This is a genomic window from Paenibacillus barengoltzii NBRC 101215 (assembly GCF_004000745.1).
In the GTDB taxonomy this organism is placed as follows: Bacteria; Bacillota; Bacilli; order Paenibacillales; family Paenibacillaceae; genus Fontibacillus; species Fontibacillus barengoltzii.
Genome location: NZ_BILV01000040.1, coordinates 1 through 55,892, shown reverse-complemented (window position 1 = coordinate 55,892; position 55,892 = coordinate 1). Strand labels below are relative to the sequence as shown.

51 protein-coding genes and 1 pseudogene are annotated in these 55,892 nt (G+C 51.9%); 37 read left to right on the top strand and 15 right to left on the bottom strand.

The window, feature by feature from the left end:
* The first annotated feature begins 123 nt into the window (after positions 1 to 123).
* The 6 genes from PBA01S_RS12590 (at position 124) to pduL (ending at position 5,905) form a co-directional block, all read left to right on the top strand.
* Complete coding sequence (locus tag PBA01S_RS12590; protein WP_028539122.1) at positions 124 to 918, top strand: TIGR00282 family metallophosphoesterase; 795 nt, start codon at positions 124 to 126, stop codon at positions 916 to 918.
* A gap of 135 nt (positions 919 to 1,053) precedes the next feature.
* Positions 1,054 to 1,314, top strand: coding sequence for a stage V sporulation protein S (locus tag PBA01S_RS12585; RefSeq protein ID WP_006286829.1), 261 nt, complete (start codon positions 1,054 to 1,056; stop codon positions 1,312 to 1,314).
* An 89-nt stretch (positions 1,315 to 1,403) separates the two neighbouring features.
* Entirely contained in the window at positions 1,404 to 2,357 is a 954-nt protein-coding gene (locus PBA01S_RS12580; RefSeq protein ID WP_085169482.1) for a dipeptidase, read from the top strand.
* A gap of 226 nt (positions 2,358 to 2,583) precedes the next feature.
* Entirely contained in the window at positions 2,584 to 4,359 is a 1,776-nt protein-coding gene (locus tag PBA01S_RS12575; protein ID WP_127576097.1) for a 2-oxoacid:acceptor oxidoreductase subunit alpha, read from the top strand.
* A complete protein-coding gene (locus tag PBA01S_RS12570) occupies positions 4,346 to 5,212 on the top strand; it encodes a 2-oxoacid:ferredoxin oxidoreductase subunit beta (RefSeq protein WP_009223088.1) in 867 nt (288 codons plus the stop codon). Before PBA01S_RS12575 ends, PBA01S_RS12570 begins: the two co-directional genes overlap by 14 nt.
* Positions 5,213 to 5,332: 120 nt before the next feature.
* On the top strand, positions 5,333 to 5,905 hold the full coding sequence (gene pduL / locus PBA01S_RS12565; protein WP_009223089.1) for a phosphate propanoyltransferase: 573 nt from the start codon (positions 5,333 to 5,335) through the stop codon (positions 5,903 to 5,905).
* A gap of 79 nt (positions 5,906 to 5,984) precedes the next feature.
* Here the strand turns inward: pduL and spoVAD are convergent, their stop codons facing one another.
* The 3 genes from spoVAD to PBA01S_RS12550 are packed head-to-tail and all read right to left on the bottom strand — an operon-like array spanning position 5,985 to position 8,351.
* The gene (gene spoVAD, locus PBA01S_RS12560; RefSeq protein WP_127576096.1) at positions 5,985 to 6,989 is read right to left on the bottom strand and encodes a stage V sporulation protein AD; all 1,005 of its coding nucleotides are present in this window, start codon (positions 6,987 to 6,989) and stop codon (positions 5,985 to 5,987) included.
* Positions 6,990 to 7,478 carry a stage V sporulation protein AC gene (gene spoVAC / locus PBA01S_RS12555; RefSeq protein ID WP_127576095.1) on the bottom strand — a complete coding sequence of 163 codons (489 nt, stop codon included), beginning with the start codon at positions 7,476 to 7,478 and terminating at the stop codon, positions 6,990 to 6,992. It abuts the gene before it with no gap.
* A 12-nt stretch (positions 7,479 to 7,490) separates the two neighbouring features.
* The gene (locus PBA01S_RS12550) at positions 7,491 to 8,351 is read right to left on the bottom strand and encodes a DUF421 domain-containing protein (protein ID WP_127576094.1); all 861 of its coding nucleotides are present in this window, start codon (positions 8,349 to 8,351) and stop codon (positions 7,491 to 7,493) included.
* A gap of 174 nt (positions 8,352 to 8,525) precedes the next feature.
* On the opposite strand from PBA01S_RS12550, the gene PBA01S_RS12545 reads away from it, so the two are divergent.
* The 7 genes from PBA01S_RS12545 to PBA01S_RS12515 all read left to right on the top strand — a co-directional run bounded on the left by PBA01S_RS12545 (position 8,526) and on the right by PBA01S_RS12515 (position 14,393).
* The gene (locus tag PBA01S_RS12545; RefSeq protein ID WP_127576100.1) at positions 8,526 to 8,732 is read left to right on the top strand and encodes a DUF1657 domain-containing protein; all 207 of its coding nucleotides are present in this window, start codon (positions 8,526 to 8,528) and stop codon (positions 8,730 to 8,732) included.
* 182 nt (positions 8,733 to 8,914) lie between these two features.
* Entirely contained in the window at positions 8,915 to 10,465 is a 1,551-nt protein-coding gene (gene miaB / locus PBA01S_RS12540; protein ID WP_016312366.1) for a tRNA (N6-isopentenyl adenosine(37)-C2)-methylthiotransferase MiaB, read from the top strand.
* A gap of 20 nt (positions 10,466 to 10,485) precedes the next feature.
* A complete protein-coding gene (locus PBA01S_RS12535; protein WP_016312365.1) occupies positions 10,486 to 10,938 on the top strand; it encodes a YlbF/YmcA family competence regulator in 453 nt (150 codons plus the stop codon).
* 120 nt (positions 10,939 to 11,058) lie between these two features.
* Positions 11,059 to 11,454, top strand: a complete 396-nt coding sequence (locus PBA01S_RS12530) for a PaaI family thioesterase (protein ID WP_085169476.1) — start codon at positions 11,059 to 11,061, stop codon at positions 11,452 to 11,454.
* Positions 11,455 to 11,543: 89 nt separating this feature from the next.
* On the top strand, positions 11,544 to 12,320 hold the full coding sequence (locus tag PBA01S_RS12525) for an NUDIX domain-containing protein (protein WP_009223097.1): 777 nt from the start codon (positions 11,544 to 11,546) through the stop codon (positions 12,318 to 12,320).
* A 62-nt stretch (positions 12,321 to 12,382) separates the two neighbouring features.
* Positions 12,383 to 12,931 carry a cysteine hydrolase family protein gene (locus PBA01S_RS12520; protein WP_016312363.1) on the top strand — a complete coding sequence of 183 codons (549 nt, stop codon included), beginning with the start codon at positions 12,383 to 12,385 and terminating at the stop codon, positions 12,929 to 12,931.
* A gap of 7 nt (positions 12,932 to 12,938) precedes the next feature.
* Positions 12,939 to 14,393, top strand: coding sequence for a nicotinate phosphoribosyltransferase (locus PBA01S_RS12515; RefSeq protein WP_127576093.1), 1,455 nt, complete (start codon positions 12,939 to 12,941; stop codon positions 14,391 to 14,393).
* Positions 14,394 to 14,543: 150 nt separating this feature from the next.
* Here PBA01S_RS12515 and PBA01S_RS12510 read toward each other — a convergent pair whose 3' ends face one another.
* Positions 14,544 to 15,149 (bottom strand): TetR/AcrR family transcriptional regulator, encoded by a 606-nt coding sequence (locus tag PBA01S_RS12510; protein WP_028539112.1) that lies wholly within the window; start codon positions 15,147 to 15,149, stop codon positions 14,544 to 14,546.
* Positions 15,150 to 15,377: 228 nt separating this feature from the next.
* Here PBA01S_RS12510 and PBA01S_RS12505 point away from each other — a divergent pair, with 228 nt between their 5' ends.
* On the top strand, positions 15,378 to 16,877 hold the full coding sequence (locus tag PBA01S_RS12505) for an MDR family MFS transporter (protein WP_028539111.1): 1,500 nt from the start codon (positions 15,378 to 15,380) through the stop codon (positions 16,875 to 16,877).
* Between the two features lie 72 nt (positions 16,878 to 16,949).
* Here PBA01S_RS12505 and PBA01S_RS12500 read toward each other — a convergent pair whose 3' ends face one another.
* Positions 16,950 to 17,852: an SDR family oxidoreductase gene (locus PBA01S_RS12500; RefSeq protein ID WP_028539110.1), complete on the bottom strand. Its 903-nt coding sequence runs from the start codon at positions 17,850 to 17,852 to the stop codon at positions 16,950 to 16,952.
* Between the two features lie 221 nt (positions 17,853 to 18,073).
* Here PBA01S_RS12500 and PBA01S_RS12495 point away from each other — a divergent pair, with 221 nt between their 5' ends.
* The 4 genes from PBA01S_RS12495 (at position 18,074) to PBA01S_RS12480 (ending at position 23,162) form a co-directional block, all read left to right on the top strand.
* Positions 18,074 to 19,081 (top strand): 2-oxoacid:acceptor oxidoreductase family protein, encoded by a 1,008-nt coding sequence (locus tag PBA01S_RS12495; protein WP_028539109.1) that lies wholly within the window; start codon positions 18,074 to 18,076, stop codon positions 19,079 to 19,081.
* 26 nt (positions 19,082 to 19,107) lie between these two features.
* Complete coding sequence (locus PBA01S_RS12490; protein ID WP_085169490.1) at positions 19,108 to 21,414, top strand: thiamine pyrophosphate-dependent enzyme; 2,307 nt, start codon at positions 19,108 to 19,110, stop codon at positions 21,412 to 21,414.
* A gap of 117 nt (positions 21,415 to 21,531) precedes the next feature.
* Positions 21,532 to 22,530, top strand: a complete 999-nt coding sequence (locus tag PBA01S_RS12485) for an acrylyl-CoA reductase family protein (protein ID WP_127576092.1) — start codon at positions 21,532 to 21,534, stop codon at positions 22,528 to 22,530.
* Between the two features lie 92 nt (positions 22,531 to 22,622).
* Entirely contained in the window at positions 22,623 to 23,162 is a 540-nt protein-coding gene (locus tag PBA01S_RS12480; protein WP_085278751.1) for a hypothetical protein, read from the top strand.
* Positions 23,163 to 23,247: 85 nt separating this feature from the next.
* On the opposite strand, the gene PBA01S_RS12475 is transcribed toward PBA01S_RS12480, so the two are convergent.
* Positions 23,248 to 23,760, bottom strand: coding sequence for a MogA/MoaB family molybdenum cofactor biosynthesis protein (locus PBA01S_RS12475; protein ID WP_016312354.1), 513 nt, complete (start codon positions 23,758 to 23,760; stop codon positions 23,248 to 23,250).
* A 190-nt stretch (positions 23,761 to 23,950) separates the two neighbouring features.
* On the opposite strand from PBA01S_RS12475, the gene PBA01S_RS12470 reads away from it, so the two are divergent.
* The 3 genes and pseudogenes from PBA01S_RS12470 to PBA01S_RS12460 all read left to right on the top strand — a co-directional run bounded on the left by PBA01S_RS12470 (position 23,951) and on the right by PBA01S_RS12460 (position 26,423).
* On the top strand, positions 23,951 to 24,994 hold the full coding sequence (locus tag PBA01S_RS12470) for a CobW family GTP-binding protein (RefSeq protein WP_085169465.1): 1,044 nt from the start codon (positions 23,951 to 23,953) through the stop codon (positions 24,992 to 24,994).
* 179 nt (positions 24,995 to 25,173) lie between these two features.
* Positions 25,174 to 25,350: pseudogene (locus PBA01S_RS12465) on the top strand (OPT/YSL family transporter); the annotation flags it as partial.
* Between the two features lie 167 nt (positions 25,351 to 25,517).
* The gene (locus tag PBA01S_RS12460; protein WP_174844483.1) at positions 25,518 to 26,423 is read left to right on the top strand and encodes an S-layer homology domain-containing protein; all 906 of its coding nucleotides are present in this window, start codon (positions 25,518 to 25,520) and stop codon (positions 26,421 to 26,423) included.
* A 52-nt stretch (positions 26,424 to 26,475) separates the two neighbouring features.
* Here PBA01S_RS12460 and PBA01S_RS12455 read toward each other — a convergent pair whose 3' ends face one another.
* Both PBA01S_RS12455 and PBA01S_RS12450 read right to left on the bottom strand, forming a co-directional pair.
* Positions 26,476 to 28,548 carry an ABC transporter ATP-binding protein gene (locus PBA01S_RS12455; RefSeq protein ID WP_127576091.1) on the bottom strand — a complete coding sequence of 691 codons (2,073 nt, stop codon included), beginning with the start codon at positions 28,546 to 28,548 and terminating at the stop codon, positions 26,476 to 26,478.
* A gap of 4 nt (positions 28,549 to 28,552) precedes the next feature.
* Complete coding sequence (locus PBA01S_RS12450) at positions 28,553 to 30,310, bottom strand: ABC transporter ATP-binding protein (RefSeq protein WP_016312348.1); 1,758 nt, start codon at positions 30,308 to 30,310, stop codon at positions 28,553 to 28,555.
* A 581-nt stretch (positions 30,311 to 30,891) separates the two neighbouring features.
* Here PBA01S_RS12450 and PBA01S_RS12445 point away from each other — a divergent pair.
* On the top strand, positions 30,892 to 31,191 hold the full coding sequence (locus tag PBA01S_RS12445) for a HesB/YadR/YfhF family protein (RefSeq protein ID WP_016312347.1): 300 nt from the start codon (positions 30,892 to 30,894) through the stop codon (positions 31,189 to 31,191).
* A gap of 93 nt (positions 31,192 to 31,284) precedes the next feature.
* Here PBA01S_RS12445 and PBA01S_RS12440 read toward each other — a convergent pair whose 3' ends face one another.
* Complete coding sequence (locus tag PBA01S_RS12440; protein WP_016312346.1) at positions 31,285 to 31,788, bottom strand: hypothetical protein; 504 nt, start codon at positions 31,786 to 31,788, stop codon at positions 31,285 to 31,287.
* A 148-nt stretch (positions 31,789 to 31,936) separates the two neighbouring features.
* Here PBA01S_RS12440 and PBA01S_RS12435 point away from each other — a divergent pair, with 148 nt between their 5' ends.
* The 7 genes from PBA01S_RS12435 (at position 31,937) to PBA01S_RS12410 (ending at position 41,969) form a co-directional block, all read left to right on the top strand.
* Positions 31,937 to 32,899 (top strand): phosphotransferase family protein, encoded by a 963-nt coding sequence (locus tag PBA01S_RS12435; protein ID WP_127576090.1) that lies wholly within the window; start codon positions 31,937 to 31,939, stop codon positions 32,897 to 32,899.
* A gap of 27 nt (positions 32,900 to 32,926) precedes the next feature.
* Complete coding sequence (locus PBA01S_RS12430; RefSeq protein ID WP_127576089.1) at positions 32,927 to 34,699, top strand: ABC transporter ATP-binding protein; 1,773 nt, start codon at positions 32,927 to 32,929, stop codon at positions 34,697 to 34,699.
* 419 nt (positions 34,700 to 35,118) lie between these two features.
* Positions 35,119 to 35,451, top strand: a complete 333-nt coding sequence (locus PBA01S_RS12425) for an EamA family transporter (protein WP_255315351.1) — start codon at positions 35,119 to 35,121, stop codon at positions 35,449 to 35,451.
* A 60-nt stretch (positions 35,452 to 35,511) separates the two neighbouring features.
* Complete coding sequence (locus PBA01S_RS12420) at positions 35,512 to 36,981, top strand: type I restriction-modification system subunit M (RefSeq protein WP_127576088.1); 1,470 nt, start codon at positions 35,512 to 35,514, stop codon at positions 36,979 to 36,981.
* A complete protein-coding gene (locus PBA01S_RS12415) occupies positions 36,974 to 38,164 on the top strand; it encodes a restriction endonuclease subunit S (protein ID WP_164744153.1) in 1,191 nt (396 codons plus the stop codon). Before PBA01S_RS12420 ends, PBA01S_RS12415 begins: the two co-directional genes overlap by 8 nt.
* Before the next feature lie 173 nt (positions 38,165 to 38,337).
* A complete protein-coding gene (locus PBA01S_RS23345) occupies positions 38,338 to 38,421 on the top strand; it encodes a putative holin-like toxin (RefSeq protein ID WP_371859529.1) in 84 nt (27 codons plus the stop codon).
* 191 nt (positions 38,422 to 38,612) lie between these two features.
* Positions 38,613 to 41,969: a DEAD/DEAH box helicase family protein gene (locus tag PBA01S_RS12410; RefSeq protein ID WP_127576086.1), complete on the top strand. Its 3,357-nt coding sequence runs from the start codon at positions 38,613 to 38,615 to the stop codon at positions 41,967 to 41,969.
* A 390-nt stretch (positions 41,970 to 42,359) separates the two neighbouring features.
* Here the strand turns inward: PBA01S_RS12410 and PBA01S_RS12405 are convergent, their stop codons facing one another.
* On the bottom strand, positions 42,360 to 42,812 hold the full coding sequence (locus tag PBA01S_RS12405) for a DUF441 domain-containing protein (protein ID WP_016312343.1): 453 nt from the start codon (positions 42,810 to 42,812) through the stop codon (positions 42,360 to 42,362).
* 30 nt (positions 42,813 to 42,842) lie between these two features.
* Positions 42,843 to 43,835 (bottom strand): YpdA family putative bacillithiol disulfide reductase, encoded by a 993-nt coding sequence (locus PBA01S_RS12400; protein WP_127576098.1) that lies wholly within the window; start codon positions 43,833 to 43,835, stop codon positions 42,843 to 42,845.
* A 223-nt stretch (positions 43,836 to 44,058) separates the two neighbouring features.
* On the opposite strand from PBA01S_RS12400, the gene PBA01S_RS12395 reads away from it, so the two are divergent.
* The 3 genes from PBA01S_RS12395 to rsgA all read left to right on the top strand — a co-directional run bounded on the left by PBA01S_RS12395 (position 44,059) and on the right by rsgA (position 46,868).
* On the top strand, positions 44,059 to 44,526 hold the full coding sequence (locus PBA01S_RS12395) for a DUF3939 domain-containing protein (protein WP_028540105.1): 468 nt from the start codon (positions 44,059 to 44,061) through the stop codon (positions 44,524 to 44,526).
* A gap of 99 nt (positions 44,527 to 44,625) precedes the next feature.
* Positions 44,626 to 45,336 carry an HAD family hydrolase gene (locus PBA01S_RS12390; RefSeq protein ID WP_127576085.1) on the top strand — a complete coding sequence of 237 codons (711 nt, stop codon included), beginning with the start codon at positions 44,626 to 44,628 and terminating at the stop codon, positions 45,334 to 45,336.
* A gap of 437 nt (positions 45,337 to 45,773) precedes the next feature.
* Positions 45,774 to 46,868, top strand: coding sequence for a ribosome small subunit-dependent GTPase A (gene rsgA, locus PBA01S_RS12385; protein WP_051416952.1), 1,095 nt, complete (start codon positions 45,774 to 45,776; stop codon positions 46,866 to 46,868).
* An 85-nt stretch (positions 46,869 to 46,953) separates the two neighbouring features.
* Here rsgA and PBA01S_RS12380 read toward each other — a convergent pair whose 3' ends face one another.
* Complete coding sequence (locus PBA01S_RS12380) at positions 46,954 to 47,736, bottom strand: alpha/beta hydrolase (RefSeq protein WP_016312338.1); 783 nt, start codon at positions 47,734 to 47,736, stop codon at positions 46,954 to 46,956.
* A gap of 241 nt (positions 47,737 to 47,977) precedes the next feature.
* On the opposite strand from PBA01S_RS12380, the gene PBA01S_RS12375 reads away from it, so the two are divergent.
* Entirely contained in the window at positions 47,978 to 49,198 is a 1,221-nt protein-coding gene (locus tag PBA01S_RS12375) for an MFS transporter (RefSeq protein WP_016312337.1), read from the top strand.
* 117 nt (positions 49,199 to 49,315) lie between these two features.
* Here PBA01S_RS12375 and PBA01S_RS12370 read toward each other — a convergent pair whose 3' ends face one another.
* Positions 49,316 to 49,555, bottom strand: a complete 240-nt coding sequence (locus PBA01S_RS12370) for a hypothetical protein (RefSeq protein WP_016312336.1) — start codon at positions 49,553 to 49,555, stop codon at positions 49,316 to 49,318.
* 375 nt (positions 49,556 to 49,930) lie between these two features.
* Between PBA01S_RS12370 and PBA01S_RS12365 the strand changes: the two genes are divergently transcribed.
* The 3 genes from PBA01S_RS12365 (at position 49,931) to PBA01S_RS12355 (ending at position 52,219) form a co-directional block, all read left to right on the top strand.
* Positions 49,931 to 50,749: a hypothetical protein gene (locus PBA01S_RS12365; protein ID WP_028538959.1), complete on the top strand. Its 819-nt coding sequence runs from the start codon at positions 49,931 to 49,933 to the stop codon at positions 50,747 to 50,749.
* Between the two features lie 143 nt (positions 50,750 to 50,892).
* On the top strand, positions 50,893 to 51,702 hold the full coding sequence (locus PBA01S_RS12360) for an SDR family oxidoreductase (protein ID WP_028538958.1): 810 nt from the start codon (positions 50,893 to 50,895) through the stop codon (positions 51,700 to 51,702).
* Positions 51,703 to 51,847: 145 nt separating this feature from the next.
* On the top strand, positions 51,848 to 52,219 hold the full coding sequence (locus tag PBA01S_RS12355) for a DnaJ family domain-containing protein (protein ID WP_028538957.1): 372 nt from the start codon (positions 51,848 to 51,850) through the stop codon (positions 52,217 to 52,219).
* 91 nt (positions 52,220 to 52,310) lie between these two features.
* On the opposite strand, the gene gluQRS is transcribed toward PBA01S_RS12355, so the two are convergent.
* Together gluQRS and PBA01S_RS12345 are read right to left on the bottom strand one after the other, a co-directional pair.
* A complete protein-coding gene (gene gluQRS, locus PBA01S_RS12350) occupies positions 52,311 to 53,285 on the bottom strand; it encodes a tRNA glutamyl-Q(34) synthetase GluQRS (protein WP_028538956.1) in 975 nt (324 codons plus the stop codon).
* A gap of 35 nt (positions 53,286 to 53,320) precedes the next feature.
* Positions 53,321 to 54,679 (bottom strand): hemolysin family protein, encoded by a 1,359-nt coding sequence (locus tag PBA01S_RS12345; RefSeq protein WP_036700194.1) that lies wholly within the window; start codon positions 54,677 to 54,679, stop codon positions 53,321 to 53,323.
* Positions 54,680 to 54,758: 79 nt separating this feature from the next.
* Here PBA01S_RS12345 and hrpB point away from each other — a divergent pair.
* The coding region (hrpB, locus tag PBA01S_RS12340; protein ID WP_127576084.1) for an ATP-dependent helicase HrpB at positions 54,759 to 55,892 on the top strand (1,134 nt) is incomplete at its 3' end.

Genomic DNA, 55,892 nt, shown 5'->3' with positions numbered 1-55,892 from the left:
AGTTTGGCAACAAGGGGTTATACCCCAAGAGCAAACCACCCGTTGGACGGGTGGTTATGATTTGCTTGGATATGCCTTGAGCTCACATGCTGCAAGGGGTAGTAGTCAGAGGAGGGAACCAGCATTAAAGTTCTGTTTATCGGAGATATCGTCGGAAATACGGGGCGCAAAGCGCTAAAGGCCACGCTGCCTCATTTAAAATCGAAATATAACCCGCATATCATCATTGCGAACGGCGAAAACGCTGCGGCAGGCCGGGGCATTAACGCCAACATCGCCAAAGAGTTTTTCGATCAAGGCATTCACGGCTTAACGATGGGGAACCACACGTGGGACAATAAAGAAATCTTCGACTTCATCGATCAAGAGCCGCGAATGGTCCGGCCGGCTAACTACCCGCCGGGTACGCCCGGATTAGGGTACACTGTGATTAAGGCAAATGGGAAAGAGCTGGCCGTGGTCAATTTGATGGGCCGCACTTTTTTGCCGCCGCTTGATGACCCGTTCCGGGTTGCGGATGAAATCATCGGTCAACTATCCAAGAAGCACAAGTGTATTCTGGTCGACTTCCATGCCGAGGCCACTTCGGAAAAAATCGCCATGGGTTGGTATCTTGACGGTCGCGCTTCGATCGTTGTGGGGACGCACACTCATGTGCAAAGTAACGACGACACGATCCTGCCGCAAGGGACGGCTTACTTGACCGATGCCGGTATGGTTGGCTCACGTGAAGGCATCCTGGGCATGGAACGGACGGCCGTGCTGCGCAAGTTCACCACACAGCTTCCGGTTCGGTTCCAAGTCTGCGAAGGGAAATGGCATTTCCACGCGGTCATTGTCGATATAGATGAATCTACGGGCAAAGCCCAGAAGATTCAAAAAATTCGTTTGCTGGAAGACGAGTGGATTATGGACTAGTTCATCGCCAAGAAGTCCGATAAATCAAGTCCTCTCGAAACTTTCTCCTCGGGGAAAAAGAAGGAATATCCCAGATTCTCACGAATATCTTCTAAGTAGTGGAATCCAACGAATATTCCCAGGGAGGTACTAACCATGGAAGTATTAAAGGTTTCAGCAAAATCCAACCCCAACTCCGTTGCCGGTGCGTTGGCTGGCGTCCTAAGAGAACGTGGCGCTGCTGAACTTCAGGCCATTGGGGCGGGTGCTCTTAACCAAGCCATCAAAGCCGTTGCGATCGCCCGGGGATTCGTCGCGCCAAGCGGTGTGGACTTGATTTGCATTCCTGCTTTTACCGACATCGTCATCGATGGTGAGGATCGGACCGCGATTAAACTGATCGTAGAACCGAGATAAGTTTTGGATAGAATGATGCCTGTTTACGTTTCGTAGACAGGCTTTTTTGTTTGTTTTGAGCTAAAATGTTCGTAACGAGGAGGATTATTATGAACCTGCCCATTATCGATTTTCATTGTGATGCTTTGAGTAAATTGCAGTTAGACCCGAAGCTGGATTTTGCCCATGACCGCCGGTTGGACGTCAATCTTCGCCGATTGGAGGAAGGCGGAGTGAAGCTGCAGACGTTCGCCATATTTCTATCCAGTGAGTTAGGGCCAGCGAAAATGGAACATATTCTTGAACAGATCGATTTGTTTCGTGAACGGGTTCTCCCGCTGGGTGTGCTCCCTGTACAAACTGCTGAAGACTTGAATACCCTGGAGCAAGGAGGGGGAATTGGTGGGCTATTGTCGCTGGAAGGAGCGGACGGGCTTGAGGGAAACCTGCAATATGTCCGTGTATGTTATGAGAAGGGTGTGCGGTTACTCGGGTTGACATGGAACTATGCCAACTGGGCTGCGGACGGGGTGATGGAGCCGAGAAACGGCGGGTTTACTCCGGCTGGGTTAGAGCTGGTGAAGTTGTGCCATGAGCTCGGCATCATTTTGGATGTCTCGCATTTGTCGGTCAAAGGATTTTGGGAGCTTCAAGAGCTGGCGGAGGCCGCGGGCAAGCCGTTTATCGCTTCCCATTCTAACGCCTATCAGATTTGCCCCCATCCACGAAACCTCCGTGACGACCAGATCCAGGCGATTATTAAGCTCGGCGGGCGAATTGGAGTGACCTTTGTGCCTTGGTTCGTCAAAGAGGGGAAACATGCAACCACCAAAGATTTGCTGCCGCATATCGAACGGATCTGTTCATTGGGCGGAGCGAAGCACCTGATGTTCGGATCCGACTTTGACGGGATCGACACCCATTTGACCGATTTCCGGCATACGGGTCAGTACGCAAATTGGCAGGAGACTTTGCTGAAATATTACCCGGAAGAGCTTGTTCGCGGATGGTTGTACGACAATGCAGCCGCATTCCTGCGCGCTTGGTTGCCTTCTCACAAGTAAGCGCTTTAATTCATCCAATTGTGAGAACGAATTGATCGAAAACTACTATATGAAAAAAGGCTAGAAAACGCTTGCTTTTTGCCAAGTGTAGACATAAAATTGACATGACTCTGAAACAGAATGTTCACAAACAATTGGCCGGAATGTGACCTCTTGCACGTTAACATTCTACACTTTTATTATTCTCTATTTTTCCATTGCGATACGATTAAAGGGGTGGGCGATCTTGATTAGTCAATTGTCTTGGAAGATCGGTGGACAGCAGGGAGAGGGCGTTGAAAGTACAGACCGGATTTTTTCGACGGCTTTGAACCGGCTGGGATATTATTTGTACGGGTATCGGCATTTCTCCTCCCGTATCAAAGGCGGTCATACGAATAACAAAATCCGGATCAGTACCAAGCCAATTCGTGCGATTTCCGACGACTTGGACATTTTAGTCGCTTTTGACCAAGAAAGTATCGATTTGAATGCACATGAATTGCGCAGCGGCGGGGTTATTGTAGCGGACGCTAAGTTTAACCCGACCGTACCGGAGGGCGTGGATGCCCGTTTGTTCCCGGTGCCGATTACGAGCATTGCCGAGGAGCTTGGAACTTCGCTGATGAAGAACATGGTTGCTTCCGGTGCCTCATGGGCGCTGCTCGGTCTTCCGCTTGAAGTCTTTAACAAAGCGGTGGAAGAGGAGTTCGGCCGCAAAGGACCTGCGATTGTTGAGAAAAATATCGAAGCAGTGAAACGGGGCGCGGATTTCGTGCTTGAGCTTGCCGGAGGACCTCTGGAAGAGTTCAAACTCGAGCCGGCGGATGGCAAGCAGAAGCTGTTTATGATCGGCAACGAAGCGATTGGCCTGGGGGCTGTTGCGGCAGGTTGCCGGATCATGAGTGCTTACCCGATTACCCCTGCTTCTGAAATTATGGAATATTTAATCAAAAAATTGCCGAAATTTGGCGGTACAGTGATTCAGACCGAAGATGAGATTGCAGCGATTACGATGGCGATTGGTTCGAGTTATGCAGGCGTTCGTACGATGACTGCATCGGCGGGACCTGGCTTGTCCCTCATGATGGAAGCGATCGGACTGGCTGGCATGACCGAAACGCCAGTCGTAATCATTGATACACAACGCGGCGGTCCAAGTACAGGCCTGCCGACGAAGCAGGAGCAAAGTGATATCAACGCGCTCATCTACGGTACGCATGGGGAAATTCCGAAGATCGTGATTGCGCCTAGTTCGATTGAAGAGTGCTTCTACGATACGGTAGAGGCGTTCAACCTGGCTGACAAATATCAGGTGCCTGTTATCGTGGTGACGGACCTGCAATTATCCCTCGGGAAGCAGTCCTGCGAAATGCTCGATTTCAACAAAGTTATGATCGATCGCGGTTACCTGGTGAAGGATATTCCAGATCGTGAAGATTCAAGCATGTTCAACCGCTACGCCTTTACGGAAAACGGGATCTCCCCGCGGGTGCTGCCAGGTGAGAAGAACGGCATTCACCATGTGACTGGGGTGGAACACGATGAATCCGGTCGTCCGTCGGAAAGTCCGGTGAACCGGAAGAAAATGATGGATAAGCGTTTGCGGAAGCTGGCCAATCTGGAGGTCACGAATCCGATTCACCTTCAAGCCCCGCATGCTGAACCAGATCTGCTGATCATCGGCATGGGCTCTACGGGTGGCACGATTGATCAAGCTCGCATCCGCCTGTCGGAGGACGGCTTGAAGACGAACCACATGACGGTGCGCTTGCTGCATCCGTTCCCAACGGAGCAAGTGTTGCCGCAAATCGAGAAGGCGAAGAAAGTCGTTGTTCTGGAGAACAACGCAACGGGCCAATTGGCTAACCTGATTAAACAAAACGTAGGTTACCACGACAAAATCGTGAATGTCCTGAAATATAACGGCAATCCGTTCCTTCCTTCGGAAGTCTACGAAGAGTGCAAGAAGGCAGCCGGGAAGAAAGCGCAGGAGGAGTTGGTGAAAAATGGCAACGTTTAAAGATTTCCGTAACAACGTTAAACCTAACTGGTGTCCGGGATGCGGCGATTTCTCCATTCAAGCCGCAATCCAACGCGCTGCAGCGAATGTAGGGCTTGAACCTGAGCAACTCGCTGTGATTTCCGGGATTGGTTGCTCCGGTCGGATCTCCGGATATATCAACGCTTACGGATTGCACGGGATTCACGGCCGTGCGCTGCCAATCGCCCAAGGCGTGAAGTTGGCCAACCGCGACTTGACCGTCATCGCTTCCGGCGGCGACGGCGATGGCTTTGCGATCGGGATGGGACACACAGTACATGCCATTCGCCGGAACATCAACATCACCTACATTGTCATGGACAACCAAATCTATGGGTTGACCAAGGGGCAAACCTCTCCGCGCAGCGGTGAAGGCTTTAAGACGAAGAGTACGCCGGAAGGCTCGGTAGAATCGACTTTGTCGCCGCTCGAAATCGCTTTGGCTTCGGGTGCCACTTTCGTAGCGCAATCGTTCTCCAGTGATTTGAAGCAGCTGACTTCCTTGATCGAGCAAGGCATCCAGCACGAAGGCTTCTCCTTGATCAACGTATTCAGTCCATGCGTTACCTTTAACAAGGTAAATACGTACGACTGGTTTAAAGAGAACATCATCAATCTTGAGACCGTTCCGGATTATGATCCAAGCAACCGGGCGATGGCCATGGCGAAGCTGATGGAGACGAACGGCATGATTACCGGATTGATCTATCAGAACAAAGAGAAGAAATGCTACGAAGATCTGGTTCACGGCTTTAAGAAAGAACCGCTGGTTCATCAATCGCTGGCGCTTTCTGAAAGCGAGTTTGACAATCTTGTAGCAGAATTCAAATAATCAGGTAAAAGGTGTCCATTTCTGGTGGACGCCTTTTTCTTTTTTTCTCCATTAGGTGTATAATGAGTAGCGATGTGAATCGTCATCGATATAGAGAATATACGAGGAGTGTTTGTAGACATGAGCAAAACTGTACCTGTCGGCGTATCCGCGCGTCATATCCATTTGACGCAGGAGCACATTGAGATTTTGTTTGGACAAGGCTATCAACTGACGGAATTCAAACCGCTGTCCCAACCGGGACAATTTGCTGCGAATGAACAAGTGGCAGTCATCGGACCAAAAGGACAGTTCGATAAAGTTCGTATTTTGGGTCCAGCTCGTCCGGCATCCCAGTTGGAAATTTCCCGTACAGATTCGTTTGCATTAGGGGTTAAAGCTCCGGTGCGCGAATCGGGTAACATTGAAGGTACGCCTGGCATCAAGGTGAAAGGTCCTGCCGGGGAAATCGAATTGGAGCAAGGCGTTATCGTTGCTGCGCGCCACATTCATTTCCATACTTCCGATGCGGAGAAATGGGGCATCAAAGACAAGCAGCTGCTGAAAGTTCGCTTGAGTGGAGAACGCGGCTTGGTGCTGGAGAACGTCATTGCACGCGTATCTGACAACTTTGCCCTCGATATGCATATCGATACGGACGAAGCGAACGCGGCTGGTGCGAAGACAGGCGACACGGCAGAGATCATCGACTAATTGGTGACAGTTGAAAAAAATAAAGGGCTTGCCCAACGGCTGTGAATGCCGGGGCGAGCCCTTTTTGGTATATTCAGCTTTAAGCTTCGATGGATACCGCGTGGGCGATGCAGGGGATGCTCTCGCCTTGCTGGTAGGAGAGCGGAGAGAGCAACGCCCCGGTGGCCACGACGAGGATTCGTTTTAATTCCCCGCGTTTCATCCGGTTCAGCAGATGGCCGTAAGTGACGACGGCGGAGCAGGCGCAGCCGCTGGCGCCGGCTTGGACCTGTTGCTTCTCGTAGTCGTAAATCATCATCCCGCAATCCATATAGGTCGTCTGCTTGATGGGGAAGTTGTGCCGGACGAACAGATCGTTCGCGATGGCATAGCCGACTTTGGACAAGTCCCCCGTGACGATCAGGTCATAGTAAGATGGCTCGATCTCCAGGTCCCGGAAGTGAGCCTGGATCGTATCGACAGCGGCCGGTGCCATTGCAGCGCCCATATTAAATGGGTCGGTGATGCCCATGTCGATGACTTTGCCCATCGTAGCTGACGTTACCGAAGGCCCCTCTCCTTCAGGGGATAAAACGACGGAGCCCGAGCCAGTGACCGTGAACTGCGCGGTGGGCGGCTTCTGTGACCCGTATTCGGTCGGGTAGCGGAATTGCTTCTCCACACTGGCGTTATGACTGCACGTTCCAGCTACGGCATATTTCGCGCCTCCGGAATTGACGACATAGGCGGCCATCGCCAGCGTCTGCATCGAGGTTGAGCAGGCGCCAAACATGCCGATATACGGAATGCTTAACGTCCGTGCGGCGAAGCTGTTGCTGATGATCTGATTCATCAGATCGCCGCCGAAGTAGAATTGAATCTGTTCCTTCGTTAACCCGGCATGTCTGATCGCTAACTGCGCTGATTCTTCGAGCAGTGTCTTTTCGGCTTTCTCCCAGCTGTCTTGACCAATATAGAGGTCGGCATGGATCACATCAAAATCTTCAGCGAGCGGTCCTTGGCCTTCAAATGGCCCCACCACAGTAGCGCTGCTAATGATTTTAGGTTTATTTTCAAATACCCAGCTTTGATGGCCTTTCAGCATTTAGTGCCCACCTCCGGTATACCCTGGGATAAACACCGCGTATATCAAGCCGATGATAAAAGCAGCCACCGTACCAAACACGATGACGGAACCGGCTAATTGAAACATGCCTGCAGCTACGCCCAGCACCAGACCTTCCGGGCGATGCTCAATCGCCGTCGATGCCATCGAGTTGGCAAATCCCGTGACAGGAACAGCGGTACCTGCTCCGGCCCACTGAGCGATTTTGTCATAGACACCAAAGCTCGTGAGCAGCACGGACAAGATGACGAGAATGGCGACGGTCGGATTGGCGGCCTCTCTTTCGCTCATATGGGCAAAATGGATAAAGGCCTGTCGGATACATTCTCCAATCAGGCATATCAATCCGCCGACCAAAAAGGCTCTCAGACAATTGACAGCCACCGGGCGCTTTGGCTCATGGGCATGTGCCAGCCGTTGATACTGCTGCTGCGTAGGAGTCAATTGCTTGTTTTTTTTCTTGGCCATGCTCCCATCCTCCTATTGAATTAATAACGGTTTGACTTGATCGATAACCTTCTGCAGCTTCTCCGAACAATCGCCATACAGCTTCTTGGCCTCTTCCTCGTCTGTCGAGAGCGCGAACATCTCGAGATCGGCTTCGCACTTTTTCAATTGGGCTAGCAGGACGGGTTTGACTTGAGGCTGCGGAACAGTGATCTGGTCGTCGTACAAATCGACGTAAAGCTGGCCGTAGGCATCAACCTGTCCTAAATTGACGTTATCCAGAGAAACGCCCAGCTTCTCTAGCTCGGTGTTCAGCCACTTCCGATTGAGTCCCAGTGTAGCGAGCGGTTCGTCCATAATTTTTCCGTCGATAATGACGGTTTGCGGTTCAGGCTGAGGAGCTACTTTGATCCCTAAGTGAGCCGGCGTAATTGGCTGATATTCGCTCTTCAACATCGCGTTGATTTGACCATCGGGCTCCATGACGGCAAACTCGACTTCCGCGACTTTGAAGATGCTCTTCTTCCGCAGCTGTTCCATGAGTTCCTCGTTGGTCAGCTTTTCCTTCTTCAGATTTTCCTCCAGAATTTTGCCATCCTTGATCAACACCGTACTGCTGCTGTCGATCATGTCTCGGGCTTTCTTGCTTTTGAGCTGTAAAAACTCAATGCCAAGCGAGACGAGAAACCAGACGGTAACGGCAATGATGCCGAGATACCAGTCGGTGTTAATATCTAGGGAGATGTAGGCGGTAATGCTCCCAATCGTAATCCCGGTGATGTATTCAAAGAAGGAAAGCTGGGAAATCTGCCTTTTTCCGAGCAGCCGGGTGAGCACAAATAAGATGACAACAGCCACCAACGTTCGGACGATAACTTCCAACCACAACGGCATGAGCAATGCTCCTTTCGTAGACAATCCAAGGCGATATATCCCAATTATGCGCGGGGATACGTAAATTTACTAAGACAATATGTGGAAGCTTAGTTGGGCGTATGAATCCGTTTTGCGCAGGTGAAATTAGGCATTGTGCATAAGCAATATAAACAAAGTAAAGGTGGTGAAATTGTGACAGTAGCCTCTCAAGTCAAAACAACCTTAGCTTCGTTAAAAAGCGCGCAAGCGAGCCTGGAGCAATTCGCATTAAGCACGCAAAACCAACAAGCTAAAGATCTGTTTATGCAATGTGCCCAACAAACGCAACAAATCGTAACGCAAGTAGAAAGCCGCGTAGCACAGCTGGAAAGCGAAGAACCTCAATACAAGGGATTCTAACTGTGATGATTATTCCACAAGGACCCGTTCATTCGAACGGGTCTATTTGCGTTTCTAGGGAGACGGCGTTTATCTGGATATCGAAGCCTGGCCATGTTATAATTTAGTGTAATGCATTTTTAAGAATGATAACGATGCCCATATGGAACGAAGATAGATCAGGTAAAGGAGTGAACGGGCACATGGCTAAGGAAACGAAAGATTACGCCAAATACTTTGACTTCTCGGACGCCCGGGTCATTTCGGAGGATGAACGAGGGAAGAAGATCCGAATCCGTGGCCGGGATATTCAAATTTTGTCTGAGCCGAACCAACGCAAAGAGAAGCAACGCGGGAAAGAAGACGTCAAGGTGCTGTACGAGAATGCCGTTCCGGAAGATCTGAAGGGAATTGGCGTTGGCAAGCATTATATCGTCTATACGTTTGGCTGCCAGATGAACGAGCATGACACCGAAACGATCAAAGGTTTGCTGGAGCAGATGGGCTACCGTGCGACCGAGGATCGTAAAGTGGCAGACATTATTTTGCTGAACACCTGTGCAATTCGGGAGAACGCAGAGGACAAGGTGTTTGGTGAATTGGGTCACCTGAAGACTCTTAAGACAGAGAAGCCGGATTTGCTGCTGGGCGTTTGCGGTTGTATGTCGCAAGAGGAAGGTGTTGTGAAGCGCATCCTGCAGAAGCACAGTTTTGTGGATATGATCTTCGGGACACACAACATTCACCGTTTGCCATACCTCATTCAAGAAGCGCTGTTCAGCAAAGAGATGGTCGTTGAGGTTTGGTCCAAGGAAGGCGACATTATCGAGAACCTGCCGAAGAAGCGCGAAGGTATGCGGGCATGGGTGAACATCATGTACGGATGCGACAAGTTCTGTACGTATTGCATCGTACCGTTTACGCGAGGCAAGGAACGCAGCCGCCGTCCAGAGGACGTCATTGCCGAAGTACGTGAGCTGGCGCGTCAAGGCTATAAAGAGATCACGCTGCTGGGCCAAAACGTCAATGCCTACGGCAAGGATTTTACCGACATCAACTATACGTTCGCGAATCTAATGGACGATATCCGTCAAATCGATATTCCGCGCGTTCGGTTTACGACCTCGCATCCACGCGATTTTGACGATGCGCTGATCGATGTTCTGGCCAAAGGCGGAAACTTGGTGGAGCACATTCATCTGCCGGTTCAATCGGGCAGCAGCGCAGTGTTGAAGAAGATGAGCCGCAAGTATACGCGCGAGCATTACCTTGAATTGGTGCGCAAAATCAAGGCGAAAATCCCAAACGTTGTCCTCACCACGGACATTATCGTTGGATTCCCGGGTGAAACTGAGGAACAGTTTGAGGAAACTTTATCCCTCGTGCGCGAGGTGGGGTACGATTCGGCGTATACCTTTATCTACTCGCCGCGGGAAGGTACGCCGGCTGCCGTGATGGAAGATACTGTCCCGATGGAAGTGAAGAAAGCGCGGCTTATGAAGTTAAACGATACCCTCAACGAATTTAGCCGCAACAGTAACGAAGCGCTGCGTGGACAGATCGTTGAAGTGCTGGTCGAAGGCGAAAGTAAGAACAACGCCCATATGTTATCCGGACGTACACGCACCAACAAGCTTGTCCATTTTGAGGGCAGCACGGAATTGATCGGAACGTTTGTCCAGGTGGAGATTACCGATCCGATGACTTGGTACATCAAAGGTAAGCTCGTAGAGCAAACCGCCAAATTGGCGTAATGCAGGGGAGGTTATTGACAATGGAACAGCACAAAGATCATACCGATTGCGGAATTCCGAAGTACGATTCGCGGGACCTGGTCATCCGCGAGGACATTATGAAGAAGGCGAAAGAACTGGCTGAACTGATCGGTACCAGTGAAGAGGTTCAGCAATTTCAGAAGGCCGAGAAGCTGATCCAGAAGCATGAACGTGTACAGACTCTGATCAGTGCCATTAAGAAGAAACAGAAGGAAATCGTCGCATTTGAAACGTTCCAGAATCAGGCTATGGTGCAGAAGATCGAACGTGAAATCGAGGAGCTGCAGGATGAACTCGACCAGATTCCGCTTGTGACGGAGTTCCAGCAGAGCCAAAGCGATATCAATTATCTGCTCCAGCTCGTCGTTTCCGTCATCCGCGATACGGTAGCCAGCAAAGTGAACGTCGAGTCGGGCAGTGAGCCGGCTGTTTCATCCGGATACGGAGAGTAAGCGAGGCAGTTGTGCGGAGGCAACCCCTCCGCTTTTTTTCATCTTGTCTATTATGAGTGAAGCAACGTTTCAAAGGAATATTATAATATAAAGAGAAGCAAGGATAGGGGGGACACCGAGATGGATGAATGGAGCGAAGAAGTACTGCGGCGGGATGAGCAATCGTTCTGGGGGTTACTCGGATTGCGTCTGATTTCTGCCGACAAATCCCTGGTGAAGCTGGGGCTTACAGCGGGGGCATCCCATCTCAATTCCATGGGCATCGTCCATGGGGGCGTGCTGTCGTCCATGATGGATCAAGCGATGGGCACGTTGGTAGCAACGATTAAAGGGAAGCTTGGAGTCACAACTCATTTGAATGTTAATTTTCTAAGCCCTATGCGTACAGGGGAGCTGGTGGTGTCGGCGATGCCAATCCATGAGACCCATCGGACGCTAACGCTCCGCTCTGAGGTTCGTAACGAAGAAGGTACCCTCGGATGTATATCGACGGCAACGTTCCGCTTACCGAAGTGAGCAGGGGGCCGTCTTCCAGTTTAGATCGCTTGAATTCGTAAGTGCCGGACATCCAACGGCCGGCGTTATCCTAGACGATGTGGTGATACATGATGAACGAAGAACAAAAGCAGGTAGTTAATGAGGTTAAAAAATATCGCACGCCGGACGGAATCCCGGCCGACATCGTCATGTTTACGTTGACGAGGCAGGAACGAAAAGCATCGACCAAATCGCTGCCGCGCTTCGATCTGAAGGTCATGCTGATCCGTCGGCGGAGCTGGCCGTTCGCCGGAGCCTGGGCGTTGCCGGGCGGTTTCTCGCAGGAAGATGAATCGCTGTATGAAACCGCGCGCCGTGAACTGAAGGAAGAAACCGGCGTCGACGGCTCACATCTTGAATATTTGGGGGTCTACAGCAAGCCGGGGCGGGACCCGCGCGGCTGGATTATCTCCCACGCTTTTTTCGCGTTAGTAGAGGAATGGGTGCTGGAGAAACGGCAATCGGCGGATGATGCCCAAGAGGTTGGTCTGTTTACCGTTCGAGAAGCCTTAGAGGATCTGCAGCTCGCTTTCGACCACCGCGAGATTTTGCAAGACGCTTATAAACGGATTCAGCAGCAGATGCTGCATACGACGATTGCGAAGCAATTTTTGCCGCCGCATTTCACTCTCGGCGAATTGTATCAGGTGATTCAAACGGTCGTTCCAGACTTTGAAGAGCTGAATTTTATCCGCAAAATTACATCGACGCGCAGTCGTCAGGGGATACTGGAAGAAGTGCGTGACGAGAATGGCAAGCCGATGTTGTCTAACCAATATTCGCAACGGCCGGCTCAATTGTACCGGTTTACTGGTTACACCCCGCGGCTTTCGATTTACACTTAAGATATTTTACATAATGAAATATTAGTTGCGGCAAATGGAATGTGTGAAGGGAGAGTGAAATCATGAAAGCTCTGATCGTCATCGATTATACGAAGGATTTCGTGGACGGTAACCTTCCGGTGGGCCAGCCGGCCATCGATATTGAACCGGCGATTTGCCGGATAACGGAATCCTTTGTGAAGCAAGGGGATTTTGTCGTGATGGCCGTAGATCTGCACGAGCGGGAAGACCACCTGCATCCGGAAACGAAGCTGTTTCCTCCCCACAATCTGAGGGATACGGAAGGCCGTGCGTTGTACGGGCGGTTGTCTGAGGTGTATGCGAAGAACCAGGACCGCATCTATTGGATGGATAAGACGAGATACAGCGCGTTTTGTGGAACGGACCTGGAGCTGAAGCTCCGGGAACGCGGTATTACGGAGGTGCATCTGATCGGCGTGTGCACGGATATTTGCGTGCTGCATACGGCGGTGGATGCTTATAACAAGGGATTTGCAATTACAGTATACGAAGATGCGGTAGCCAGCTTTAACCCGGAGGGACATACCTGGGCGCTGGGGCATTTCCGCACCAGTTTAGGAGCAAACGTAACGAACAGCCAGAGAGGATGAACAGGCGATGCCAACCACGGGTTTAGCACTGCATACCGATAAATATCAGATCAACATGATCTATGCGCATTGGATGAACGGAACGCATTTGCGGAGGACCGTATTTGAGGCCTACTTCCGCAAGCTGCCGTTTGGCAACGGGTATGCGGTGTTTGCAGGCTTGGAGCGGATCGTGGACTATATCCGGCAGCTGCGGTTTACGGAAGAGGATTTAGCGTATTTGGACAAACAAGAAGAGAACTATAAGCCGGAATTTCTGGAATTGCTGCGTAACTTTGAATTTAAAGGCACGCTGCTGTCGATGGCCGAAGGGGCGCTTTGCTTCCCGAACGAGCCGTTGATCCGCGTTGAAGGCACCATAATGGAGACGCAGCTGATTGAGACGGCATTGCTGAACTTTATGAACTTCCAGACCTTAATTGCCACCAAAGCCTCACGAGTGAAACGAGTTGCCGAGAACGACGTGTTGCTGGAATTTGGCACCCGCCGGGCACAAGAGGCAGATGCGGCGATCTGGGGGGCCCGGGCGGCGTATCTGGCAGGTTTTGATGGGACATCCAACTTGCTCGCTGGGGAGATTTTTGGCATTCCGACCCGAGGAACACATGCCCACTCATGGGTGCAAATCTTCGATTCGGAGCAGGAAGCGTTCGAGTTGTATGCCAAAGCGTTGCCGGATCAGGTTTCACTGCTCGTCGATACGTATGACACGCTCAAAAGCGGGGTCCCGCATGCAATCCGTACTGGGAAAATGCTGGAAACCGTCGGCAAGCGACTCGCCAGCATCCGTTTGGACAGCGGCGATCTAGCGTATTTGTCGATTCAAGCCCGTAAAATGCTGGATGACGCCGGCTTACCTTATGTCAAAATCGTCGCGTCCAACGACTTGGACGAGAATACGATCTTTAACCTGAAGGCACAAGGGGCGAAGATCGATATTTGGGGCGTAGGGACTCAGTTGATTACAGCAGCGGACCAACCGGCTCTCGGAGGAGTCTATAAGCTGGTGGAACGGGAGAAGGACGGTCAAATGGTGCCTGCGATCAAGATTTCCGGCAATCCCGAGAAGGTCACGAACCCCGGCAAAAAAGACGTATTGCGCATTGTCAGCAAAGAAAGCGGCAAAGCAATTGCGGATTACATCTGTTTTCCGCATGAACATCAAGCACGGACGGGCGGCAAGCTCCGCTTGTTTGATCCGGTTCACCCCTACATCAAGAAGTCGGTCAAAAACTATGAAGCAGTGCCCATGCTGCAGCCGATTTTCGTGGAAGGCGAGCTCGTATACAAGCTGCCAACGTTGGATGAGATTCGTGAGTATCACCGCGAGCAGTTAAACTTATTTTGGCCGGAATACCTGCGTAAGCTGAACCCGGAAATTTACCGCATCAGTTTAAGCCAGGAAGCCTGGGAGTTAAAACAAAAGATGATCGAGGAATATATGGGGCAGCAAGAGGATTAACCAGTTCTAGCCTCTCTGAAGACAGAAAGATCGCTTCTCGCCAAATCGGCGATGAAGCGATCTTTATTTTTATAGTTCGGGAAATGATTATTTCTCGGGAAAGCGCAAAAAGCGCTATAAATCGGCGGATCGAACGCTGAATTCGACAAGTTAACGACACGAATCATATTTCGCAAAATAATGATCAAACAGAATATCGATTTGCCGCTCAACGATTTCTTTGCTCGGACGGTTCTCCATTTGCTTAATCTGCTTGGCTAAGACGAGCGGGAAGAGGACGGCTGCATTGATCTGCATCATCATAATAAAGAGGATATCCGAATTGGACTCACCGGTAATTTCCTCCAACACGGAGGTGATTTTACTGAATCCCGTCGTCTTCATAAAATCGGTGAAGTCTTGCCGGGATTCGAAAGTAATTCGTCCTTTGCCTAAGACTTCATGCAGTAGACCAGGGTATTGCAATACTGAATCCACATATTGGAGTAGAAACGCTTTTAGACGATCTTTAGGAGATAGCGAAGTATCACCCAAGACATCAAAGTTGGCTTGAAACGTCGTCAGCAGCATTTTCAGCGCTTCGTTAATCAAGTTGTCCTTCGAACCAAAGTGGTAGTTCACCAGAGCTAAATTGACATTGGCCGCAGCCGTAATCTTGCGCAAGGTCACTTGATCGGCCCCTTCTGTTTTAATGAGGTCCAACGTCGCCTGAAGAATATTCTGTTTGGTTGTCAGCCCCTCGGCACAATTGCTCATGATTTCGCTCCTTTATGCCATCCAATCTACTGCCCGTATAGAAACTACCATAATACGCGCTTACTCCAAGTGTCAAGAATAAGACATCAGGGCGAAGGAAGTGAGAACCAGATCTTACAGAAGCCACCGAAGACAAATGCCTTGACAAAACTGCGGGTTCCGTTTAAATTTGTGTTAAACATTGTTTAAAACGGTGTTTAAAATATAGAAAGAAAGCTGAGTGAGAGGATGCCGAATCATACTGTGGAGAGTTCGATCGATAACAAAGAATTTTCCATCCGTTCGATCATCGCACCGCTGATGGCTGTCATCGTTGGGATGATTATGGTCATTTTGGACAGCACGGTGGTGAATGTAGCCGTTCCTAAGCTGGTCGACTTCTTCGCAACCGATTTAAAGACGGTGCAATGGACGATCACAGGGTATACCCTTGCTTTATCTGCCGTCATTCCGTTAGCCGGATGGATGACCGATAAATTTGGGGAGAAACGTATTTTCTTAATGACGATCGCATTGTTTACGATAGGGTCGGTGTTATGTGCCGTGGCGCAAACGCCGGAGCAGTTGATCGTTTATCGCATCATTCAAGGTCTGGGTGGCGGGATGGTTTCGCCGATCGGGTTTGCAATGGTGTTTAAGCTGGCACCGCCTGAGAAACGAGGGGCTGTCATGGGGGCGCTGGGTGTACCGATGCTGATGGCGCCAGCCCTCGGTCCGGTGTTGTCCGGTTGGCTGGTGGAGAACGTCAGCTGGCATTGGATTTTTCTGATCAATCTGCCGATCGGAATTGTCGCATTTCTGATTGGTCTGCGTTTCTTGCCGAGATCCAGTCGGCGGGAGGCACCGCAGTTGGATAAACTGGGGATGATCTTGGCTCCCATCGCCTTTGCGATGTTGACCTATGGTGTGAGTGAAGGGGGAACCAGCTGGACCTCGGCGTCGACGATTACAGGTCTTAGCGTAGGGGGACTTGCCTTACTACTGTACATCATTGTCGAGATCAGACATCAACAGCCGCTGCTTGAATTGCGGGTGTTCCGTTCATCTCATTTTACCCGAGGGATCATCTTGGTGTGGATTGCCCAAGCAGCGTTGTTCGGTTCGATGATTCTGACTCCGTTATACCTGCAACAAGTTAGAGGCTACAACGCATTGGAAACCGGGATTTATCTGCTGCCGCAAGCGCTGATGTCAGCATTCTTCATGCCGATCAGTGGTCGCTTGTTTGACCGGGTTGGTGCGCGGCCGCTGGCCTTCATCGGCCTTGGCATCGTATCGACGGCCTTGTTCCTGTTATCGCGGATTACTGCGGAAACGCCGCTGGCGATGGTGCTGGTGCCGCTTGGCTTGCTTGGCGGCGGGATGGGCCTGACGATGATGCCGCTGAACACGCATATTCTAAACTCTGCGCCACGCCACTTGGTAGCTCGGGTGACCCCGCTCATGACGGCGGCGCAGCAAGTCATCGTCTCCTTCGCGGTAGCCGGCTTAACGGGTTATCTCACTTCACAAATCAGCAGTTACATGAAGGAGGCAGCACAGGGCGGAAATCCGCTGGAGGCAGCCGCGTCCGGTTTTGGGGACACCTACTTCCTGGCATCGTGCATTGCCGCGGTTGGTTTCCTATTGACCTTATTCTTATCTAAGCCGAAGAAGCAAGCCGAAGCGGGCAAGGATTCAGCAAGTGAAGGGACTCAGCCGGATCCTAGCCTAATGGCTGGTCATTAACATCGTGAAGTAACATGTGAAAAGCACTCTTTCCTTCTGGAAAGGGTGCTTTTTGTCGTTTCCCCAAAAGGGTTAACTCGTTATCATTGCACCGCCATTGACATGAATCGTTTGCCCGGTCACAAAGCTGGAATCGTCGGAGGCCAGGAATACGTAGACCGGTGCCAATTCAAATGGCTGCCCCGCTCGCTTCATCGGCGTTTCCAGGCCAAACGTGGACACGTATTCCGCAGAATAGCTGGAAGGGATCAGCGGAGTCCAAATCGGTCCCGGCGCCACCGCATTGACACGGATACCTCGATGGACGAGGGACAATGCCAAGGACCGGGTAAAGGAAACGACAGCGCCTTTGGTTGAGGAATAATCAATCAGCAGCGGAGCGCCGGCATAAGCGGTGATCGAGGCGGTGCTGATAATCGTGCTGCCGGGTCGCAAATAGGGAAGCGCAGCTTGGGTCAGGTAGAAATGAGGGAAGATGTTGGTGGCAAAGGTTTGGTACAGCTGTTCGGTCGAAATCGCCTCGATCCCTTGCTGCTGAGGAAATTGAACAGCTTGGTTGATCACCAGGATATCGATCTTCCCAAAATGATGCAGAGTATGATGAATCACCGCATGGCAGAAAGCTTCTTGGCGCAAGTCGCCGGGAATGAGCAAGCATCGCCGGCCCAGCTCCTCAACGCGCCGTTTCGTTGCTTGGGCATCCTCGTGTTCATCCAGATAAACGATGGCTAAATCTGCGCCTTCCTTGGCAAAAGCAATCGCAGTCGCTCTCCCGATCCCGCTGTCGCCGCCAGTTAGGATCGCGACCTTGTTCTTTAATTTGCCGCTGCCGACATAAGCGGGATTTTCGGAGATTGGGGGCGGAACCATCAGCGTTTCTAGGCCGGGTTGTCTTGGTTGATGTTGCGGCGGGAAGGTCATCGGTTGTTCTTGGCAAACCGTTTTCGAGCTGTAATAAGGGTACGTGGGTATCATGCTTTTGGGGTTCCTCCTGAAAGACGTTTTACCGCTATCCTATTCATTTCTGTGCGGGGTGGTGTATTCGCCCAGACAAGAATGTCTATATGACATTTGTTACATAAGTCACATCGCATCTATGATAAATTTTAAAATTAAGAAAGATATCTTTTGATGTGATGTTTAGCACTTATTTACGTCGTGAAGAGCTCGCATTTGCGAAGAAGGGAGACAAGCGCGTGGTACAATTACCGAAATTAAACGAGCTGGGATTTTTTGAAATCCGACTGGAATCCATTGGTGGGCTGGGTGCGAACTTGGCAGGGAAAATGCTGGCCGAAGCCGGGGTTGAAGGAGCCGGACTAAATGGGGTCAGCTTTTCTTCTTATGGCTCGGAGAAAAAAGGGTCCCCGGTTAAGGCGCATATCCGCTTCTGCGATCTGAATACACCGATTCGCGATACATCGCCTGTGGAACGCCCGCATATTGTAGGAATCTTTCATGAGGCACTTGCCAAAACGGTGAACGTGATCAGCGGCATTTATGAGGACAGCACCGTATTGGTGAATTCGCGCAAAACTCCGCAGGAGCTAAAGGAGAAAATGAAGCTGATCGGCGGCACGATCGCAGTGATCGATGCGACGGGTATTGCGCTTGAAGAGAAGAACCGGGTGAACATGGCGATGCTGGGTGCCTTATTCCGGTTATGCCCATTCCTCGATCCCGAAACGATGAAAGACGTAATCCGCAAGTCGTTGGAGAAGAAATATCCACAAACCGTAGCCCCCGCGATTGCGACGTTTGAGCGGGGATATCAAGAAGTTGTCTTTGAGACGTTTGCTTTGCCGGAAGGGGTAAGCATGCCGGCCTTCGTTCGTGCGGATACGCCGGTACTTGGTTATGAGACTCAACCGATCGGCGGGCTAATTATCAATCCGGGCAACAGTATCCTGAAGGATCTTAGCATTTCCCGTTCCGGGATGATGCCGCATTTTAAAGAGGAGTCTTGTATTCACTGCGCCCAATGCGATAACGTCTGCCCGGATAACTGCTTCGTCTGGGAGGAACGCCCCGATAAGAAGGGCCGACCGCAAATGTTCTTAAAGGGCATCGACTATCAATATTGCAAAGGATGCTTGAAATGTATTCACGCTTGTCCCACGGACGCCTTGTCCGGGGAGCGTGAGGAAGAAGGGTATGCGGAAGCGCATCGCGTACCGCATCTGTTTGATTTGGCGATACGCTAATACGCAGGAAAGGTGGTATGTTCATCATGGCGATCGATTTGGAGAAAGAACGCCGCTCCGGTACAGTTGAGCAGCGCGTGGTATATGAGTCAGGAAATGAAATGGCAGCTTATGCAGCCAGCCAGATCAATTATCATATTATGGGGTACTTTCCGATTTCCCCTTCTACCGAGGTAGCACAATTCCTTGATTTAATGAAAGCAAACGGCCAGCATGATATTAAGCTGATTCCATCGGACGGCGAACATAGCTCGGCTGGTATTTGTTACGGTGCTTCAACAGCCGGCGGCCGGGTTTTTAACGCGACCAGTGCTCAAGGATTCCTGTACATGCTGGAGCAATTGCCGGTACAATCCGGCACACGCTTTCCTATGGTTATGAACTTGGTTTGCCGCTCCATCTCCGGACCGCTCGATATTCACGGCGATCATTCGGACCTTTATTTTGCACTGAACATTGGCTGGCCGATTCTAATGTGCCGTGATCCGCAAGCGGTATACGATATGAACCTCATCGCGATCAAGCTGGCCGAGGATCCAGAAGTAAGACTGCCGGTCCTGGTTGCGTCCGACGGATACTTCACGTCCCACCAGAAACGGCGCGTGCATACCTTCGCGAACCGGGAAGATGTATTGAAATTCGTTGGGGAACGGCCGCCGGGGGACTTCCCGCATACGCTGGATCGCAACAACCCGATTACCGTCGGGCCGTATATGAACGAGCCGGATTACATCAATAACTGCTATCAGCAGTCTGTAGCGATGTACAATGCGGAACGCGTCTTTGAACGGATTGCCGGCGAATATGCCGAACTGACCGGACGCGAATATAAAATGCTGGATCTGTACCGGATGGAAGATGCCGAAGTCGCGGTGTTCCTCATGAACTCGGCATCTGAAATTATTAAGGACGTTGTAGACGATTTACGCCGTCAAGGTATCAAAGCCGGCTCGATCGCACCAAACATGATTCGGCCTTTCCCTTCAAAGCAAATTGCCGAAGCACTGAAGAACGTGAAAGCCATCACAGTAGGCGACCGCGGGGATTCCTACGGCGCTTATGGCGGCAATATGGTGAATGAGATTAAGGCGGCGTTGTTCACGCATGGCAATCATACAACAAAGGTCATCAGCCGGATATACGGGCTGGGTGGCAAAGAGTTTTATGCCGAGGACGGCCACCACTTCTTCCAATTGGCGATTGAAGCGGCGAAGACGGGCCAGGTCGAAGTTCCGTTTGATTACTATGGACATACTCCGGGGGATCCGGAGAAAGCGCCTAAGCGGGTGCTGAATCCGCTGAAGTTTGAGGACTTGAAAACCGGCCTGATTACGGTCACGAAGAATGAAGAAACCGGCAAGCTGGGCGTGCGTATTCCGCCGCTTCGCGCATTAACGAAGAAGCCTAAGCGGATTGCACCGGGGCATGGAGCCTGCCCAGGCTGCGGAATTTTCTCCGGTCTAGAGCTGTTCTTTAAAGGGATTGAAGGCGATATTGTGGCTCTGTTCCACACCGGCTGCGCGATGGTCGTCACGACCGGATATCCGTATTCATCCCATAAAGCGACGTACATCCATAACCTGTTCCAGAACGGTGCAGCTACGTTGTCCGGTGTCGTTGAAATGTTCTGGGAAAGAAAACGCCGCGGCGAACTCGACGAGCTTGGCCTGAAGGACGATTTTACGTTCGTGATGGTTACCGGCGACGGGGGCATGGACATCGGCATGGGGCCAGCAATCGGTGCAGCCCTGCGCGGTCATAAAATGATCATCATCGAGTATGATAACGAAGGATACATGAATACGGGAGCACAACTGTCGTATTCGACCCCGTTGGGTCATCGGACCTCTACGTCGAACATCGGCAAAGTGCAGCAGGGCAAAACGTTCCAGCACAAAGACACACCGCAAATCATGGCGGCCACCAACATTCCTTACGTGTTTACCGGCAGTGAGGCTTACCCGCAGGATTTGGTGAAGAAAGCAGCCAAAGCTCAATGGTACGCCCAAAATGAAGGACTTGTTTATGGTAAAATATTAACAGCTTGCCCGCTCAACTGGATTTCGCCGGACGATCAGGGCACCAACATCATCGATGCTGCCGTCAACTCCTGCTTCTTCCCGCTGTACGAGGTAGAGCATGGTCAAACGACCATTACGTATAACCCGGAGGAGAAGGGTAAACGTATTCCGCTGGCGGATTGGCTGAAGACGATGGGCAAGACTCGCCACTTGACGAAGCCAGAGAACGCCGATGCTTTGGCGGAATTCGAACAAGAAGTAGAACGGCGTTGGAAAATCCTTCTGGCTAAACACGAACACCCGTATCTCTAAAAACAGGCTGGAAGTGAGACGAACAAGATTGGAAGGGAAGCGGCCAAGCGCCGCTTTCTTTTGTTACACAGAGCATTCATCCTAAGCACATAAGTCAAATGGAAGGAGAGTGAGGGGATGATTTCATCCTTTCGAGCATTTCGTGTACACCAGGATGAGTCCGGGTTTCGGTCAGGGGTTGAACAGATTGACCTCTCGGCGCTTCCTGACGCTGATGTTACTGTCAAGGTTCATTATTCCAGCGTTAACTATAAAGACGGATTGGCAAGTATCCCCGAAGGGAAAATCGTTAAAACCTATCCCTTTATCCCCGGCATTGATCTGGCCGGGGAGGTAACGGCCTCCCGCGATGCACGGTGGAAGCCCGGGGACCGGGTGCTGTGCACCGGTTACGGGCTGGGTGTAACGCACGCGGGAGGATTCGCCGAAGTCGCCCGTGTCCCGGGCGACTGGCTGGTGCCGCTGCCGGAGGGCCTTTCGTTCCGCGACGCGATGGCGATCGGAACGGCGGGGTTTACGGCAGCGTTGTCGGTCCGGCGCCTGCTTGACAATGGGCTGGCGACCGGACAAGGGCCGGTGCTCGTCCTCGGAGCCACCGGCGGCGTGGGCAGCATGGCCGTGGCGATCCTCAGCCGGCTCGGTTTCACCGTCACCGCGGTCACTGGGAAGCCGCAGGCGCGGGAGAAGCTGGCAGCCTTTGGCGCCGCAGAGGTCCTCTCCCGAGAGGAGGCGGCTTCGGGCGCCAAAGGCGTACTGGGCAAGGAGCGCTGGGCGGCCATCGTTAACCCGGTGGGAGGAGCGATGACGGCCGACCTGCTGAAGTCGGTACGCTATGGCGGCTCGATTGCCTTATCGGGATTAACCGGCGGCAGCGGGATCGAAACGAACGTGTACCCCTTTATTTTACGCGGGGTGAATTTGCTGGGGATCGATTCTGTATTTTGTCCGGCACCGTTGCGGCATGAGCTGTGGCAGCTTCTGGCCGGACCGTGGAAGCCGGAGTCGGTGCTGGCTGGTGGCATCACCGAATATCCGCTGGAGAAGCTGCCGGAGGCGCTTCGTACCGTACTGGCCGGGGAAGCCATCGGGCGCCAAGTCATCTCCTGCATCAACTGAAACGGAATCCATGGTATAAATTGGGGAATCTTGAGACAACCTAACACCATCGGCCGAAGCTGGCTTAGCTTAGGATAAAGGATGGGATACCAATGAGATGGTGGAAGGTTGGATTGGGAATCGCCTTGGCGCTCTCTTTAACCGTAGGATGCGGGAATGTGCAACGGGTAGCCAAGGAAGAGATGAACAAATATAGCATGCAAAGCTATCGGCAAGGGAACGAACGCCAATTAACGACCGGAAAGACGCTGAACACAGCACTGCTGCAAGCATTGAAAGCGGAATGTGCGAAGCGTGGGATCAAACTGACCCATGAAACCTATGCCGAAGGGCTGGACGGGAATATTAGCTACAGTTATTTTATTAACGGGGATGCGCGGCATTTTATAATCGTACACGTATTTCCGAGCGAACAGGATCGGATTCGCGAAATTTCCGAAATTTATGGAACTGGTGATGGCAAGAAGGCAGTCTCCGCCCAGTCGGTCTCCAGCCAGGCTGCGGTCATCTCGGTGAAGGACAATGCTGCCTTGGTTTACTCGTCCAGCGCGCAGAAGGATAGTCCATACCGAGAAGAGATTCAGACGATATTTGATAAATTGCTGGCGCAAATGAATAATCGATCGAAGTAATGACAAAGCATGAGCCTCATATAAAAAACCAACTGCTTCCCTTCGTTTAAGGAAGGAGAGCGGTTGGTTTTTTGCGTTTTATTTCTTATTTCTTATAAATTTCACGCATGACGTGACGCAGCTCGGGAAGGATAATCCGTTCCATCGCCAGCTTCACCGCGCCCTGGGAACCGGGCATGGAGAAAACCGCCGTATTGCCGATCGTTCCGGCGATTGCACGGCTGAGGATGGCGGCCGAACCGATATCTTCCGTAAAGCTGAGGTAACGGAAAATTTCCCCAAACCCGGGCATCTCTTTGTTGAGAAGGCTGCGCACCGCCTCAAACGTCGTATCCCGCGGCGCGATGCCGGTGCCGCCACTCAGCAGAACCGCTTCGATCGCGGGATCGGAAGCGGCTTCCCGCAGCAACTGGCGGATACCGTCATATTCGTCCTTCACGATCACATAGCGGGCTATATGATACCCGTTCTGCCGAAGCAGATCTTGGATCAACCGGCCGCTGGTATCGGTTTCTTCCGTCCGTGTATCAGAGACAGTAATGACGAAACAAGATACTTCATCCGGCGCTTCCATCCGGTGTTCATCAACGGATCTCATCGTGTTCGCTTCTTCCTTTCTTTGGAGGTTAAGTCCATTGTATCATGTTTGACGAGCTAGGAGCGTGAGCTTGTACCGGAGTGGAGCTTCAGGCGGGGGAAGGAAATGGAGTTGCATGTCCGGGGTGGATGGTGTACACTCGCATTCGAATGATTTTATCCTTATATCCCGATGGCAGGAGGTTGTTAAGGTGGGAAACAGGGTGACACCCGTTTACATATTGTCCGGATTTTTAGGAAGCGGCAAAACGACGCTGCTCCAGCGGCTGATCAGTTATTGGCAGGAGCAGGGGCTTCGTCCGGCCGTGATCATGAACGAAATCGGAGACGTGAATCTCGATGGATTGCTGGTTTCCAACGAAGTGCCGATGGCAGAGATGCTGGGCGGCTGTATTTGCTGCACGATTCGCGGTGACTTAAGCGTACAGATGGCGGAATTGATCGAAGGGGAGAAGCCGGATCTGATCGTGATCGAGGCGACGGGCGCAGGCAATCCGATGGAAATCTTTGATGCCGTGACGGAAGTGTCGCTCTATCTCAAACTGGACATCAAGCCGATGGTGACGGTGGTGGATGCAGCCCATCTGGCTGAGCTGTACGCATCCCAGCAGGGGAAAACCTACCGGCTGATGGTGGAGCAAATCCGCTGCGGGTCCGTATTAATCCTGAATAAAATCGACTTGCTGGAGCCGAATCGCCAGCAGGAAATGACCGCGTTTCTTCGCCGCATGAATCCTTACGCTCAGATCATCCCAGCGGTGAAATGTGATGTGGAGGTGTCGTCATTATGGGCACACTCCCAAACTCATGACCCTACTCATGATGATGAGGGTCACATCCACGATCATCACCCTCATCATCACGAGGGGGATGATCATCACCATGATCATCAAGAAGCGCATCATCACGATCACAATCATGATCATGCCCATCCTCACGCATCGCATGAGCACGTGACCGTCTATACGCACTATTTTGACGGACCCGTGGACAGTGAGGATTTTGAGCGTTTTATTGCTGAGTTGCCTCGGGAAGTGTATCGCGGCAAAGGGGTTCTGCGATTTACCGATACCGCCAGCCGCTTTCTGTTCCAATATGCGTACCGGGAAGCGGATTACCTGAAAATTACGCCGCAAGGGGATGTCCCTGACGTGGCCGTGTTTATCGGAGAGCACTTCGACAAGCAGGAGCTGGCGCAGCGATTGCGCGCTCTGGAGCACAACGCATCGGAATGAAATAACAAACGTTAGTCCAGGCAAAAGAAGAGAACCGCGAGTCTATCGCGGTTTTCTTCATTATAGTGTCGATTAAATTAATTCTCCCCGGGGCAATCTAAAACTGCTTTTTCTTGAAGAGAGAGATTCACGTGAATGGAAAATCAAAAAACGCGGCGAAGTTCATCCATTATGTGTGATTTAAGACGGAGATCGAAACCACGATCTTTCGTTTTCGAAACGCCGTCATCGGGATGGATACGTATCCCGCGCTGCTGGGCGTTGGCTATATTATTGGCCCGCGGATCGCAGGCCAGATGCTGGCTGGCGGGATATTGGCCTGGCTGGTGCTGATCCCGATGATTGGATTCTTTGGCGCTGGGTATCGAGATCTTGGAAGCCAATGGCTGGCTTCGCTGGGCAGAAGAACGGCAGAAGGTGCCGATCTGGGTTAACGTGAACCTATTGTAAATCTTAAAAAAGGGAAAAGAAGTGCAACCTTTCTGGTGGACAGGCCGTCTAGGAGGGCAGAGGTGATAAAGACATGAAGAAAGCAAATCTAAAATCGAAAAATTACCGCAAAATGAAACTGGCTGCCAGCCTGATGATGACCAGTTCGCTGCTCCTGGCTTCCTCCGTGTCCGCCTTCAGCGATGTGCACGGACAGGACGCGAAGCTGACGGAAGAGCTGCAACAGAAAGGGATCATTCAAGGGATCACGAAAGACCATTTCGTTCCGCTCGGCAAGCTGACCGGTGCGCAAGGTATTCATATGATTGTAAAGGCGCTGGAACTCAAGCCGAAAGCTGAAGGCGCACTGCCACCTTCGGGTCATACCGAATGGTACGCAGCCTCGCTGCGGATTGCAGAGGATAACGGCATCAAGTTACCGAAGGATTTTGCGCCAAATAGCCAGCTGAGCCGAGAAGCCTTCGCCGACCTACTGATGCAAGCCATTAACGTTACGGGAAATTACCCGACCATTAAAATGTTTATTGAGGTCGCCGATGCCGACCAAATGAATCCGGATTATGCGAACAGCATTCAGACCTTGTTGCTGATGAAGATCGCAAGTCTGGACGAGCAAGGGAAGTTTCACCCAAAGCAAGCGATTACGCGGATTGAAGCAGCACGGCTCGTTCACAATGCTGCGGAATTCGTAGGCAAACATAAGGAAGCGGAGCAAAACGTGCAGGATCAGGTGAGCTTTGAAGTCGAAAAAGTGAATGACCAAATCAATAAGGTCGTCTTGACCCGGGCCCAACAACCGAATCCGGGGTATGGCATTCGCGTTGCGAATGTTGAGTTCTCCGGGAAAACCGCTACGGTTTATTATGAGCTGCAATCCCCTGAACCGGATATGGATTATATTCAAGTCATTACCGATACGAAAGCAGAGACGTTCGTATCCAGCGAGTACCAGGTAAAAATTAAGCGTTTGTCCGAATAACGACAAAAAAACAACAACCGTTCCTACATTTTAAGGAACGGTTGTTTTGTGTTTAACTCGGATTTGCTACCGGAGAGACGGCAGGACCGGCACCGGGGGCGGCCGGTGCTTCGACAGCTCCCGATTGCAGCCGGTACATCTGATAGTACCGTCCGCCGAGGGCCAGCAGCTCTTCGTGTGTGCCGCGCTCGACGATTTCACCACGGTGCAATACGAGGATCTGATCGGCACTGCGGATCGTTGACAAACGGTGGGCGATGATGAACGTCGTCCGGCCTCGTTTTAGTACCTCCAGCGCGGATTGAATCAACGCTTCGGTTTCCGTATCAATGTTGGCCGTCGCCTCATCGAGAATGAGGATTGCCGGGTCAAAGGCCAATGCCCGTGCGAAGGAGATCAGCTGACGTTCGCCGGCGGACAGCGTGCTGCCTTTTTCCACGACCGGTTCGTCCAGACCCTTCGGCAAGTGAGCCAAGATCCGGTCCGCGCCAACGTCGATTAGCGCTTTCTCCGCCTTCTCGCGAGAGATGCGTTCGTCACCTAACGTGACGTTCGACAGGATCGTCCCGGTGAACAGGTATGGATCCTGGAGAACAATCCCCATATGCTGGCGAATCCATTGCTTCGGCAGCTCCGTGACGGGTGTGCCGTCGATGGTGATCGTGCCTTTCTGCGGATCGTAGAACCGGAAGAGCAGGTTGATGATCGAGCTTTTACCGGAGCCGGTATGTCCGACCAAAGCAACCGTCTGGCCTTGCTTCGCCTCAAAGGAAATATTTTTCAACACATAGTCTTTCTTGTAAGCGAACGAGACATCTTTGAACTCTACATTGCCTTTATAGCGCGGCATCGAGCCGTCTACGACGGGCTCACCCGGTTCGTCCATCAGCGCGAACACCCGGCCGGCGGAAACCATTGAGGAATCCAGCGCGGCCAGCTGGTTGACCATCCCGGTGATCGGTTGGAACAACCGTCCAAGCACATCAACGAAGGCATACAGTACGCCAAGCGATATGACGCTGGAACCGCCAAGCTGCGCTGCACCGAAATACCAAAGTACGGTCGCAAATGCTACGTTCCGCAGGACATTCACCAGGTTATGCGAAGTGAAGGCATTTAAGTTCAGCATCTTGTTCTGGTGCTTCATGTAATCACTGTTCAGGTTCTCGAACTCTTCCCTCGTTTGCTCTTCACGGCGGAAGATTCGGATGATCGACATCCCCTGAATTGATTCATTGATGATGGCGTTGATTTCACTCAACCGCGAGCGGATAATCGTGTTATATTTCGTCGCGAATTTACGGTAGAAAACGATCCACAGATAAATGATCGGCACGACGAATAAGCAGATGAGGCCCAATCTCACGTCCAGAATAAACAAGGCGACGTACACGCCCAGCATGTTAATCACACCGGAGAAGAAGTTGGCCAGCACGGCGATAAACAATTCCTTCACCGCCTCCGTGTCGTTGGTGACGCGGGAGACCACTTTCCCGGCAGGCAGATTATCGAAAAAATGCACCGGCAGCCGCTGAATATGGGCGTAGACGTCCATGCGCAGCTTGCGGATGACTTGGTTGGCTGAGGATTGCAGCCAGTAGGTTTTGCCAAATTCCATCACAATGGCAACAGCTAGGAAAACGAAATACCAGACGATCAGCGACAGAATGCCAGGAACCTCCGGCTTGTAAAAAGCAAACAGACCAGACGCGCTAAGTTGTTGCGCCGGATATTGCGTGCTTGCGCCGTCCTTCCGGGTGAGGGTCAGGACGCCGTCTTTAAAGCTGCGATCGCCGGAGACGTCCGGGACGGCCGATTCCACGAAGACGAAGCTTTTACCGACCTGCAATATGCGGACCTCGTTGCCTTTGGCTTCACCTTCGGCAAAGCGGTCGCCGCGCTTAAAGTTGCGGCCATCGTACGTGGCGGTATATTTGTCTTTGACCGTCGTTTCGTAAAACGGCTGCTCGATTGCCAGCATATGATCGTCGATCATCGTACGAGCGATAAATGGGCCGGCCAGTTCGGCCGCGACCCCAATCGCCAGCATGACGAGCGCGAGGATAAATGTTTTTTTCGCCGTTAAGGCGTATTTGAAAAGTGCTTTTCCCGTATGGGTGTGCATCGCTTTAAGACACCTCCCCGTCAGTCAGGTTCGATTCGACCTGTTGACGTTCGTATTGTTCACGGTACCAGCCGCCTAACTGCAGCAGCATATCATGAGTACCTTCTTCGATAATTTTGCCTTTCTCCAGCACGACGATCCAATCTGCGTGTTCGATGGCGGACAGGCGGTGCGTGGAGATCAGCGTCGTTTTGCCGGCGCGCTTGCTGCGGATGTTCTCGATGATCCGCGCCTCGGTCCGGGCATCCACTGCGGAGAGGGCATCGTCGAGAATCAACAGCTCCGGATCGGCGATAAACGCCCGCGCCAGGGAGACCCGCTGCTTCTGGCCGCCGGAGAGGGCGACACCTTTCTCGCCGACCAGTGTATCCAGCCCGTCAGAGAGGGTCCCGAGATCTTGGTCGAAGGCTGCGGTGCGAATCGCCTCCATAATTTTCTCGTCGGACGCACCGGGGTAGCCGAACTGGATATTTTGCCGTACCGTCTTGGAGAACAGAATTTGCTCCTGCGGTACATAACCGATCCAGCTGTGCAGCCGTTTCAAGGCAATCTGCTGAATCGGCACGCCGGAGATCGTCAGTTCGCCGCTGCCCACTGGATATTCATGCAGCAATTGCTTGAGCAGGGTGGATTTCCCGCTGCCGGTCCGGCCGACGATGCCCAGCGTCTCGCCGCGTTTAATCGTTAAGTTGATATGCTCGAGATTATTGATCGTTGACGTCGGATAACGGAAGGTCACATCTTTGAACTCGATCGTTTCCGGTCTTTCCACCGGAACCGGGTTCGGAACGTCCTCGACGTCCGGCTTTACGTTTAACGTTTCGTTAACGCGGTCCAGCGAAGCGCCGCCGCGCTGCATAATGTTGATCAGTTCGCCGATCGCAAACATCGGCCAAATCATCATGCCGAGGTACATATTAAAGGTTACGAGATCGCCCAGCGTCAGTTCATTTTGAAAGACAAGATAAATGCCGTACGTGAGCCCGATGGCATAGCTGAGTCCAACACATAAGCGGATCGTAGGTTCAAAATAAGCATCAACTTTGGCGACGGCCAAGTTTTTCTTATACACGTCATCTGTGATTTCCGCAAAACGTTTCTCATCATTACGCTCCTGAACATAGGCGCGAATGACCCGAATCCCGGCGACCGATTCCAGTACCTGGTCGTTCATGTCCCCGAAGGCATCCTGAGCCAAGGTATATCGCTCATGGATGATTTTCCCGTAAATTTTCATCGCCAGGGCGATAAAAGGGAGGGGGATGATCGCCGCTAACGTCAGCTTCCAACTGATCAGCGTGCTCATGGCCAGGAAGATGACCGTGAGGTATGCCGTCGAGTCGGTCAGCGTCAGCATCCCGAAACCGGCGGTGGTGGCCACCGACCGCAAATCGTTGGTCGCCCGGGCCATCAGGTCGCCGGTGCGGCTCCGCTCGAAGAACGGCGGCGTCATCCGCAGCAAATGGCTCATAAACCGAGTGCGAAGCAGCCGCTCGACCAGGTTCGAGCCCCCGAACAGGGAATGCATCCATATGTACGTAATGAGATAAATGAAGATCAGTACGCCGATAATGAGTAAAATATATTGTGTTAATGATGCCCAAGTGACCGTGCCGGCCACGATTTCATCGATGGCGCTGCCAAGCAGCCGCGGCGGGGCAAGTTCCACGATGCCCACAAAGATGAGCAGGAACAAGCCGATGATGTACCGCCTTTTTTCCCGTTTGAAAAACCAACCCAAATTTTTTAAAACCGAAAACATAGTGGGGTTTCCTCCTTTGAATTCCCGATTGCCATACCTGCGGGAGAACCTCTACAAGTGTCCGAAACCTGCCAAAAACCGCAAAAAGGCATATCGTCCGAAAACGATATGCCTTAAAACCATAACATATGTCGCGTCCGTTACTTATGATAAGCAACCTCAGCGTGTATGATATCACGTTTACCCTAATAACCAGAAATGAAGCCAAAGGGGCGGTTATCGCATGAGATGAACCAATCCTGCAGGGGTTGCTCCGGTATTTAGTTGTGTACTGTGATGCGCAGAAAGATACATAGACACTAATTTCACTTTAAACACCGTGCTTCACCCTTTCTTGAATGGTAATTAATTGAATGCGATCTCGTATGTTCCCGATTTTAGCATCGCACAAAAGAAGATGTCAAACATTAATTTTCTCAGTAACTATGCAAAACTTCGAAACTTCGTCGAACAAAGGTTTGGCTTTTGGCTCGGTATCGACTACAATAAAAGGGAAGACGGTATGGAATTATTTATACCGTTGTAGTTTCACCTGAAGCACCAAGAAGGTTGGATAGATAGATAGAGGAGGAGAAACGATCATGATTCATGTGAGCAACGAAGCTGTAGCATGGTTTAAGCAGGAACTGGGACTACAGGAAGGTCAGGCAATCCGCTTCTTTGCACGCTATAGTGCGGGAGGCAAGCTGCATCCGGGCTTCTCGCTAGGAATCGACGTGGATCAACCTGTATCCCCGGGGATCAAAGCCGAAGTCGAGGGGATAACGTTCTACATGGAAGAGCAGGATATGTGGTATCTCGATGGGTATCATCTCAACGTGACCTATGATCAGCAGTTGGGTGACATCGAATATGAATATGAGGTTGCGGCATCGAATTAAACCATGGCAATAAGCGCAAGAACCCAAAGGCCCGTTCATCGACGGGCCTTTTCCTTTGAAGTTTCAGACGGACGGGAGCGGGCTCGTCAATCGTCAAATAATGCTGTCTTCCATCGCAAATTCAAAATCGCCGATATCATATACTTGTACTGGCACCTCGGCTTCAATAATCCGCCGGATCAACTCCAGCTGATCGGTCAGGACTGGCACGTTCTCCCGATGGGCGGTCAGTACGATTTCCGTTTCGATCGGATCAAGGAACTCTCCGTATTGTTCGTTGTCCACCGCGTTCACCACGGTCCAGGTGACATGATCACCGAATAAGATCGAAGGACTCTTAGCCCAAGGAATCGTGAGTGCCCGCTCCAGCTTCTTGCGATTCAGCGGTTCTTCAAGGTAGGCGATCAATTCGCTGATTTTCTGCTTCACGTGCATATCATCGACGGGGTCGTTCATCAGCGGCTCGGGACTATTTTGAAATTCATAAAGCTCCATGACGGTGTTGTAAGGTACAATATATTCCACAGGCGCACTCGGCACCAGCAATTCACCATATATCGCCACCATCACGGCTTCGATCACAAATCGGCGTGACATGGTCATCCTCCTAAAACGGCCTGTAACTCATTGCTGCCTTAAGTATCTTACGACAACTCAATTTATTAAGGAGTATACCATAACCAGTTGATAAATTCAGCTTTGCTGCGCGAAAATCGGCTTTTATACGGGAAGGAGGAAATAGCGAATGACATCTAACATAGAGCGAGAAGCTCTTGGGCCATCCCCGGAAACGCAGCGTTGGATCGAGGAACAGATGGGGCAAGGCGCCAAAGTGGTCTCGGTGGTTTCTTTGAAGGGAGGCACTTCATCGGTGGTTTATGGGGTGAAAATAACCCAAGGAGATGCCTGCCACGAAGTCGTGCTTAGACAATTTACTAATCGGGAGTGGCTGCGGGAAGAGCCGGAGCTCGCGTTGCACGAGACAGCGGCGTTGCAGACGGCTAGTGCATCGGGTCTACCGTCGCCGCAAGCGCTTGCCTGTGATCCTGACGGCAGCGCTTGCGGCGTGCCGTCTATGCTAATGTCTTATCTGCCCGGTCAGGTGGTGCTGAACCCGGCAGATCGATTGGATTGGCTGGACGGGCTCGCCCGGATGTTGGCGGAGATCCACGCGGTGGAAGCTTCGCCAATCCGGTGGAACTATTTTACCTATAATGAGGTATCCCGATTGACGGTGCCCCAGTGGTCCCGTGTTCCTGAGGCATGGCGGAAAATGATTGACCGCGTGCAAGGACCTGTGCCAACGTACATGTCGCAATTCATTCATCGCGATTACCACCCGGCTAACGTATTGTGGCGAGAGGGGCAGGTCAGCGGTGTCGTCGATTGGGTGAACGCGTGCATGGGGCCGGCCGGGATTGATACAGGCCACTGTCGGTTGAATCTCGTACAGATGTATGGGGTGGAGGCGGCGGATACTTTTTTGGATCACTATCTTGCTTATGCCCGGCGGGTGAGGTGCGACGTAAACGATCCCTATTGGGATATGCTATGCCTGATCGAAGTGCTGCCAGGTCCGCCCCAAGTGTATCGAGGGTGGCCGGATTTGGGATTGAACGGGTTAACGCCGGAGCTTCTCGCCCGCCGTTTGGATGAATACGCGGAGCGACTGGTTCGGAAGTTGGATACTTACGCCGCCGAACGCTAAGAAATCAACAGAGGATGTGCTAACAAATTGAAACATTGGAAAGCCTATTTGACGTTCGTTAGGCCTTATACGAAATGGATTCTACTTACCTTGTTTATAGGGATGTTGAAGTTTGGCATCCCATCCTTGCTGCCGCTGGTGCAGAAATACGTCGTGGACGATATTTTACTGAACGGTGCAATGGCGCTGGAGCAGAAGGTGTCGCAGTTGATGATCGTACTGGGGGCTACGCTGTTCCTGTTTGTGATCGTGCGCGGTCCGGTGGAATATGCACGGCAGTATTTTGCTCAGCTGATCACGGCTCGGATCTTGTTTGATCTGCGGAACAAGCTGTACGCCCATTTGCAGCGGTTGTCTCTGCGATACTACCAAAATACGAAGGTGGGGGAAATTATCTCCCGCTTCATCAACGATGCTGAGCAGACCAAGAACATCGTCGAAGTCGGCATGATGAACGTGTGGCTGGACATGTTTACGCTGGTGTTCGTTCTGGGATTTATGTTCTATTTGAACCCGTGGCTGACACTGGTGGCCATTGCGATCTTCCCGTTGTACGCGATCGCGGTGAAAGTGCTGTACAAGCGTTTGAAAAAGCTGACCAAAGACCGTTCGGCAGCGCTCGCTGGGATCCAGGCTTATTTACATGAGCGGATTCAGGGCATCTCCGTCATCCGCAGCTTTGCCTTGGAACGTCATGATCGGAAGCGGTTTGAAGGGACGAACGGTCGGTTTCTGCAAAAAGCGTTAGCCCACAGCCGCTGGAACGCTTGGACGTTCGCCGTGATCAACACGCTGACCGATATCGCGCCGCTGCTGGTGATTGGGTACGGCGGGTATCAGGTGATTCACGGCGATTTGACGCTGGGGACGTTTGTCGCCTTTTTTGGGTATCTCGATCGGCTATATGCACCGTTAAGGAGGTTAATTAACTCCTCAACCACATTAACGCAAGCTTCGGCTTCGTGGGAGCGGGTGCTTGAACTGATGGAGGAACCCTATGATATGACCGATGCGCCGGATGCGAAGGTTCTGCCGCAGGGCAGCCATGGCGTAATGTTCCGGGATGTGTGGTTCAAATATCGGGAAAACGGCGAATGGGTGCTAAAAAACATCTCGCTCGAAGTCAATCCCGGCCAAACCGTTGCCTTCGTTGGTATGAGCGGGGGCGGGAAATCGTCGCTGGTCGGGTTGATCCCGCGGTTCTATGACGTGCAGCGGGGGACGCTGACGGTGGGCGGCCGGGACGTCCGTGAGTGGACGATGGAAAGCTTGCGCAGCCGGATCGGCATGGTGCTGCAGGACAACTTCCTGTTTAGCGGCAGCGTGCGCGATAACATTTTGTTCGGCCGGCCGGACGCCACCGAGGACGAGGTAATCGAGGCAGCTCGCGCGGCGAACGCGCATGATTTCATCATGCAGCTGCCACAGGGCTACGACACCGAGGTCGGGGAGCGCGGCGTCAAGCTGTCCGGCGGGCAGAAGCAGCGGATCGCCATCGCCCGCGTCTTCTTGAAGGACCCGCCAATCCTCGTGCTCGATGAGGCGACGTCCGCGCTCGACCTGGAGTCGGAGCACCTGATCCAGCAGTCGCTGCAGCAGCTCTCGCGCGCCCGCACGACGCTGATCGTGGCGCACCGACTGTCGACGATCACCCACGCCGATCAGATCTTCGTGCTGAAGAACGGCGAAATCGTCGAGCGCGGCACCCACGACGAGCTGATGGCGATCCCGGACGGCGTATACGCACAGCTGTACAACATCCAGCACCTCAGCCCGGCGGAGAGTGTGGAGCTGGGGTGAGCGGTTGGGTTGCCCACTCTCCGGATAAGGCCATAAAAGGGCGCTATTACGCGCCTTTCTGGCCAGGTCAGGTGAAATAAGGGAAAAAAGTTCCGCTAATGCACGTGGTGATCAGCCGGAAGGCCGGTTTCTGCAGTAACGGCCGGGGAATAAAGACACATTTTACCGCTATTTACTCGGATATCGTTCGAACGGGTGAAATAAAGGAAAAAAGTTCCGTTATGGGCCGACCGATCGTGTTAAAAGTAACTCTATATTCCCAAGAAAAGTGAAAGGAAGTCACGCGTAATGTGGTTTATACTTGCATTGTTATCCGCCGTTTTTGCGGCGCTCACCTCAATCTTGGCGAAGGTTGGCATTGAGGGGGTTAACTCCAATTTGGCGACGGTGATTCGTACGGTTGTGGTGGTTATTATGGCTTGGGGGATGGTGTACCTTACCACGCCCAGAGCGGGCTGTCTGAGATCAGCCGCAAAAGCTGGATGTTCCTGATCTTGTCCGGCTTGGCGACCGGTGCATCCTGGCTCTGTTATTTTAAAGCCCTTCAATTGGGACATACCTCCAAAGTTGTGGCAATCGATAAATTAAGCATCGTCATCACACTGGTTCTGGCAGTAATCTTCTTATATGAGGAATTTTACATACAAGTCGCTGATTGGTTCTATTTTGATCACGATTGGTACGCTGGTTATGGTGCTGTAAGCAAAAGTGTGATTAGATCACTCTATTTAGGATGTTTTTTTCTGGTATGATAGAACTATTCTGATAGAGTTTGCGCATAACAGGAACATACACAGATAGGAGCTAACATCATGCTAACAGGGGAAGTTCGCAATAAAGTAGATAAAATTTGGACCGATCTATGGGCTGGTGGTATTACCAATCCAATCACGGTCATTGAACAATTGACATATTTAATGTTTATTCGTTCCTTGGATGAGAAGGAATTGGAGAACGAGAGCTTCGAAGCGATCAGCGGCCAACCGATGCCGAAAATTTTTCCGCAGGATGAAGAAGGACAGTTGATGCGTTGGAGCAAGTTCAAGACCAAGGATGCGCGCATCATCTACGATATCGTCGGCACCAAGGTGTTTCCATTTATCAAAACGCTGAATGGGGAGGACTCGTCGGCATTTTCACGCTATATGCAGGATGCGATGTTCCTGATTCCTACCCCGCAAGTGCTGCAAAAAATCATTACCGGCTTGGATGAACTGTACGAGTATGATATCAAAGACCTTGATATGCAAGGGGACCTCTACGAGTATATGTTAGGCAAGCTGTCAACATCCGGTCAAAACGGCCAATTCCGTACGCCAAAGCATATTCGTGACATGATGGTACGCTTGTTAGCCCCGACACCAAATGATAAAATCTGTGATCCTGCTTGTGGTACAGCCGGTTTTCTTGTCTCGTCTGCGGAGTATATTCGCGAAAAGTATGAGGCCGAGATGACAAGTGAGCAATGGGAGCATTTTGCCGGAGAAATGTTCACGGGGTTTGATACAGACCGCACGATGCTGCGATTGTCAGCGATGAATCTGATGCTGCATTCCATTACCCAACCTCACATTGAGTATGTAGACAGTGTGTCCAAGCAAAATGCGATCTCATCGGCTTACGATATCATTCTAGCGAATCCGCCTTTTACCGGAACCGTTGACACTGAAAGCATTAACGATAATTTAAAAACGGTCTGCGATACGAAAAAGACGGAGCTACTGTTTGTTGCACTATTCTTGCGTCTCCTGCGTAAAGGCGGGCGTTGTGCTTGTATCGTACCGGATGGCGTGTTGTTTGGTTCGACCAAAGCGCATAAATCACTTCGAAAAGAACTGGTTGAAAACCATCAGCTGCAAGCGGTCATTTCCATGCCAAGCGGCGTATTTAAGCCCTATGCTGGCGTCAGCACTGCCGTACTGGTGTTTACCAAAACCGGAGCCGGCGGCACGGATAAAGTATGGTTTTATGACATGAAGGCCGATGGCTACTCGCTGGATGACAAACGTTCGCCGATTGAAGCCAACGACATTCCCGATATTTTGGCGCGTTTCCATAACCTCGAAGCTGAACAGGACCGCAAACCAACGGAGCAAAGTTTCCTGGTGGACAAGTCTGCCATCGCCGCGAACGGCTATGACTTGTCGATCAACCGCTACAAAGAAGTCGTGTACGAGAAGGTAGTCTACGATCCGCCTGCGGTCATTATGACTCGTCTTGACGAACTAAGCATCGATATTGCATCCAAGATGGAGGAGTTGAGGGGGCTTATTGGTGAGTAAGTGGGAGAAGGTGAAGTTGGGGGATGTGTGTGACGTTGAACGTGGTGGTTCGCCAAGACCAATAGAGAAGTTCATAACAGAGGATCCGAATGGTATAAATTGGATTAAAATTGGGGATGCATCTCCTGATAGTAAGTATATTACTGAAACGAAGCAAAAGATAATTACATCGGGGATGAAAAAATCAAGATATGTTCAACCTGGAGATTTTCTTCTGTCAAATTCAATGAGTTTTGGTAGACCTTATATCCTAAAAACAGACGGTTGCATTCATGACGGTTGGTTATTACTAAGAGATAAAAACAATTTCTATCATAAAGAATTTCTGTATTATGTGCTTAGTAGCAAATCAATTTATGAAAAATTCAAAAGTTTAGCTGTAGGAGGAGTAGTAAACAACTTAAACTCCACGATAGTAAAACAAGTTGAGTTGCCATTCCCTCCAAAAGATACACAAAAACAAATCGCCAAAACCCTAGACACCGCTGCGGAGCTTCTTGCTATGCGTAAACAGCAGCTTGCAGAGTTGGATAGTCTGATCAAATCAGTGTTTTATGAGATGTTTGGGGATCCGATTTTAAATGATAAAGGCTGGAGAGTAGATAACTTAATCAATATAACTACTAAAGTAGGCTCTGGTGCAACACCTAAAGGTGGTAAGGAAAGTTATCAGAGTAATGGCATTAGTTTAATACGCAGTATGAATGTTCATAATGGTATTTTTAAATATGAACAATTAGCTTATATTAATGACGAACAAGCAAATCAATTAAATAGTGTTATTGTAGAGAAAAAAGATGTATTGATAAATATTACAGGTGCTTCTGTGGCTCGATCTTGCATCGTCCCGGATGATGTCCTTCCAGCTAGAGTAAATCAACATGTATCAATTATTAGGCTCAATCAAGATATAGCAAACTCAGAATATATTTCTAACATGTTCACAACCGAAAGTTATCAGAAACAATTGCTATCAATAGCTGGTGCCGGGGGAGCAACTAGGGAAGCTATTACTAAGCAGCAGCTACTAGAATTATCAGTCCCTCTCCCCCCCCTCCACCTCCAAAACCAATTCGCCACCATCGTGGCGAAGATCGAGGAGCAAAAAGCCCTGGTCAAAAAGGCGATTGAGGAGACACAGACCTTGTTCGACAGCTTGATGGCCGAGTATTTCGAGGACTAAAAGATTGGGATCACAATGGTGGAGAACGTTTATCAGATCTTTTTAAGTTATAGAGTAGGCCGAAAGCGATAGGAAAGGATACTCATGTTTGGTAGTTTCATGGTAAAATGATAGAGCAATAGAATACGGCGCTCAAGGGTGGTTGGCTCATCTCCGGATAAGGAGGTGATGCCATGACAGTGTATGAGGCGTTAAGCTTGATGATTGCTTTTGCAGTCCTTGTGATCGTGCTGCTGTCCTTCGATAAAAAGAAGTAGACCCCCTTGAGTTTGTTGGACCCGGGGTCTACCTCTAACCAACACGCCGACCGCCTTTGAGGCAATCTGTTGCATGACCGTGGATGTTACCGCATCCGCGGTCATTCCTAATTTAATCCAATTCTAACGTTATCATACCATATCACGCTTGATTCGGAAACTAGAAAAAGAACCAAAGGTAAGGTGACCAGATGCCGGCAAATTTTGAATTTCTGCAGGGACAACAGGAATATCAGCTGTTTGCGGACGCTTGCCTGGAGGCTGAGCGAGTACTGGGGACATCGCCGGCGATGGCTGCGATCGGGAGCCGCAAAGCATTGGAACTGGCTGTCAAATGGGTCTATTCGGCGGATAACACGATTCATATGCCTTATAAAGATAATTTGCAATCGCTCATCCATGAACCGACGTTCCGCTATGCGATGGACCACCAGACCTGGGGCAAACTGCCTTTCATCGTAAAATTGGGGAACCTAGCGGTACATACGGAGAAATCGATCAGCCGTAGTGAATCGATATTATCGCTTTCGGCCTTATTTGAATTTGTTCAATGGCTAGATTATTGTTATGGCGCCAACTACGAGGAGCGTTCGTTTGATGAGAAGCGAGTCCCCACAGGAAAGGTCGTTCTGGACGAAGCCAAGATCAAGGAAAAGGACAGCCTGATCGAGCAAAAAAACTCTGAAATCGAAGCGCTCCGCGCGCAAATCGCCGCCATGAGCGACCGGTTGACTGCCGGTAAGAAGGATCATCAAGAAGAACGCCACTTTAGACCGGTTGACATTTCCGAGTTCCTTACTCGCAAAAAATATATCGATGTCGATTTGAAGCTGCTCGGCTGGACGTTTGGTGATGATGTCCGGGAGGAAGTTGAGCTCGAAGGAATGCCTAACGATGAAGGCAAAGGGTTTGCTGACTACGTACTTTATGGAAAAGATGGTCTGCCTCTGGCTGTTATTGAGGCGAAACGAACTTCCATCGATCCGAAAAAAGGCACACATCAAGCCAAGCTGTACGCCGATTGCTTGGAGAACATGACGGGACGCCGGCCGATGATGTTCACAACCAATGGGTTTGAAACTTACCTGTGGGATGATTTAACATCGCCGCAACGTAAGGTGAGCGGGATATTCTCTAAGGCTGACTTGCAAAAGCTGATGAACCGCCGCACCGAACGCAAGAAGTTGGATGAGATCGTGATCGATGATCGGATTACCGACCGGTATTACCAGAAGGAAGCCATCCGTGCGGTATGCGAAAGTATAGGTAGTGGACACCGCCGAGCTTTACTCGTGATGGCAACCGGTACGGGCAAGACGCGTACTGCATCGAGTTTAACGGATGTGCTCTCCCGAGGCGGCTATGTGACGAACGTCTTGTTTTTGGCGGATCGTACTGCTCTTGTTAAACAAGCGAAAGATGATTTTAAAAATTACTTGCCGCATATGTCTCTCTGCAACCTGCTCAGCAACAAAGATGATAAATCTGCCCGCATCGTCTTCTCCACGTATCCGACGATGTTGAATGCGATTGACACAGCCAAAAGTGAGGACGGAAAGCGGCTCTTTACTCCAGCCCATTTTGATCTGATTATCGTTGATGAGGCTCACCGGAGTATCTTCAAGAAGTATCGGGCGATTTTCGAATATTTTGACGCGTTGATCGTAGGTCTGACCGCGACGCCAAAGATGGACGTAGACCGTAACACTTATGAATTCTTCGAGATGGAAAATGGCGTTCCAACTTACGCTTATCCTTATGAGACAGCAGTTGAGGTCGACCATGTGCTGGTGCCATATCACAACATCGAAATTACGACGAAGTTCTTGGAACAGGGCATCACGTACGATGAGCTATCGCCGGAGGATCAGGCGCGGTATGAGGAGGATTTCACCGATGAAGACGGGGAGATGCCGGAATACATCCCGTCACCTGCGGTGAATGAATTCATCTTCAATCAAAACACCGTAGACACGGTACTTGAAGATTTAATGACAAAAGGCATCAAGGTTGCAGGCGGGGACCGATTGGGGAAGAGTATTATTTTTGCCCAAAATAAAAAGCATGCCGAATATATCGTGGAACGGTTCAATAAGCTATATCCCCAATACCGTGGGGGATTTGCCAAGCGGATCATTTCTGAGGACAGCTACGCTCAGTCACTCATTGATGATTTTAAGATGCCGGGGAAAGAGCCGCATATTGCCGTGTCCGTGGATATGCTGGATACGGGGATCGATGTGCCGCAGATCGTGAATCTGGTCTTCTTCAAACGAATTCGTTCAAAAACGAAGTTCTGGCAGATGATCGGACGGGGGACGCGGCTATGTCCGAATCTGTTTGGAGACGGACAGCATAAGACTGGCTTCGTCATTTTTGACTACCTTGGCAACTTTGAGTTTTTCCGCCAGCATAAGGAAGGACTTCCCGGGAATGAAGCGCAGAGTGTTTCCGAGGCGATTTTTGCCAAAAGAGTTCGGCTGATTCATTTGCTTCAACATGCGGATTTTGTGGGGGAAGCGTATCAAGCGATTCGATTGGACTTAATTACCGTTGTCATCGGACAAGTTCGGGCACTGAATCCGGAACTGGTTTCGGTTCAACTCCAACGTCAGCATGTGGAGAAGTTTAAGAAAGACCAGGCTTATACTTATCTATCCGACGAGGATAAGTATCATCTCATTGCGAACCTAGCACCGCTCGTTTATATGGACGATCCTGATGAATTTGCTAAGCGATTCGACAATTTGATGTATGGCATCATGCTGGCTCAGATCGAGGGGACGCCGCAATTTAACCGTGGCAAGAAGCAATTGATCGATGTTTGCGACGTATTGTGCGGGCGTGCTTCCATCCTGGAAGTGACGAAACAGTTGCCATTGATTCAAAGGATCGGGACGGAGGAGTTTTGGCAGGAGGCCGATCTATTGACCTTCGAAAAGGTTCGTGTAGAGCTACGGGATCTGATCAAGTATACCGTTGATGAAAGTGGAAAGCGTAACCCGATCTATACGAATCTGGTGGATGAGGTATTGATGGTTCAGGAAGGGACGGCGATGTACGCGGCGTATGATTTTGAGGATTACAAGCTCAAGGTCAACCGTTATATCGAGTTGAACCGCGATAATGTGGCGATCTATAAGTTACGGAATAATATCCCGTTGACTGCGCTGGACTATGAGAGCCTGGAGAAAGTATTCACTGGGGAGCTGGGGACCGCCGAAGATTATAAACGGGAATTCAAGGATACACCGTTTGGATTGCTTGTACGAAAAGTAGCCAAATTGGAAGTAGAGGCAGCCAATCAGGCGTTTTCCGAGTTTATTAATGACCAATCCTTGACGCAAGCTCAAATCGTGTTTGTGAAAAAAGTGATCGATTATATCGTCCAGAACGGTTATATCGATAATGTAGCCGAACTGACCAAACCGCCGTTTGATAAGCCGCAAAGCTTTATCAAGCTGTTTGATGGATGTAAACAAAAGAAGCTTGTGGATGTGGTGAATCAGATTAAAGAGAATGCGGTGCAGATCGTTTCGGGGGAATAAGAGAGGATGTCAAGCTCGCTGGCGGATGGTGTAACGGATCTAGAAGACCTTATTTGAGTCCAATAAGGTCCATCCCCATTCTCTAACGGAACGTACGGACGTTATTCGCAGCAAAGCGCCTCAAATAATCCCCAATATGCGCCAATTACGTCTTCTGGTTCCGTTAGGCTGGGAAATCGCCGGGAAATAGAGGAATAAGGTCATCTGGTTCCGTTAGAGTACTTCAGCACTATCTCCGCCAACCCGCGCACCAGCGTTTCCGCAGAACCGTGGCCGTACAAGCGCGCTTCCCTAACTCGCGAACCCGGCCCCGCGCATACGGACATACAAAAAGGCTGAACTCTAAACAATCGTTTAGAATTCAGCCTTCTTTTTTGCAGCTGATGCCTCTCACAGCTTCCCAATCACCAACGACAAGATGCCGGCGGCGATCAGCGGACCGACCGGGACGCCCCGGAAGAAGGCGACGCCCAGCACGGTGCCAATCAACAAGCCGGCGACGACGGTCGGCTGATTGCCCATCAAGGTCGCGCCGCGGCCGCCGAGCCAGGCGACCAGCATGCCGACGCCGATGGCGAGCAGGGACTTCCAGTGGAAGAAGGAAGCCCATAGCGTCTGGATGGAGATTTTGCCGCTGGCGACCGGGGTCATCACGCCGATGGTGAGGATGATGATTCCGAGCGTCAGGCCGTATTTCTCCAGCCAGGGGAAGGTTGTGTGCAAATGCAGCACGCGAAGCAGCAGCAATACAATCATCGCCACGGTAATCGGCATGTTGCTGCTGAAAATGCCCAATGCCGCTAGTAACAACAGCAGAAGGGCTGTTACATCAATTTGTTGCATGATCCACCTCCTGCGGTGAATACCGATTATTTATCTGTTGCTTGAGGTTCTCGCCCCTATGATATGCTCAGCGATCAGCTTCCCGTGACCGCGGCCCGTTTCGATAAACACCTCGTTGGCGTTGCGTCCGGAAGCGATAACTCCCGCAACGTAAAGGCCGGGCACGTTCGTTTCCATCGTCTCCGGATTAAACACCGGCTTCTCCATATCACCGGCCATTTCAACTCCGGCGGAGAACAACAGCTTACGATCAGGCCGGAACCCGGTTAACGCCAAGACAAAATCGTTTGCCAATTCCGACGTAGTCCCGTCAGGTCCTTCGATAATTACGCGGTCAGGCAGGATTTCGATCACCCGGGATTTCAGGCGCAGAGCAACCTTGCCTTTGTTGACGGCACTCTCAAACAGCGGCCGTACCCAAGGCTTGATGTTCGCGGACAAGTCCTCCCCGCGATACACGACAGTAACCTCAGCGTTCACGCGTACCAGTTCCAGCGCAGCATCTACGGCGGAGTTGCTGCCGCCGATGATTGTTACTTTCGTACCGGTGTACGGATGCGCCTCTTGGAAGTAATGCGTCACCTTGTCGGTATTTTCTCCTGGAATTCCTAAAATATTGGGGTGATCGAAATAACCTGTCGAGATAATGACATGACGGGCTTGGTATTCCGCCTTTTCACCGCCGCGTTTCTCTGAACGAACCACAAACGAGCCGTCCGGCTGCTGCACCACTTCGGTGGCTTCTTCATAGGCCAACACCGGGACATTATAATGATCACTAACCTTGCGGTAATAGGCCAGCGCCTCATGGCGGTAAGGTTTATCGTTCGCCGAAGCAAACGGTACATCTCCGATTTCCAGCAGTTCAGCGGTGCTGAAAAACTGCATATACGTAGGATAAGAATAGATGGAATGGACAAGACAATGTTTCTCTAGAACAAGCACCTGCAGTCCGCGACGCTGGCATTCGATGGCTGCCGATAGACCGCAAGGCCCTGCTCCGATGATAATCACATCCAGCATGGGAACCTCCTCATAGACATTCACTTCAAACGAATTTTTCAAAACACTTCCATCCTACCGCAAATGACGCAGAATTGCCAACCATCCGCTGCGGGTTGTAAAGGGGGAAGGATGTGGCAATCCTATGAAATCTTTGGCGGACGGGGTTCAATGCAGGAGAATTGGAGTACACTAATAGTGTAAGCGGTTACCTTGGTGATTGAAGTTGAAGGAGGTGCCGAACATGCTGTCCTGGTTTAAAAAACGCAAGCCCAAACAAGTCACAATTCCTACGGCGATCAAGGTTACGTTAGATGAAGTTCGACGCGCCGTGCTGCGTTATGAAGCTGACATGCCGGAGGGAATCAACCGGTTGTCGCTGCTGCTGCCAGACGGAAGTCTGGATATGAAACGCCTGTCACGATATTTAGGCGGTGTGACGGATCAACGGTTTTACTTGTCGAGAGAAACCTATGAAATCTTTCCGGAAGAAGAGCGTGACATCCCTTATTATCTAGATATGGTGCAGGCTGCAGTAGATCATTATGTGGAGGAACGAGGCAAGCTGCCGGTGCTGGAGGATTCTCGCCAGTTGGAGGTCGATTATCGTCTGCTGATACGAGAGCATTATTTGAAGGAGATGCCGCCGTTCCCACTGTACGTGACAGATCAGGAGATGTTGTTGACCCATCGCCCCAAACAAGTGATCTAAACCTGAAAAAGCGCATTTCTGGTGAGCCGGAAGTGCGCTATTTATTTGACAGATGTTTTACAATAGAGAGAGACATATGGGGGAAAGTGGGGAACAAGGTTGCAGCTAAAAGCCATACTGTTTGACCTGGATAATACGTTAATGGATCGAGATCACATGTTCCGCAGCTTCGCCGCTCAATTAACGCAGGAGTGCCTGGTGCCAATGGACGAGACGCAGCGGGAAGCGTTGATCGCGGAGATGATTGAACGGGATAACGATGGATATCGGCCGAAGGAAGGCTTTTTTCAGGAATTGTTGGATTGGTTGCCTTGGCGTCATAAGACGAGCTTGGAGGAACTGAAAGCCTACTACAACCAACATTATATGACCTATGCAAAAGCGATGGATTATGCGGAAGAGACCCTGCGGTACTGCCGTGACCAGAAACTCCGGTTAGGGATTATCACAAACGGACATAGCAAGCGGCAACACGAAAAAATCGATTTGATCCATCTGCGTCCGTACTTTGATGTGATCATCGTATCCGGGGACGTGGAGATCCAGAAGCCTGATCCCCGGATCTATCAGTTAGCATTAGATCGGCTAGGGGTACAAGCAGAGGAGACGGTGATCGTTGGTGATCATCCTCGCAACGATATTTGGGGAGCGGCGCAGGCCGGGATTCGCGGGATTTGGCTGAAGCGCAAGCATGAGTGGGACGTGTCGCTGGAAGGCGGCAACCCATGGCGGACGGTTCAGGAGCTGGATGAAGTCCCGGCGTTATTGGAACCATATACCCAGGAGTTATGCGGGACAAAAATGAATTGACAAAGCTTGCCAAGATCCCGTATGATGAGTACAAATTAGGATGAAGGAGGCTGTTATTTATGGTGAATGTACTTGTGACTCGTGTAAATACGGTCTCCTTAGCGGAAAAATAAGGCGCTGCGTGTAACTTCCAATCGACGATCAATATCGATGGATTTAGAAGCAGGCAGCGCGAGGCCGCGGGACCGTTCGAACGTCCCGCGGCTTTTTTGCGTCCGCCGACTCCCCGATAGGGGCGGCGGGAAGATAGGGCACAGGCATGGAACTGCTGGACAGCGTCTCCTCAGAAGAGACGCTGGGTAGTTGTTGCTTCATGCCTAGGTGCCCAGGCTGAAGACGCGGGAGGTGAGGATCCCGCGTCTTTTTTTTTTGCGGCTAAGGAGACGGGGCAGTGTCGGAACTCAGATGAACCATTTTATCGACTTGGAGGAATTGGATTGAATTTAAATGAACTTGGATGGAACCCGGAGCGGGAGGACGCTTTACACGAGATGGGGTTAGAGCTGGTCTCACCGGGGCGGATCATCGCGGACCATGGCCACAAATATCGCGTGGCAACGGAGCGGGGTGAAGGTTGGGCAGAAATGAGCGGTCGCCTTCAATTTGCATTAGGCGAACGGAGCGAGTTTCCGGCGGTTGGAGACTGGGTTGCCGTGCGCTTCCTTTGTGATAGCGGCGGAGATGCCGTGATCCATGGTGTGCTTCCGCGCACCAGTCGCATCTCGCGACGTGCCGCCGGGTCGGTGCCGACGGAACAAGTCGTTGCAGCCAATGTCGACCTGCTATTTCTGGTGGCTGCGCTGAACCTAGATTATAATTTGCGCCGGCTGGAGCGGTATTTGATTATGGCTTGGAATAGCGGCGCTACACCAGTCATTGTGCTGAGTAAAGCTGATTTATGCGACGATCCGGAGCGTTATGTGGCCGAAGCGGAATCGATAGCGCCAGGGGTGCCCGTGATTGCGGTCAGCGCCTTGGAGGATCTGGGACGGGAGCAAGTGGATGCTTTGCTGAAGCCGGGAGTGACGGTGGCTCTTACCGGATCATCGGGCGCGGGGAAGTCGACGATCTTGAACTGGATGGCAGGGAAAGACGTTCAGAAAACTCAGGCGATCCGGGAAGATGACAGCCGGGGAAGGCATACCACAACGCATCGTGAGCTGTTTGTGCTGCCGCAAGGTGCTGTGATGATCGATACGCCGGGGATGCGTGAGCTGCAGCTATGGGACGATGATGGCGGATGGTCTGAGGCGTTTGGAGAGATTGAGGAACTGGTGAAGCAATGCCGTTTCAGCGATTGTCAGCACAAACGCGAGGCGGGCTGCGCGGTCAGAGAAGCATTGCAAAACGGTCAACTGGAGCGCAAACGGTTCGAGAATTATCTGAAAACGCAGCGGGAGCTGAAGTTTCAGGCAGCCAAGGAGCAAACCCGCCAGCGCTCTGTACGCGCCGCATCCTCAGGGAAATCGAGCCGTCGGGAGCCGCGCGGCAAAGGCGAGCAACGGCGGCGCTTCGTGAACGAATGGGAGTAGTGGAGCGCGACTCCCATCCGAAGGGCTGACAAAAACCTAGCCGGCTGAGAAGCTTACACCCAGCCGGCTAGGTTTACTTGTTCGCTTAAGCTTTGTTAGATTGAAGCGGCAGCCATTTCAACACGTCCTGAATCTTCGCATCCCAATAGCCCCACTCGTGGGAACCGGGTCCTTCCTCATAGGTGAGAGGCAGACCGGCGCGGGTGCAAGCATCGCGGAACGTTTGGTTATCCTCGTACAGGAAATCTTCCGTGCCGCAGCATTGGTACAGCTGAGGAACCGGCTTTCCTTCCTGCATGGCCTTGGCGAGCGGGTCCAGCAGTGCCAGCAGATCGTTGTCCGTGCCCTTAGGCCCGGATTCGCCGAAGATCCGCTGGAACAGGGGGAGATCATGGCGGCGATTTGCGATATCCAGCGCCCCTGACAGGCTGGCGGCATAAGAGAACATCTCCGGCTTGCGCAATGCCAGCTTAAAGGCGCCGTAACCACCCATCGACAACCCGGCAACGAAGGTGTCCTCGCGTCGTTCGGACAACGGGAAGAACGACCGGCAGAGGCGGGGAAGCTCCTCGCTGACGAACGTCCAATAGTTGTTGCCGTACGCCATATCCGTATAGAAGCTCAAATCCACCTGAGGCATTACAACGGCCAGCCCCATCCCCGAAACATAACGTTCAATCGAGGTGCGGCGCAGCCAGATTGTGTCATCGTCCGACATGCCGTGCAGCAGGTAGAGAGTCGGATAAGGCCCGGCGATCGCCGGCGCGGACATCCCGATTTGCGATTGTGCAGGTTCCGGCAGGATGACCGTCATGGAGGTGCTTAGTCCTAATACTTCAGAGAAAAAACGACATTGAAAGAGTGCCATAAATGCTCCAGCTCCTTTGGATTCATGTTCATGCCATCTCGGTATCACAACCTGGTAAGCGCTTACCGAATGGGACACAGATGATTACAATAAAGCTCATCCACCTTCCATTATATCTCGAACCTCTTGCTCTCGAAAATCTAAACTTCGAAATCTTTCGAACAGTTGGCAACGAATTGTGCTAGAATAAAAAAACGGGTTAGTTCCAGGGTTGGGAATAACAACGCTGGGGGTGGATGAAGTGGATTTCCCCTGGAAAAGAAATCTGTACGTGCTGTGGCTTGGTGTATTTTTTTGCAGCACCGCGTACTCCATGGTCATTCCATTCATGTCTCTGTTTATTGCTCATGATCTTGGAGTAACAACGCATCTCACTCTCTGGTCGGGGATTGCATTTGGGGTGACGTTTTTGGCCGGCGCGTTGATCTCTCCCTATTGGGGCTCGTTATCGGATAAGTACGGCCGGAAGCCGATGCTGCTGCGATCCGGCTTTGCGCTGAGTGCGGTGTATGTTCTTTACTTCTTTGTTCGAGACCCTTATCAGTTGATCGCTGTCCGCATCTTGTCCGGGCTCTTGGCCGGATATGTGCCTTCTGCGATTGCACTGGTTGCAACCAATACGCCGGAGAAGCATGTTGGCTATTCGCTGGGAGTGATGTCGACAGCCGGAGCAGCCGGAGGGATTATCGGACCTCTGGTGGGCGGTTCCCTAAGCAAATTCATCGGTTATCGAGAGGCGTTTCTGGCGTCAGGTGCCGTTGTATTGGTGTCAGCTCTGATCGCCTTGATCTTCGTAAAGGAACAGAACTTCGACCGCAACCGGGAGCGTTCGCATGTGCTGGATGATCTCAAGGAGGCGACGGCTAACCGTCCGCTGATGGGCAAGCTGCTTGTCGTGCTGATCGTCACCTCTTCCGTGATGGTGCTTGAGCCGTTGCTTTCGCTGTATGTGTTGGATTTAGGCGCCTCGGCTTCCGATGCTTCACTCAGTTCGGGCATTATTTTTTCGGCGGTAGGTATTTCTACAATTATCGCTGCACCATTCTGGGGCAAAGTTGGCCAGCGAATCGGTTACCACAACACGTTAATGATCGGATTGATCGGCGGCGGGGTCGGCAACATCTTGCAGCATTTCTTTCATTCGTTGGTGGGGTTCGGAATTCTGCGCTTCGTGTACGGTTTGTTCTTCGCTGCCGTGTTCCCGGCATTAAACGCGTTGATCGTACAGTCGACCAAACCGGATTTCCGCGGCCGCGCTTTCAGCTTGAATCAATCCGCGGCTCAGCTTGGCAATATGTTCGGACCAATTGCCGGCGGGGCGTTAGGGTCCTGGATCTCCATTCCGGTGGTGTTTGTCCTGAACGGGGCCATCTTAGCCGTAACGGCCATGACGCTTCGATTCAAGTCCCTCTTTGGAAACCGCCGCTTGACCGAAAGCGAAGGTACCAAGATGCGAGGGTAGTCGGAACGAAACAGAACATAAGAAGAATGTCGATTTTGAAAAGAAAGGCTCCGTACCATCAGCAAGCTGCTGAGGTACGGAGCCTTTCTTCAACGAAACGGTGCAACGAGAACTAGATTAATAGAGCGAGAGCGCAAGCGAATCATATTCGCTCTTGCTGTGGAGAATTGCTTCAGAGCCTTCGATTTCAATGCTGATTAAGGAGTTCAAGCACTTCTTCAAAGCTTGCTTGCCGTTATAGTATTTGTATTCGAGCGCGCTCGTCAGCAGCTTCAAAGTACGCTGCACAGGTTGCTTGCTATCGACATTGAAATAAACGGGAACCAGATTATTTTGGAAGTTAATTAGGATTTTCATTAGAATCACCTCTATACAGTGGTTTCATATTAAACATTGTAGATCGAAAAACTTAAGAAAAGCTTAAAAAAAGATGATATTTCGATTAATGTTTAATGACAGCGAACGAAACAGGACGGAAGTCTCGGTTTGGCACGCTTACATCAGTATTACGGATAGGCAGATCAAAAAGTTTCATGCTCTATGAAAAATTGTGCTTCACCTCCTATTTTTATGGGTACATTGTAATAGATTGGTAAAAAATTCCGAGCACAGGCAATTTGAATAGTGGTATGATTACTGCATCGGAAGCGGGATAAGGACACGCCGAGATCATACCGGCTGTTAGGTCAAGCATCGGAAGCGAGGCCCAATCTGTAGGAGGTGGAAGAATTGATGACAGATTCCTCCCGCAAGGAAAATGTGACGCTTCAAGCGAAAGAATGGCTAAATTTGATAGAGCGGTTAGGAATTCAAACGTGGCAGGATCCAGAGCATCCCTTTCACGTTTTTTTGCAGGAGATGCTAGATTCTGACGCTGAAGGCACGCGTGAGACGCTAAACAGCAAGGATGAGGTGTTGGGGACAGCCCAAGGAGCTCGGATCAGCTTGCCGCAGCACGTCTTAGACGACCTGACCGCCGCATCTGCGGCCGTCAAGGCTTGCCGGCTATCCTTTACTTGCGGAAAGCAAACCTTTGAGGAATATCTGCATATCACCGGCAACCAGATTATCCGATTCAGACGGCTGCCTGGGAAATTCAACCGCTTATACGTAGAACGAATCATCGAAGGGAAACAACTTAGCGTTTTGTTAGCCGGTCGGATGAAGTGGAACTCGCGTACACCGGGGGAGCTTCCCGCCTTAATGATGTCCAGAAAACAATTTGACGCAGCGCTATGTCAAGCCCGGGAGCTGGATCTGAACCGCTTGGCCACCCTCCTGGCAGACATGACGAATGATGAAGAAGGCAGTATCGCCTTAGCCAAATGTATGAAATCTCCACTCGCGCAAGGGGATATCCGGTTCTATGCGAATTGCGGCGGACGCTGGGAGATTCAGCAAATGCAGTTTATGAACAATACGCAGTTCAATTGGTTGATCCGATGCAGCGCAAAGGACGAAGAGGATTGGATGATCGCGACGCCTACACCCCGCCAGCAATTTCAGAAGATCTTGCTGAAGTGGTTTCGTAAGCCGCATAACGCGGAGTGAGGGGGAGATGAGAGAACCCAAGTTTTTTCATGGTCCAAACCAGCCATCCTTGACTAAAAAACACTCCGAAATGGGCAATCTGGATAGTGGCAGGTAATCAGTTTCGCTGAATGAACCCATTTCATCTTCAGGAGTGTGAAGCCATGACAAGCAATCAGACGACGAACCGCGAACGGTTCCAGGGTAAAACGGCGATTATCACCGGAGCCGGTTCCGGGATCGGCAAGGCGGCTGCGGTGAAGCTGGCCAGCGAAGGGGCGAAGGTTGCGCTGTTCGATCTGTTGGATGAACGCACGGAGCAGACGGCGCGAGAGATCAATGCGATGCATGAGGGGGCGGCCCGTGCGTTTGATGTCGACGTGGCGGACCCGGCGCGGGTCGAACAGGCGGTGCGCGAAGCTGCTGAGCAATTTGGCGGCATCGACATCGTCTTCGCGAATGCCGGCATCAACGGCAAGCTGGCGCCCGTCGAGGATCTGAGCTTCGAGGATTGGGAGAAGACGCTGAGCATCAATTTGACGGGCACGTTCCTGACCGTGAAATATACCGTTCCTTACTTAAAACAACGGGGCGGCGGCAGTATTATCATTACCAGTTCCATTAACGGCAATGATAAATTCTCCGGCTTCGGGATGTCGGCTTATAGTACGACGAAAGCGGGACAAGTAGCTTTTGCGAAAATGCTGGCCTTGGAGCTGGCCCAATTCAAAATTCGCGTAAATGCGATCAGCCCCGGCGCCATCGCTACCAACATCGATGCTTCAACCGAGAAGACCAAGGAGCTGCAGGAGATCGTTATTCCGGTTAAATATCCAAAGGGCTCACAGCCCTTGGCGGACGGCCCGGGCCAACCAGAGAATGTGGCGGATCTCGTTGCCTTTTTGGCTTCGGACGAGTCCATCCATATTACCGGAGCCCGAATTGTGATCGATGGGGCGGAGTCGCTGCTATAATGTTTCACCTAGAGTGAAACGAGCCAATGAGATGAACGCTTTCGCAATCGCGGAGGCGTTTTTTTTGAAGATATCAGATTGTGATCTGTAAATGAATCCCGATGAAGCTGTGGTATGATACTGGAAGGATAAAGCTTAAGGAGGGATGGAGATGCTGTCCTGGTTAGCGGAACAGAAGATTGCAGAAGCGATGGCCCGCGGGGAGTTTGATCATTTGCCCGGGAAAGGTAAGCCGCTGAAGGTGGAGGACTTATCCGGGGTTCCCGAGGATTTGCGAATGGCCTATAAGCTGATGAAAAATGCGGGGTATGTTCCCGAAGAAGTTCAACTGCAGCAGGAGATGGTCCGGCTGGCCGACTTGCTTGCCGCCTGCGAGGACGGGCCGGAGAAGCAGACATTAAAGAAGCGGCTGACGGAGCAGCAGCTGCGGCTTAATCTACTCATGAGCGAGCGCGGTTTATCAGCGAATCCGGCGTTCCGGCAGTATGAAGAAGCCATCCGCCGGAAGCTGGAATAGGAAGCTGGAGTCTGCTGAACACTAGAATACCAGTGTGAGAGAAGCTGAGAAGGGGGACAGAACAGAGGGCTCGCACCAGTTAGGGCGTAAGCTAGGCAGTAGCTGTGTCACTCATCAGCTTCTGTATCATGGCTTCAGTTAACACAAACGGCTCCCGCGAGATCCGGTCCATTCGGAAGCTGGGAATCAACTCGTTGGCCTTTACAGCTTCCGGGCGCTCGATTAAGCCGCTGATGTAGGCAAGCCAGCCGATGACCGTCTCCGGCTTCGTCCCAGCGGCGCGCAGTGCGGGAAGCCCCAAGTCGCCATGGCGTTTGGCCAACCGTCGTCCGTCCTCGCCAAGGATAAGCGGGGCGTGAGCGAACTTCGGCGGTGTCAAATCTAACGCACCATAGAGATGGAGCTGGCGGGGCGTGGAGTCGAGCAAGTCGTCACCGCGCAGCACATCGGTGATCCCCATCAGGGCATCATCTACAGTCACCGCCAGTTGATAAGAATACATATGATCGGCCCGACGCACGACAAAATCCCCGCCGCTGCCCGGCGGGAAGACCTGCGGCCCGGCGATCCCGTCGACGAAGCGAATTTCCTCCGGACCAATTGCAAAGCGGAGTGACGGATCTTTGTGCTGCGCTCGGCGTTGCTGCTCCTCCGGGCTTAAGGCGCGGCAAGTGCCGGGATAGGGAGCCCCTTCTGAGGACAAGCCGTGCGGTGCCCCAGCCACCGCGAGCAGCTCCGCCCGGCTGCAGAAGCAAGGGTATAGCCGGCCAGCGGCGTCCAGCTTGGCCAGCGCCTCCTCATAAAGCTCGGTCCGTTCGCTTTGAAGGTAAGGACCGGACGCCTCCGAGGCGCCCGGTCCTTCATCCCAGTCTAACCCCAACCAGCGAAGATCGGCGAGAATCCGTTCCGTGATCGCCGGCTTGGAGCGTTGGGTGTCGATATCTTCAATGCGCAGCACGAAGGTTCCTCCCGCTGCGCGCATTTGCAACCAGGAGAGCAGTGCGATTTTCGCGTTACCCAGGTGCATGTCGCCGGATGGCGTAGGTGCAAATCGTCCGCGTTTCATGATGCTTCACTTCCTCGATTGTTCACTTTTACGTATTATAAGCCTGCTTCGGGCTCTTGAGCGTTCCGGGCTTCGTCACCGCCCTCTGATGTATAAGCACTGTCCATATGAGGCGTGTCCAGCCTTTGGATTTCGATTTTCCGGATCCGGCTGTCTTCGCGCTCGAGGACCGTAAATTGCAAGTCTCCATAGACCAACTGGGTTCCTTCTTCGATGTCCAGGTTATGCCCATAGATCCAACCGCCGATCGTATCCGCCTCGTCTTCCTCCAAATCGGCGTCCAGCAACTCGTTAATCAGCGATACGGAAACTTTGCCGTCAACAATGAGGTGATTCGCCGCGACCTCGGTAATTTCCTGCTCTTCCTCCGCATCGAATTCATCGCGGATGTCGCCGACGATTTCTTCCAGAATGTCCTCGATGGTCACCATCCCGCTTGTACCGCCGTATTCGTCAATCAGCACGGCCATATGCGAACGTTCCTTCTGCATCTTGGTCAGCAGGGCCGGAAGGGGGATATTTTCCGAGACGGTCATCACAGGACGCACGAGGGAAGCCAAAGGGACATCGGCCTGATCCTCGGGAGCCAGGAACAACGCTTTTGTATTTATCACCCCGATAATATTATCTTTATTTCCACGAATGACAGGAAATCGGGTGTATTGCTCCTGTCGAATCATTCTCAGGTTCTCCTCGCGGGATTTAGCTGCATCCAAGCAGACCATATCGGTTCTCGGAACCATGATATCTTTGGCGAGCAGATCATCAAAGGCGAAAATTCGGTTCATGAAGCGGTACTCGCTCTTGTTAATCCGGCCGCTGGCCAGGCTTTCGCTCAGCAACATCCGAAGCTCCTCCTCGCTGTGCGCGTCGTCCCAGTCCGCCGCAGGTTTCAGGCCAAGCCATGCTACGATGCGGCCGGAGGAACGGTTGAGCAGCCAGAGGAACGGGGATAGCAGGGTGCTCAATACCAAGAGCGGCCGGGCAAATGCCAGGATGATGGCTTCGCCCCGTTGGGCTGCCAGCACCTGCGGAACTAATCCGCCAAGCACAACATGCAGGTAGGTAATCGACACGAACGCGATAAGAAAAGAGAAAAAGGTTTCTACGGACTCCGATAAGGGCAGCCGAACAAAGATCGGCGCAAGCAGGCTGCGAACAATTGGCTGGCCCAGCCATCCCAGAGTCAGGGAGTTCACCGTAATGGCCAGTTGGCAGGCTGACAACGCCTGATCGATCCGTTGCGACAGGGCGCGAAGTGCGGACGCTCCACGTCGGCCTTCCCGCGCCCAAGCTTCGATGGTCCGCGGGTGTAACGCACGCAGTGATGCTTCAATGATGACAAACAATGCGGTAAGTACGATCAGCAGTAAAAGGACGAGCAGCTTTAGCAATCGTTTTTCCTCCGATCCCTTCGTTTCTTAGCACCGTATGGTAAAATGTTCTCATAGTGTAACCCGTAAGGAGAGAATCATGACAAAGCTTCCTTTGCCTATTGATGAAGTCATCCCTGAGCTGCAACAAGCGCTTGACCAAGCGGGAACTGCCGTGCTGCTGGCGGAGCCCGGGGCAGGCAAAACGACGCGTGTTCCGCTGTCGCTCCTAAGCGAACCTTGGCTTGGGGGACAGCGGATTTTGCTGCTGGAGCCGCGGCGTTTGGCAGCACGGGCTGCGGCTGTCTATATGGCGTCCCAGCTTGGTGAAGCGGTGGGCGAGACGGTGGGCTACCGTATGCGGGGTGACAGCCGAGTGTCGGCGAACACGCGGATCACGGTCGTCACCGAAGGGATTTTGACGCGAATGCTGCAGCAGGACCCGGCCTTAATCGGGACAGGCCTGGTCATTTTCGACGAATTTCATGAGCGCAGTCTGCATGCTGATCTGGGTCTCGCTCTGGCTTGGCAAAGCCGCCAGCTGCTTCGTGACGACCTGCGGCTGCTTGTGATGTCGGCGACATTGGACGCTCGGCCGATCGCCGAGATGCTGGATGGTGCGCCAGTAGTGCAAAGCCGGGGACGCATGTTCCCGGTGGAGACGGTATATGCGCCGGGAGCTGCAAACGAGCCGCTGGAACGGAAGGTGCACCGGGCGGTTCGCCGGGCCCTTGCCGAGCATGACGGCAGCGTGCTCGTGTTCCTGCCGGGCGCACGGGAAATCCGGCGCACCGAGTCGTTGCTGGCCGCGGATGGGCTGCCGACGGGCGTGATATTGGCGCCGCTGTACGGGGCGATGCCGCAAGCGGAGCAGCGGCGGGCGATTGAGCCCGCGCCAGCAGGGCAGCGCAAGGTCGTGCTGGCGACGTCGATCGCCGAGTCCAGCCTGACCGTGGATGGCGTGACGGTCGTGATCGACAGCGGCCTCCGCCGCACGTCGTTATTCTCGCCGCGCACCGGCATGAGCCGGCTGGTGACGGTGCGGGCGGCCCGCGACTCCGCCGATCAGCGGCGAGGCCGCGCCGGGCGGACAGCGCCCGGGGTGTGCTACCGCCTCTGGAGCGAGGCGGAGGACCGCCTGCTCCCTGCGCGGACGGCGCCGGAGATGCTTGAGGCGGACCTCGCGCCGCTCGCCCTGGAGCTGGCGGCGTGGGGCGCCGCCGCGCCGGACGAG

What these genes read in the sequence shown, in the direction of transcription:
- PBA01S_RS12585 (WP_006286829.1), top strand. Translation starts at nt 1,054, where the DNA reads ATGGAAGTATTAAAGGTTTCAGCAAAATCCAACCCCAACTCCGTTGCC.
- PBA01S_RS12580 (WP_085169482.1), top strand. Translation starts at nt 1,404, where the DNA reads ATGAACCTGCCCATTATCGATTTTCATTGTGATGCTTTGAGTAAATTG.
- PBA01S_RS12570 (WP_009223088.1), top strand. Translation starts at nt 4,346, where the DNA reads ATGGCAACGTTTAAAGATTTCCGTAACAACGTTAAACCTAACTGGTGT.
- pduL (WP_009223089.1), top strand. Translation starts at nt 5,333, where the DNA reads ATGAGCAAAACTGTACCTGTCGGCGTATCCGCGCGTCATATCCATTTG.
- spoVAD (WP_127576096.1), bottom strand. Translation starts at nt 6,989, where the DNA reads ATGCTGAAAGGCCATCAAAGCTGGGTATTTGAAAATAAACCTAAAATC.
- spoVAC (WP_127576095.1), bottom strand. Translation starts at nt 7,478, where the DNA reads ATGGCCAAGAAAAAAAACAAGCAATTGACTCCTACGCAGCAGCAGTAT.
- PBA01S_RS12550 (WP_127576094.1), bottom strand. Translation starts at nt 8,351, where the DNA reads ATGCCGTTGTGGTTGGAAGTTATCGTCCGAACGTTGGTGGCTGTTGTC.
- miaB (WP_016312366.1), top strand. Translation starts at nt 8,915, where the DNA reads ATGGCTAAGGAAACGAAAGATTACGCCAAATACTTTGACTTCTCGGAC.
- PBA01S_RS12535 (WP_016312365.1), top strand. Translation starts at nt 10,486, where the DNA reads ATGGAACAGCACAAAGATCATACCGATTGCGGAATTCCGAAGTACGAT.
- PBA01S_RS12530 (WP_085169476.1), top strand. Translation starts at nt 11,059, where the DNA reads ATGGATGAATGGAGCGAAGAAGTACTGCGGCGGGATGAGCAATCGTTC.
- PBA01S_RS12525 (WP_009223097.1), top strand. Translation starts at nt 11,544, where the DNA reads ATGATGAACGAAGAACAAAAGCAGGTAGTTAATGAGGTTAAAAAATAT.
- PBA01S_RS12520 (WP_016312363.1), top strand. Translation starts at nt 12,383, where the DNA reads ATGAAAGCTCTGATCGTCATCGATTATACGAAGGATTTCGTGGACGGT.
- PBA01S_RS12515 (WP_127576093.1), top strand. Translation starts at nt 12,939, where the DNA reads ATGCCAACCACGGGTTTAGCACTGCATACCGATAAATATCAGATCAAC.
- PBA01S_RS12510 (WP_028539112.1), bottom strand. Translation starts at nt 15,149, where the DNA reads ATGAGCAATTGTGCCGAGGGGCTGACAACCAAACAGAATATTCTTCAG.
- PBA01S_RS12505 (WP_028539111.1), top strand. Translation starts at nt 15,378, where the DNA reads ATGCCGAATCATACTGTGGAGAGTTCGATCGATAACAAAGAATTTTCC.
- PBA01S_RS12500 (WP_028539110.1), bottom strand. Translation starts at nt 17,852, where the DNA reads ATGATACCCACGTACCCTTATTACAGCTCGAAAACGGTTTGCCAAGAA.
- PBA01S_RS12490 (WP_085169490.1), top strand. Translation starts at nt 19,108, where the DNA reads ATGGCGATCGATTTGGAGAAAGAACGCCGCTCCGGTACAGTTGAGCAG.
- PBA01S_RS12485 (WP_127576092.1), top strand. Translation starts at nt 21,532, where the DNA reads ATGATTTCATCCTTTCGAGCATTTCGTGTACACCAGGATGAGTCCGGG.
- PBA01S_RS12480 (WP_085278751.1), top strand. Translation starts at nt 22,623, where the DNA reads ATGAGATGGTGGAAGGTTGGATTGGGAATCGCCTTGGCGCTCTCTTTA.
- PBA01S_RS12475 (WP_016312354.1), bottom strand. Translation starts at nt 23,760, where the DNA reads ATGAGATCCGTTGATGAACACCGGATGGAAGCGCCGGATGAAGTATCT.
- PBA01S_RS12460 (WP_174844483.1), top strand. Translation starts at nt 25,518, where the DNA reads ATGAAGAAAGCAAATCTAAAATCGAAAAATTACCGCAAAATGAAACTG.
- PBA01S_RS12455 (WP_127576091.1), bottom strand. Translation starts at nt 28,548, where the DNA reads ATGCACACCCATACGGGAAAAGCACTTTTCAAATACGCCTTAACGGCG.
- PBA01S_RS12450 (WP_016312348.1), bottom strand. Translation starts at nt 30,310, where the DNA reads ATGTTTTCGGTTTTAAAAAATTTGGGTTGGTTTTTCAAACGGGAAAAA.
- PBA01S_RS12445 (WP_016312347.1), top strand. Translation starts at nt 30,892, where the DNA reads ATGATTCATGTGAGCAACGAAGCTGTAGCATGGTTTAAGCAGGAACTG.
- PBA01S_RS12440 (WP_016312346.1), bottom strand. Translation starts at nt 31,788, where the DNA reads ATGTCACGCCGATTTGTGATCGAAGCCGTGATGGTGGCGATATATGGT.
- PBA01S_RS12435 (WP_127576090.1), top strand. Translation starts at nt 31,937, where the DNA reads ATGACATCTAACATAGAGCGAGAAGCTCTTGGGCCATCCCCGGAAACG.
- PBA01S_RS12420 (WP_127576088.1), top strand. Translation starts at nt 35,512, where the DNA reads ATGCTAACAGGGGAAGTTCGCAATAAAGTAGATAAAATTTGGACCGAT.
- PBA01S_RS23345 (WP_371859529.1), top strand. Translation starts at nt 38,338, where the DNA reads ATGACAGTGTATGAGGCGTTAAGCTTGATGATTGCTTTTGCAGTCCTT.
- PBA01S_RS12410 (WP_127576086.1), top strand. Translation starts at nt 38,613, where the DNA reads ATGCCGGCAAATTTTGAATTTCTGCAGGGACAACAGGAATATCAGCTG.
- PBA01S_RS12405 (WP_016312343.1), bottom strand. Translation starts at nt 42,812, where the DNA reads ATGCAACAAATTGATGTAACAGCCCTTCTGCTGTTGTTACTAGCGGCA.
- PBA01S_RS12400 (WP_127576098.1), bottom strand. Translation starts at nt 43,835, where the DNA reads ATGCTGGATGTGATTATCATCGGAGCAGGGCCTTGCGGTCTATCGGCA.
- PBA01S_RS12395 (WP_028540105.1), top strand. Translation starts at nt 44,059, where the DNA reads ATGCTGTCCTGGTTTAAAAAACGCAAGCCCAAACAAGTCACAATTCCT.
- PBA01S_RS12380 (WP_016312338.1), bottom strand. Translation starts at nt 47,736, where the DNA reads ATGGCACTCTTTCAATGTCGTTTTTTCTCTGAAGTATTAGGACTAAGC.
- PBA01S_RS12370 (WP_016312336.1), bottom strand. Translation starts at nt 49,555, where the DNA reads ATGAAAATCCTAATTAACTTCCAAAATAATCTGGTTCCCGTTTATTTC.
- PBA01S_RS12365 (WP_028538959.1), top strand. Translation starts at nt 49,931, where the DNA reads ATGACAGATTCCTCCCGCAAGGAAAATGTGACGCTTCAAGCGAAAGAA.
- PBA01S_RS12360 (WP_028538958.1), top strand. Translation starts at nt 50,893, where the DNA reads ATGACAAGCAATCAGACGACGAACCGCGAACGGTTCCAGGGTAAAACG.
- PBA01S_RS12355 (WP_028538957.1), top strand. Translation starts at nt 51,848, where the DNA reads ATGGAGATGCTGTCCTGGTTAGCGGAACAGAAGATTGCAGAAGCGATG.
- gluQRS (WP_028538956.1), bottom strand. Translation starts at nt 53,285, where the DNA reads ATGAAACGCGGACGATTTGCACCTACGCCATCCGGCGACATGCACCTG.